General features: G+C 70.9%; 52 protein-coding genes, 1 pseudogene and 6 CRISPR repeat arrays (1 of these 59 running past the window's edge). Of the genes and pseudogenes, 21 read left to right on the top strand and 32 right to left on the bottom strand.

Translation table 11 applies throughout. The features are described from left to right. A protein-coding gene (locus tag ABZ234_RS00265) for a PACE efflux transporter (RefSeq protein ID WP_355010328.1) crosses the window boundary here: on the top strand, nt 1-441 show its 3' portion. The gene continues 72 nt to the left of window position 1, outside the view; 441 of the gene's 513 nt are visible here — the last part of the coding sequence; its start codon lies beyond the left edge, outside the window; it ends in the stop codon at nt 439-441. Nucleotides 442-457: 16 nt separating this feature from the next. Beyond that, nucleotides 458-1,278: a CRISPR direct-repeat array (repeat unit 29 nt; unit sequence GGGTCCATCCCCGCGTGCGCGGGGAGCAG). A gap of 9 nt (nt 1,279-1,287) precedes the next feature. Here ABZ234_RS00265 and ABZ234_RS00260 read toward each other — a convergent pair. The 11 genes and pseudogenes from ABZ234_RS00260 to ABZ234_RS00210 all read right to left on the bottom strand — a co-directional run bounded on the left by ABZ234_RS00260 (nt 1,288) and on the right by ABZ234_RS00210 (nt 13,690). Then, nucleotides 1,288-2,528, bottom strand: a pseudogene (locus ABZ234_RS00260) (IS30 family transposase). 265 nt (nt 2,529-2,793) lie between these two features. Next, nucleotides 2,794-3,144 (bottom strand): type I-E CRISPR-associated endoribonuclease Cas2e, encoded by a 351-nt coding sequence (gene cas2e, locus ABZ234_RS00255; RefSeq protein WP_267945507.1) that lies wholly within the window; start codon nt 3,142-3,144, stop codon nt 2,794-2,796. Then, nucleotides 3,141-4,097 (bottom strand): type I-E CRISPR-associated endonuclease Cas1e, encoded by a 957-nt coding sequence (gene cas1e / locus ABZ234_RS00250; RefSeq protein ID WP_355010327.1) that lies wholly within the window; start codon nt 4,095-4,097, stop codon nt 3,141-3,143. The genes cas2e and cas1e overlap by 4 nt, the downstream gene beginning before the upstream one ends. Continuing rightward, on the bottom strand, nt 4,094-4,837 hold the full coding sequence (cas6e, locus tag ABZ234_RS00245) for a type I-E CRISPR-associated protein Cas6/Cse3/CasE (RefSeq protein WP_355010326.1): 744 nt from the start codon (nt 4,835-4,837) through the stop codon (nt 4,094-4,096). The genes cas1e and cas6e overlap by 4 nt, the downstream gene beginning before the upstream one ends. Further along, nucleotides 4,837-5,556 (bottom strand): type I-E CRISPR-associated protein Cas5/CasD, encoded by a 720-nt coding sequence (cas5e, locus tag ABZ234_RS00240; RefSeq protein WP_355010325.1) that lies wholly within the window; start codon nt 5,554-5,556, stop codon nt 4,837-4,839. The genes cas6e and cas5e overlap by 1 nt, the downstream gene beginning before the upstream one ends. Continuing rightward, a complete protein-coding gene (gene cas7e / locus ABZ234_RS00235; RefSeq protein WP_355010324.1) occupies nt 5,553-6,740 on the bottom strand; it encodes a type I-E CRISPR-associated protein Cas7/Cse4/CasC in 1,188 nt (395 codons plus the stop codon). The genes cas5e and cas7e overlap by 4 nt, the downstream gene beginning before the upstream one ends. Before the next feature lie 131 nt (nt 6,741-6,871). After that, a complete protein-coding gene (casB, locus tag ABZ234_RS00230; RefSeq protein ID WP_355010323.1) occupies nt 6,872-7,567 on the bottom strand; it encodes a type I-E CRISPR-associated protein Cse2/CasB in 696 nt (231 codons plus the stop codon). Beyond that, entirely contained in the window at nt 7,564-9,279 is a 1,716-nt protein-coding gene (gene casA, locus ABZ234_RS00225; RefSeq protein WP_355010322.1) for a type I-E CRISPR-associated protein Cse1/CasA, read from the bottom strand. The genes casB and casA overlap by 4 nt, the downstream gene beginning before the upstream one ends. Continuing rightward, entirely contained in the window at nt 9,269-12,175 is a 2,907-nt protein-coding gene (cas3, locus tag ABZ234_RS00220; RefSeq protein WP_355010321.1) for a CRISPR-associated helicase Cas3', read from the bottom strand. Before cas3 ends, casA begins: the two co-directional genes overlap by 11 nt. Before the next feature lie 439 nt (nt 12,176-12,614). Continuing rightward, complete coding sequence (locus ABZ234_RS00215) at nt 12,615-12,818, bottom strand: DUF397 domain-containing protein (RefSeq protein ID WP_355010320.1); 204 nt, start codon at nt 12,816-12,818, stop codon at nt 12,615-12,617. Further along, nucleotides 12,815-13,690 (bottom strand): helix-turn-helix transcriptional regulator, encoded by an 876-nt coding sequence (locus ABZ234_RS00210; protein WP_355010319.1) that lies wholly within the window; start codon nt 13,688-13,690, stop codon nt 12,815-12,817. Before ABZ234_RS00210 ends, ABZ234_RS00215 begins: the two co-directional genes overlap by 4 nt. 167 nt (nt 13,691-13,857) lie before the next feature. Between ABZ234_RS00210 and ABZ234_RS00205 the strand changes: the two genes are divergently transcribed. Genes ABZ234_RS00205 through ABZ234_RS00180 form a run of 6 tightly spaced genes read left to right on the top strand, consistent with a single transcriptional unit; the run spans nt 13,858 to nt 19,170 of the window. Further along, nucleotides 13,858-14,238 (top strand): hypothetical protein, encoded by a 381-nt coding sequence (locus ABZ234_RS00205; protein WP_355010318.1) that lies wholly within the window; start codon nt 13,858-13,860, stop codon nt 14,236-14,238. Next, a complete protein-coding gene (locus ABZ234_RS00200) occupies nt 14,235-14,447 on the top strand; it encodes a hypothetical protein (RefSeq protein WP_355010317.1) in 213 nt (70 codons plus the stop codon). Before ABZ234_RS00205 ends, ABZ234_RS00200 begins: the two co-directional genes overlap by 4 nt. Further along, nucleotides 14,440-15,141, top strand: a complete 702-nt coding sequence (locus tag ABZ234_RS00195; protein ID WP_355010316.1) for an SDR family NAD(P)-dependent oxidoreductase — start codon at nt 14,440-14,442, stop codon at nt 15,139-15,141. Before ABZ234_RS00200 ends, ABZ234_RS00195 begins: the two co-directional genes overlap by 8 nt. A gap of 28 nt (nt 15,142-15,169) precedes the next feature. Next, complete coding sequence (locus ABZ234_RS00190; protein WP_355010315.1) at nt 15,170-16,993, top strand: hypothetical protein; 1,824 nt, start codon at nt 15,170-15,172, stop codon at nt 16,991-16,993. Continuing rightward, a complete protein-coding gene (locus tag ABZ234_RS00185) occupies nt 16,990-18,219 on the top strand; it encodes a class I adenylate-forming enzyme family protein (protein WP_355010314.1) in 1,230 nt (409 codons plus the stop codon). Before ABZ234_RS00190 ends, ABZ234_RS00185 begins: the two co-directional genes overlap by 4 nt. 9 nt (nt 18,220-18,228) lie before the next feature. Further along, nucleotides 18,229-19,170, top strand: a complete 942-nt coding sequence (locus ABZ234_RS00180) for a phosphotransferase (protein WP_355010313.1) — start codon at nt 18,229-18,231, stop codon at nt 19,168-19,170. A gap of 200 nt (nt 19,171-19,370) precedes the next feature. After that, a CRISPR array of direct repeats spans nt 19,371-20,191; the repeat unit is 29 nt; unit sequence GGGGCCATCCCCGCGTGCGCGGGGAGCAG. A gap of 123 nt (nt 20,192-20,314) precedes the next feature. Here ABZ234_RS00180 and ABZ234_RS00175 read toward each other — a convergent pair. Both ABZ234_RS00175 and ABZ234_RS00170 read right to left on the bottom strand, forming a co-directional pair. Continuing rightward, nucleotides 20,315-20,650 (bottom strand): DUF397 domain-containing protein, encoded by a 336-nt coding sequence (locus tag ABZ234_RS00175; RefSeq protein WP_355010312.1) that lies wholly within the window; start codon nt 20,648-20,650, stop codon nt 20,315-20,317. Further along, a complete protein-coding gene (locus ABZ234_RS00170) occupies nt 20,583-21,353 on the bottom strand; it encodes a GntR family transcriptional regulator (RefSeq protein WP_355010311.1) in 771 nt (256 codons plus the stop codon). Before ABZ234_RS00170 ends, ABZ234_RS00175 begins: the two co-directional genes overlap by 68 nt. 259 nt (nt 21,354-21,612) lie before the next feature. On the opposite strand from ABZ234_RS00170, the gene ABZ234_RS00165 reads away from it, so the two are divergent. The 3 genes from ABZ234_RS00165 (at nt 21,613) to ABZ234_RS00155 (ending at nt 24,237) form a co-directional block, all read left to right on the top strand. Continuing rightward, entirely contained in the window at nt 21,613-22,464 is an 852-nt protein-coding gene (locus ABZ234_RS00165; protein ID WP_355010310.1) for a Scr1 family TA system antitoxin-like transcriptional regulator, read from the top strand. A 112-nt stretch (nt 22,465-22,576) separates the two neighbouring features. Next, nucleotides 22,577-23,107: an ATP-binding protein gene (locus ABZ234_RS00160; RefSeq protein WP_355010309.1), complete on the top strand. Its 531-nt coding sequence runs from the start codon at nt 22,577-22,579 to the stop codon at nt 23,105-23,107. Between the two features lie 620 nt (nt 23,108-23,727). Further along, nucleotides 23,728-24,237 (top strand): GNAT family N-acetyltransferase, encoded by a 510-nt coding sequence (locus tag ABZ234_RS00155; protein WP_355010308.1) that lies wholly within the window; start codon nt 23,728-23,730, stop codon nt 24,235-24,237. A 30-nt stretch (nt 24,238-24,267) separates the two neighbouring features. Then, a CRISPR array of direct repeats spans nt 24,268-25,155; the repeat unit is 29 nt; unit sequence GGGTCCATCCCCGCGTGCGCGGGGAGCAG. A 279-nt stretch (nt 25,156-25,434) separates the two neighbouring features. Here the strand turns inward: ABZ234_RS00155 and ABZ234_RS00150 are convergent. From ABZ234_RS00150 to ABZ234_RS00130, 5 genes are all read right to left on the bottom strand, one after another. Further along, nucleotides 25,435-25,770, bottom strand: coding sequence for a transcriptional regulator (locus tag ABZ234_RS00150; protein WP_355010307.1), 336 nt, complete (start codon nt 25,768-25,770; stop codon nt 25,435-25,437). After that, nucleotides 25,760-26,230 (bottom strand): hypothetical protein, encoded by a 471-nt coding sequence (locus tag ABZ234_RS00145; RefSeq protein WP_355010306.1) that lies wholly within the window; start codon nt 26,228-26,230, stop codon nt 25,760-25,762. The genes ABZ234_RS00150 and ABZ234_RS00145 overlap by 11 nt, the downstream gene beginning before the upstream one ends. Before the next feature lie 121 nt (nt 26,231-26,351). Further along, nucleotides 26,352-26,831, bottom strand: coding sequence for an HAD family hydrolase (locus ABZ234_RS00140; RefSeq protein ID WP_355010305.1), 480 nt, complete (start codon nt 26,829-26,831; stop codon nt 26,352-26,354). Between the two features lie 33 nt (nt 26,832-26,864). Beyond that, a complete protein-coding gene (locus tag ABZ234_RS00135) occupies nt 26,865-27,797 on the bottom strand; it encodes an aldo/keto reductase (protein ID WP_355010304.1) in 933 nt (310 codons plus the stop codon). A gap of 207 nt (nt 27,798-28,004) precedes the next feature. Then, a complete protein-coding gene (locus ABZ234_RS00130) occupies nt 28,005-29,024 on the bottom strand; it encodes a GntR family transcriptional regulator (protein WP_355010303.1) in 1,020 nt (339 codons plus the stop codon). A gap of 263 nt (nt 29,025-29,287) precedes the next feature. Here ABZ234_RS00130 and ABZ234_RS00125 point away from each other — a divergent pair, with 263 nt between their 5' ends. Further along, entirely contained in the window at nt 29,288-30,493 is a 1,206-nt protein-coding gene (locus ABZ234_RS00125; protein ID WP_355010302.1) for a DUF418 domain-containing protein, read from the top strand. 77 nt (nt 30,494-30,570) lie between these two features. After that, nucleotides 30,571-31,708: direct repeats of the CRISPR family, unit length 29 nt; unit sequence GGGTCCATCCCCGCGTGCGCGGGGAGCAG. A gap of 150 nt (nt 31,709-31,858) precedes the next feature. Here ABZ234_RS00125 and ABZ234_RS00120 read toward each other — a convergent pair. Beyond that, nucleotides 31,859-32,455, bottom strand: a complete 597-nt coding sequence (locus ABZ234_RS00120; protein ID WP_355010301.1) for a TetR/AcrR family transcriptional regulator — start codon at nt 32,453-32,455, stop codon at nt 31,859-31,861. A 201-nt stretch (nt 32,456-32,656) separates the two neighbouring features. Between ABZ234_RS00120 and ABZ234_RS00115 the strand changes: the two genes are divergently transcribed. After that, nucleotides 32,657-33,619, top strand: a complete 963-nt coding sequence (locus ABZ234_RS00115) for a chlorophyllase (protein ID WP_355010300.1) — start codon at nt 32,657-32,659, stop codon at nt 33,617-33,619. A gap of 82 nt (nt 33,620-33,701) precedes the next feature. On the opposite strand, the gene ABZ234_RS00110 is transcribed toward ABZ234_RS00115, so the two are convergent. From ABZ234_RS00110 to ABZ234_RS00085, 6 genes are all read right to left on the bottom strand, one after another. Next, the gene (locus tag ABZ234_RS00110) at nt 33,702-34,307 is read right to left on the bottom strand and encodes a response regulator transcription factor (RefSeq protein WP_267945529.1); all 606 of its coding nucleotides are present in this window, start codon (nt 34,305-34,307) and stop codon (nt 33,702-33,704) included. Beyond that, nucleotides 34,304-35,479 carry a histidine kinase gene (locus tag ABZ234_RS00105; RefSeq protein WP_355010299.1) on the bottom strand — a complete coding sequence of 392 codons (1,176 nt, stop codon included), beginning with the start codon at nt 35,477-35,479 and terminating at the stop codon, nt 34,304-34,306. Before ABZ234_RS00105 ends, ABZ234_RS00110 begins: the two co-directional genes overlap by 4 nt. Further along, the gene (locus tag ABZ234_RS00100) at nt 35,472-36,389 is read right to left on the bottom strand and encodes a CPBP family intramembrane glutamic endopeptidase (RefSeq protein WP_355010298.1); all 918 of its coding nucleotides are present in this window, start codon (nt 36,387-36,389) and stop codon (nt 35,472-35,474) included. Before ABZ234_RS00100 ends, ABZ234_RS00105 begins: the two co-directional genes overlap by 8 nt. Nucleotides 36,390-36,654: 265 nt before the next feature. Next, a CRISPR array of direct repeats spans nt 36,655-37,597; the repeat unit is 29 nt; unit sequence GGGTCCATCCCCGCGTGCGCGGGGAGCAG. Nucleotides 37,598-37,762: 165 nt separating this feature from the next. Next, nucleotides 37,763-38,278, bottom strand: a complete 516-nt coding sequence (locus tag ABZ234_RS00095; protein WP_355010297.1) for a DUF6879 family protein — start codon at nt 38,276-38,278, stop codon at nt 37,763-37,765. A 430-nt stretch (nt 38,279-38,708) separates the two neighbouring features. After that, nucleotides 38,709-39,209 (bottom strand): HIT family protein, encoded by a 501-nt coding sequence (locus ABZ234_RS00090; RefSeq protein ID WP_355010296.1) that lies wholly within the window; start codon nt 39,207-39,209, stop codon nt 38,709-38,711. Nucleotides 39,210-39,216: 7 nt separating this feature from the next. Further along, nucleotides 39,217-40,290 carry a ThiF family adenylyltransferase gene (locus ABZ234_RS00085; RefSeq protein WP_355010295.1) on the bottom strand — a complete coding sequence of 358 codons (1,074 nt, stop codon included), beginning with the start codon at nt 40,288-40,290 and terminating at the stop codon, nt 39,217-39,219. Nucleotides 40,291-40,468: 178 nt separating this feature from the next. Between ABZ234_RS00085 and ABZ234_RS00080 the strand changes: the two genes are divergently transcribed. From ABZ234_RS00080 to ABZ234_RS00070, 3 genes are read left to right on the top strand one after another with little or no spacing between them, the layout of a single operon-like run. Continuing rightward, nucleotides 40,469-40,669 carry a hypothetical protein gene (locus tag ABZ234_RS00080; RefSeq protein WP_355010294.1) on the top strand — a complete coding sequence of 67 codons (201 nt, stop codon included), beginning with the start codon at nt 40,469-40,471 and terminating at the stop codon, nt 40,667-40,669. 1 nt (nt 40,670) lies between these two features. Then, nucleotides 40,671-41,201 carry a DUF6879 family protein gene (locus tag ABZ234_RS00075; protein WP_355010293.1) on the top strand — a complete coding sequence of 177 codons (531 nt, stop codon included), beginning with the start codon at nt 40,671-40,673 and terminating at the stop codon, nt 41,199-41,201. Then, on the top strand, nt 41,198-42,076 hold the full coding sequence (locus tag ABZ234_RS00070; protein ID WP_355010292.1) for a helix-turn-helix transcriptional regulator: 879 nt from the start codon (nt 41,198-41,200) through the stop codon (nt 42,074-42,076). Before ABZ234_RS00075 ends, ABZ234_RS00070 begins: the two co-directional genes overlap by 4 nt. A gap of 47 nt (nt 42,077-42,123) precedes the next feature. Beyond that, nucleotides 42,124-42,522: a CRISPR direct-repeat array (repeat unit 25 nt; unit sequence CCATCCCCGCGTGCGCGGGGAGCAC). A gap of 197 nt (nt 42,523-42,719) precedes the next feature. Here ABZ234_RS00070 and ABZ234_RS00065 read toward each other — a convergent pair. Further along, a complete protein-coding gene (locus tag ABZ234_RS00065; RefSeq protein ID WP_355010291.1) occupies nt 42,720-43,199 on the bottom strand; it encodes a hypothetical protein in 480 nt (159 codons plus the stop codon). Nucleotides 43,200-43,219: 20 nt separating this feature from the next. Next, nucleotides 43,220-44,629 carry a helix-turn-helix transcriptional regulator gene (locus ABZ234_RS00060; RefSeq protein WP_267945540.1) on the bottom strand — a complete coding sequence of 470 codons (1,410 nt, stop codon included), beginning with the start codon at nt 44,627-44,629 and terminating at the stop codon, nt 43,220-43,222. 371 nt (nt 44,630-45,000) lie between these two features. On the opposite strand from ABZ234_RS00060, the gene ABZ234_RS00055 reads away from it, so the two are divergent. Both ABZ234_RS00055 and ABZ234_RS00050 read left to right on the top strand, forming a co-directional pair. Continuing rightward, a complete protein-coding gene (locus tag ABZ234_RS00055; RefSeq protein WP_355010290.1) occupies nt 45,001-46,146 on the top strand; it encodes a protein-L-isoaspartate(D-aspartate) O-methyltransferase in 1,146 nt (381 codons plus the stop codon). 88 nt (nt 46,147-46,234) lie between these two features. Beyond that, entirely contained in the window at nt 46,235-46,726 is a 492-nt protein-coding gene (locus tag ABZ234_RS00050) for an ATP-binding protein (RefSeq protein WP_344179224.1), read from the top strand. Nucleotides 46,727-46,976: 250 nt separating this feature from the next. On the opposite strand, the gene ABZ234_RS00045 is transcribed toward ABZ234_RS00050, so the two are convergent. Beyond that, a complete protein-coding gene (locus ABZ234_RS00045; RefSeq protein ID WP_355010289.1) occupies nt 46,977-47,648 on the bottom strand; it encodes a TetR/AcrR family transcriptional regulator in 672 nt (223 codons plus the stop codon). A 139-nt stretch (nt 47,649-47,787) separates the two neighbouring features. Here ABZ234_RS00045 and ABZ234_RS00040 point away from each other — a divergent pair, with 139 nt between their 5' ends. Then, nucleotides 47,788-48,156: a VOC family protein gene (locus tag ABZ234_RS00040; protein WP_355010288.1), complete on the top strand. Its 369-nt coding sequence runs from the start codon at nt 47,788-47,790 to the stop codon at nt 48,154-48,156. 49 nt (nt 48,157-48,205) lie between these two features. After that, on the top strand, nt 48,206-49,048 hold the full coding sequence (locus ABZ234_RS00035; RefSeq protein ID WP_355010287.1) for an alpha/beta hydrolase: 843 nt from the start codon (nt 48,206-48,208) through the stop codon (nt 49,046-49,048). 90 nt (nt 49,049-49,138) lie between these two features. Here the strand turns inward: ABZ234_RS00035 and ABZ234_RS00030 are convergent, their stop codons facing one another. The 4 genes from ABZ234_RS00030 to ABZ234_RS00015 form a co-directional block, all read right to left on the bottom strand. After that, on the bottom strand, nt 49,139-50,110 hold the full coding sequence (locus tag ABZ234_RS00030; RefSeq protein WP_355010286.1) for a sigma-70 family RNA polymerase sigma factor: 972 nt from the start codon (nt 50,108-50,110) through the stop codon (nt 49,139-49,141). A gap of 1 nt (nt 50,111) precedes the next feature. Then, complete coding sequence (locus ABZ234_RS00025) at nt 50,112-50,495, bottom strand: VOC family protein (RefSeq protein WP_355010602.1); 384 nt, start codon at nt 50,493-50,495, stop codon at nt 50,112-50,114. Between the two features lie 67 nt (nt 50,496-50,562). Further along, complete coding sequence (locus ABZ234_RS00020) at nt 50,563-50,952, bottom strand: VOC family protein (protein ID WP_355010285.1); 390 nt, start codon at nt 50,950-50,952, stop codon at nt 50,563-50,565. A gap of 102 nt (nt 50,953-51,054) precedes the next feature. Then, nucleotides 51,055-52,695: an MFS transporter gene (locus ABZ234_RS00015; RefSeq protein WP_355010284.1), complete on the bottom strand. Its 1,641-nt coding sequence runs from the start codon at nt 52,693-52,695 to the stop codon at nt 51,055-51,057. 210 nt (nt 52,696-52,905) lie between these two features. On the opposite strand from ABZ234_RS00015, the gene ABZ234_RS00010 reads away from it, so the two are divergent. After that, nucleotides 52,906-53,955, top strand: coding sequence for an NAD(P)-dependent alcohol dehydrogenase (locus tag ABZ234_RS00010; protein ID WP_352984787.1), 1,050 nt, complete (start codon nt 52,906-52,908; stop codon nt 53,953-53,955). A 336-nt stretch (nt 53,956-54,291) separates the two neighbouring features. Further along, entirely contained in the window at nt 54,292-55,077 is a 786-nt protein-coding gene (locus ABZ234_RS00005; RefSeq protein WP_267945550.1) for an SDR family oxidoreductase, read from the top strand. Nucleotides 55,078-55,142: the final 65 nt, after the last annotated feature.

The raw sequence follows: 55,142 nt of genomic DNA, 5'->3' as shown, positions 1-55,142 counted from the left end.
GTGATGACGGCCCTGACAGGAAGCGGCCCCGGGACCACGGCCCCGCTCGCGATCATGATCGCCACCGTGGCGGCGCTGTGGAACATGGCCTTCAACTACCTGTTCGAGGCGTGGGAGCGCCGGCAGGTCAGCCGCGAGCGCACGGTGGGGCGCAGAATCCTGCACGCGGTCGCGTTCCAGCTGACGCTGGTGTGCTACCTGATCCCGCTCATCGCGTGGTGGCTGGACATCAGCCTGGTCCAGGCGTTCCTGCTGGACCTGGTGTTCATCGTCTACATCCCGTTCTACACGTTCGGCTACAACTGGGCCTTCGACAAGATCTTCGGGCTGCCGTCCTCCGCCATCGCGGAACCTGTTCCGGGGTCGGAAGGTGTGGCGGGAGCCGGGGACGGGGTTGCCGAGCCCGCCGAGGAGCCCGCGCCTGTGGCCGAACGCTCCTGAGTTCGGCCGAGGCGATCGCCGTCCCCGCAAAGTGCGGGGAGCAGGCGCACCTGCTCGTCACCACCGGCGGGTGGGCGGGTCCATCCCCGCGCGTGCGGGGAGCAGAAGCGCGCCTCCGTGGTCCTGGCGTCGTAGTCAGATCCATCCCCGCGCGTGCGGGGAACAGCGGGTCAAGCCCGACGCGGACGTGGCCGAGTCGGGTCCATCCCCGCGTGCGCGGGGAGCAGTTTCAGTTTTCTCCGGCCCGCAGGGGCCGGACAGGTCCATCCCCGCGCGTGCGGGGAGCAGGTCTGCCAAGTGTGACCGAGCATGGGCGGGTACGGTCCATCCCCGCGCGTGCGGGGAGCAGACCTGGTTGCACACGTCTCAGTCTTTTAGAGGGGGTCCATCCCCGCGCGTGCGGGGAGCAGGGGCCCGGCAAGACCCGCGCCGACGCCCCCCTGGGTCCATCCCCGCGCGTGCGGGGAGCAGTGCCTCGGTGTCGGCCGCCGCAGCCAGGAGGTGGGTCCATCCCCGCGCGTGCGGGGAGCAGCCCGGCCTGCAAGCAGGGGTGGGGCCGTCGTCGGGTCCATCCCCGCGTGCGCGGGGAGCAGGGGGCGCTCACAGGGGCACCAGCGCGGGGGGTGGGTCCATCCCCGCGTGCGCGGGGAGCAGTCGACCGTGTACACCGAGTTGTCAGCGATGAGGGGTCCATCCCCGCGTGCGCGGGGAGCAGATCGACGGCGAGGTCATGAAGTGGCCGGACCCGGGTCCATCCCCGCGTGCGCGGGGAGCAGGCGCTGCCCGTGAGCAGTCCGGTGTGGGTGTGGGGTCCATCCCCGCGTGCGCGGGGAGCAGAGACCGGATTCAATCGGTGGTTGCAACACCGGCCTGTTCCAGTAAGGCTAGCTGCTCATCCAGAGCCTCAGCCGGGGTCTTCCACCCCAACGTCTTACGCGGCCGGCCGTTCAAGGCCGCGGCAACGGCCTGAAGGTCCTGCGCACTCCACCGCGCCAGATCCGTGCCCTTGGGAAAGTACTGCCGCAACAACCCGTTGGTGTTCTCGTTCGTGCCCCGCTGCCACGGACTGTGCGGATCAGCGAAATACACCACGATCCCGGTCTGGACCCTGAACCGCACATGCTGAGCCAGCTCCACACCCTGGTCCCACGTCAACGAACGCCGCAACTGCTCGGGCAGCACCACCATCTGCGCGGCCAGCGCCCGACGCATAACCCCCGCGCCCGATCCGCCCGGAGGACCCCACCCGGGCAGATGGACCAGCATGGTGAACCGGGTGGTGCGCTCCACCAGGGTGCCGATCGCCGACCGGCCCGTCCCTATGATCAGGTCCCCCTCCCAGTGGCCGGGCACCGCCCGGTCGGCGGCCTCGGCGGGCCGCTCGCTGATCATCACCTCCGCGGACACATGGCCGCCCGCGCGGCCACGGGCCCGCGCCCGCGGCACCCGCAGCGCACGACCGGTGCGCAGGCACGCGACCAGCTCGCGTTTGAGCGCGCCCCGACCCTGCACATAGAGCGCCTGGTAGATCGCCTCGTGGGAGATACGCATGGACTCATCATCGGGGAAATCCCTGCGCAGCCGCCGGGAGATCTGCTCCGGGCTCCAGGACGTGGCCCACCGGCGGTCCTGGCGCCGGGGCCGGCTGCGTCCCTTCCACGGGGCCGCCGGGGGCCGGGCACCGGTGTCCCGTCGATCCGCCGGACCTGCCCGCACAACCGTTCCTGCACGTACCGGCGCAACGGCTCGCTGCCCAGGAGCTTGGCCGGTTTGGGCCGCCGGGCCCTGCGCTCGGCTTTCTTCTGGGCGATGAACGCCCGGTAGTAGATCAGGTCGCGGTGGACGGCGCCGTTACGGCGCAACTCCCGGGAGACGGTGGCCGGGTCGCGGCCGATCCGGCGGGCGATCCGCCTGACCCCGACGCCTTGGGCGTTGAGCACCGCGATCTCCTCGCGCTCGGTGAAGGACAGGTAGCGGCCCTGGAGCGGGGTGCGCAGGAAAGTGGCCATGCCGCCACGTTCGCGGAACCACCGGCTGCCGGCCGCGCGCGACGCACCGGCCGCGACAGCGGCGTTCTCGCTGGTCATGCCATGGGCGATGTGGTGCCAGAACCGGCGTTGCACCTCGCGGCGCTGAGAAAACACCCCCAGCGACCGCAGGGGCGACGGGCCCGGCGGCTCCCGGGTCCAGCCTTGTGGTTCGCTCATCGACACCTCCAGAATCGAGGTGTTGCGACAACCGATTGAATCCACCGAGTCGATGAACTGGGAACTTACCAGTGACAAGCGACCGTTTTTCCAACTTCTCGAGAAACAGACACCAAACCCACAACACCCATACCGGACACGAAGCTCACCTTCCCCCGAAACGCCGCCGCTTCGACGCCTTGCTCCACCCGGTCTTCGGCACCTGAGCGGCCTCGACCGCAGCCTTCCGCGGGCGGTGTATGAGGGTCAGACCCTCGTGGTCCACCGGCTGCCAGTGGTGCTCGAAGGTCTCGAAGGTGAACCCCTGCTCGGAGTCGTTGCTGTACGCCAGCAGCGCCCTGCCGTTCCCCGCGTACTCCTTCACCTCCGCCCACAGCGCCTCCCTGACCCTCCTCGACGGGTTGCCGATGAACACCCCGGCCGAGATCTCCAGCAGCCACCGGGTGAGGAACCCTCGCAGCCCCGGCGGGCACTTGGTGAGGACGACGACGGTCACCAGACCACCTCGTGGGAGTAGTCGCGCCCGGCCTCGAGCAGCTCGCCCCGGTCGCCCACCAGCCCGACCGCGTCCGCCTCATCCTCCCGGCCGTCGTCCACGTCGTGCCCCTGGCCCAGCAGGAGCCTCTTGATGTCGTCGACGCACCGGTCCAGCAGCTTCTCCTGGTTGATCCGGTCGCGCAGCAGCCGACGCGTCACCCCGTCCACGTCCTCCTCGCCCTGCGCCGCCGCGTCGAAGGCCACCGGGATGCCGATCTCCACCTTGTACAGGTCCGCGACGTCCATCACGAACCCCCGTTCATGCCCCGAGTGGACGAAGCCCAGTCCCGGGCTGCACCCGAGCGCCGTCGCCACCGCGTGCGCCACCCCGTAGAAGCACTGGGCGGCCGACGTGATCGCCTTGTTCGGCGCGTCGGAGTTGTCGTGGTGTCCCGGCGTATAGCGCCGCCCGTGCCAGGGCACACCCGTCCGCTCCGCCTCGGCCCGGTAACACGCCTGGACCCTCTTACCCTCCTTGCCGAGGAGTTCCTGGCGGCCGAACCGCTCCACGTCCAGGTCGGGGAACCGCATCCGGTACATCGCCCGCGCGACGTCGAGGCGGCTCTGCCGGTTGGCCCAGGCCTTCGCCTGGGCCTCCACCAGGTGCGATGAGCGCGTCAGCCCCCGGCCGGCCGCGTAGAAGCGCACCCCCTGCTCGCCCACCCACACGACGCTGGCCCCGCACTCCCCCAGGACGCTCATCGCCTGGTGGGTGACCCGCGTGCCGGGCCCGAGGAGAAGGGTGCCGATGGTGGCGCCCGGGATGTGCCGCACGCCCTCGCCGTCCTCGGCGGTGATCGCGTTGTCGTCGCGGTGGACGACGCACCGCTCCAGGTAGACGAAGGAGAGCCGTTCGCCGACCCTGGTCAGTTCGCGCGGCGTGGACGCGCGCCGCTTGCTCACCGTGGTCATCGGCCCACCTGCGCCAGGGTCATCAGGCCGCAGCCGTACGCCTTGGCCCGCCCCAGGCCGGCGCACAGCACGCGGCGCAGGGCGTCCGGGTCGGTGACGGTCAGCCTGCCGTCGAAGGTCGCGGTCACCAGGGGGACGCGCATTCGGGACCTCCCCTTCTTCTCGGGCCGGGGATCGGCCTTGTCGAACCCTGTTGCGTCGCGACCGTGGACGACCAGCTCGTGTTCGTCCTCACCGGGAATCAACTGCTGGTCGACCGGCCTGCGCACGATCTCGAACCCGTTCGCCTCCTGCCGCTGCAGCAGCCACCCCGCCTGGTGCCGGGGGGTGACGTGCGCGGTGACCTTGGTCGGCTCCCCGTCCTTGCGCCGGATGCTGTGCACGGGGTTGGCGGTGAGCCGGAATGCCCACGTCTGCCCCGCCTCCAGCCTGCCCAGGAAACCGGCGTAGTCGTGGGTCTGCCATCCGTCGCCCTCCGCCTTGGGCCACCCCGCCTGCTCCACCAGGTGGGTCAGGTCGGGCGCGGCCGGGCTCACGACGTACAGCAGCACCTCAGCCCTGGCGTTGCGGTCCACCCGCCACAGCACGCGCGGCGCCCCGGCGACACCCTGGTTCCCCGGGTCGCCCGGGAGCAGGTCCGGGAAGCCGCCCAGCACGGCGGCGTGCACGGCCTGCGGCGAGGACAGCAGCTTCCTGCTCCCCGGCCTGTTGGTGTTGAACCGGAATCGGGTGAGGTACATCAGCTGCCTCCCAGTGCGGACACGGGGTCGTGGTCGGGGGGTGCGGCGCGGCGGACCAGCGGGTTCGGCACGCGAACCGCCCCCGGGGTCACCGCCCGCAGGGCGTAGCGCCGGTGCAGGGGGTTGAAGCTGAGCGGCAGGTCGCGCAGGGTGTCGGCCCGGGTCTGTCCGGGGGCGGCGTCGACGAGGGTGCTGAGCTCCACCTGCTCCTCCCCCTTCCAGCGACGCTGACGCTGGAACCAGCGGGCGGCCTGCCAGGGCGTCCGCTCCAGGACGTCCTCGACCGTGCCGTCGACGGGGGCGCCCAGGTCCACGGGCCTCGCGGGCGGGCACGATCGCCGACCCAGGTAGGGCAGGTACACGGGTTCGCGGACGGCCCGGTACAGGTCGGCGACCAGTTCCGCGTCGCCCTCGACCGCCGCCACGAACACCGCGTCGGACAGGTAGAAGCGCTCCGACACCGGCATGGAGACCCCGGTGACCAGGTGCTTCGCGGTCTGGTAGTCGCGCACGCGCACGCCCGGCTGGTCCACGCGCACACCGAACCGCAGCGCGGCCAAATCGGACAGGTCGGCGGTCCGGTCGCGTCCGAGGGCCGCGGCGAGCAGGCCGACGACCCCGCTCTTGGTGGGGGCGTTCTCGGTGCCCCGGCGCGCGAACCGGGACGCCGACCCCCACGCCTGGAGGGGGCCGGCCAGGACGAGGGGCAGGGCACTCATGCCGTCGGCGCCTGACGCTGCGCGACGGCCGCGCCGACCTGGGTGACCAGCTCGGGGAGGGAGACGACGGAGCCCAGGCCGGAGAGCTTGGCGGTGCGCTCCCCCACGTGCACGACCCAGGTGTCCACGCCGTCCTCGGCCCCGTAGGCGCGTTCGACCTGGGAGACGTGGTCGGCCAGGCGCGCGCTGGCCTCGGCCACGTGGCCGGACCCGGCCGTCACCGGCTCCTCGAACGCGCCCACGAAGCTGATCGGCCGGGAGTCGCGCAACTTGACGACAACCGCGTCGGGCAGGGTGTGGTTGCCGAAGGTGTTGATCTTGCCGGTGGGCAGCGACTCCACGAACCCGCGCACGAACGCCTCGACGGCGCGGCGCAGCGGTTCGGTGACGGGCTCGTCCTCGCGCAGCCCCTCCCCCAGGTTCTTCTTGAGCAGGTCGACGTCGACGGCCGCGTACCGGTACAGGGTGGCGGAGTTGAACTCGACGGTGCCGATCATGCCCGCCCCGGTGTCCTCCTCCGGGTTCCGGTCGTCCACGGCCGTGTAGTAGTCGGACTCGTTCTCGACGGCGTGGACGCTGATGGCGTGGGCGACCTGCGCTGCGGCGTCCACGTTGATGTCGGCGCCGTCCGCGACCATGCGTCCGAACAGGGCGATGTCCACCGAGTGGCGGGTGTCGGCGACGGACTTGGCGCGCGCCTTGTTCTCCTTCTCCTTGAGGAACGCCTTGATGTCCTCGCGGCCCTCCAGCGCGAGTGCGGCCAGGCCGTCCCGCTGCTGGGCGCTGAGGAACATCAGGTAGGCGGACTCGGGGGCGGGCTCCTTCTCGCCCTTCTTCTTGGCGGCGTCGGCCTTGCGCTTGGGCACCTCGATCTTGGATCCGGTGGCCGTCTGCACGGTCTCCGCGGCGAGGACGAGCGCCTCGGCCTCCTCCACGGAGGGGTCGAGTTCACGGATGCGGGCGGCGATCAGCTCGGCGACGCGCTTGGTACGGGTGCCCAGGTCCTGCGGGTCGAGGAGGGCGTCGAACGCGAGCCGGGTGGCGCGCTTCCACGCCTGGCTGGAGACGCGGGACCGCTTGACCCCGCCGTAGACGGCGGTCTTGGGGGCGCCGGTGTCGTCCCGGTTGAGGTTGCTGGGCGGCACGGTCTGCAACACGTGCACGTCGAGAATGGTGCGGCTCATGGTGGTGTCCTCGTCGTCTTGTCGGTGCCCGTCAGGGCACGTGGGAGGGGCCGGCTGACAGCGCTGCCGGGGCAGCGCGAGGGGTCTGCTGGTCGCCCCCGGCCCGTGTGGTCCGCCGGGGGCGGCGGTGTTCAGCTCTCCGGGGCGGCGTCCGGGCTGTCCCCGTCCGGAGCCTGGTCCGAGGCGGCGTCGTCAGTCCGCTCGGAGCGATAGGCCTGGAAGCCGCGCCCCCAGGCCCGGCGCACCCGGGCGGCTCCCGCCGGCGTGCGGGCGTCGTGGAGCTGGTCGGCGAGGAGCCCGTAGTCGAGCGGGATGTCCTCGGTGCGCAGGAGGCTGACGATGCCGCGGAGCCGGTCGAGGCGGGTGGCGTGGTCGGCGGCGCTCCCGGCCTGCACGAACCTCTTGCGCAGGGGCTCGTCGATGTCGCCGCCGGGCATGAGTCGACGCACAGCCCCGCCGAGCCCGCTGCCCCGCTTGTGCATGCCCCGCTCCCTCTTGGACTGCTGGTGCAGCGCGTAGAGGGTGAGCGCCTCGTGGGCGGCAGCCTCGGCCGCCTCGGTGCGCGGGTCCTCGACCGGGAAGGTCTCGTAGAAGCGGTGGTCGAGGGTCAGTCCCACCAGCTCCGGGACCGCCTCGATGGGCTTGCCCGCGCCCCGGCGCAGCTTGGCCAGGGTGGAGACGGCTGCGGAGAGGTCCTTGAGGTAGCCGCCCTGGAGCGCGCGGACGCGCTCGTCCACGAACGTGCCGACCTCGCGGAGCTTGGGCACGTAGGCCGTGTTCGCGGCGGCGCCCTTGGGTGTGGGGCTGGTTGTGCTGGTGGTGGTCACTGCGGTGTCTCCGGGTCGTCGGGGGTGGCCATGGGGAGCGCCCTGCGCAGTCCCGAGCGGAAGCGCAGGTCGGCGCGGGAGGCGCTGAGCCAGACCGAACCGTTCTTGGTGGCGACGACCCGCCCGGTCCAGGCGGCCTCACCGGCGGATACAAGGAGGTCGTCACCGATGCCGGACACGATCTGGCGTGCCGTGAGCTGCCACTGGCGGCGCTGTTCGGCCGGGTAGAGCGGGTTGTCGGAGGGGCGCAGGTCGCGCAGCCACTTGCGGAAGGGCTCGTCCAGCGCGGCGAAGCCCCGGTCGCGGGCGGTCGCCCGGGGCGCCTCGGTCTCCGACCCCGCCGCCTCGGCCAAGGCGGTGGCCAGGTCCCCGAGGACCATGACCGCCTCCTCTGCGTCGTTGACGGCGTCGACGGCCGTCTGGCCAAGCGTGCTGTCCTGCTCGTTCAGCAGGACCACGGGCATGGCGACGGTGTCGTCCACGATCTCGTCGATGACCGACTGCTGGGTGCCGTAGACCGCGCCGACCAGGCGCGTGCGGAGGAGGAAGCCCTTGTCCAGGAACCCCTCCACGGTCAGGCGCGCGATCCAGTCGAGCACCCGGGGGCGCACGACCTTGGCGGCCTCGCGGCGCTGTTCCGCACCCCGGACACGGCCGGTGACCAGGGCGGCGAGGCCGCGCCAGGCGCTGCGGGCCGGGTCGTGGTCCCGGGGCAGGTAGACCTGCTCCTCACCGAGCTTCTTCTCCTGGGCGGGGCTGCGCCGCCAGGCGGTCATGGGTTCGCGGTCGTGCTTGTTGCGCGGGGTCAGGGGGTCGCCGTAGGCGAGCAGGACGCCGTGGACGGCTTCGCCGTCGTGGTGCAGGCGGACCCTTCGGCTCTGCCAGGTGTAGAGGTCGCGCAGGCCGTGGGGACGGGTCTGGGCCTCCGCTCCCCCGAGTGCCTCGGCGGTGGCCGGGGGCCGGCGCCAGGCCGGGAGGTCGTCGGGACGCGAGCGCAGGTTGTCGGTGTCGCGGGGCAGCAGGTTGAGGAGGAGGGTGGCGCGCAGGTCGTCGCCCTCCACGTAGACCCCGCCGAGGTTCCCGGCCCAGCCCACCCCTTGCGGGTAGACCTTGCCGCCCTTGACCCGGGGGTCGCCGACCACTCCGGACTTGATCCCGGAGGTGTCGTAGGCGTGGGCGTGCAGGAGCCAGCGGGCGGCCTCGGCAAAGCCCAGGCGTTCGGCGCCGCGGGCGCGCATGGTGAAGAACCGCGCGTTGTTGGGCACGTCGGCCACGATCGGATCGAGGGAGGAGTACTCGCCCTTGGCCGTGCGCAGGTCCGGGACCTGGAGAAAGGGCGTGGTCGGGTGCAGCAGGTCGAGGCGGTCGCGGTGCTCGTGGAGATAGTCGCGGACGCGGTCCGCGGGGAGGTCGCCCTCGCCTCCGTTCCACAGGTCGGCCCAGTCGTCGATGTCCTCCGGGCCGTCGATCGCGTCGTGCAGGACGGCCAGGAGCAGCCGCAGGAGGGAGAAGTCCTGGGTGGGCACGTCGCCGACCAGGCGCCGGACCTGCGGGGCCTGCTCGAAGACCTCGGTGAGGGAGAGTTCGGCCTCGGTCCCGTCGAGCCGCTGGACGGGGATCCAGGGCCGGCCGGTCAGGTCGAAGGAGGGCGGGGGCGTCGGTGGGGACGCGTCTGGCGAGGGTGACGCTGGCCCGGAGGCGTCAGTCGGCACGGTGGACCTCCAGTCCGTCGGTCGGGGTGTAGTGCAGCCGGAATCCGGCGAGTTCGGCGCGGTCGTCCTCGTCCAGGAAGAGGACGAGCTCTCCGGCGATCCAGTGGGCGTCCTTGGTCTGCCAGGCGAGGACGAGGTCGGTCTCGAGTTCGGCGATGGCCTGGTCCAGCTCCTTGGGGAACGTGAACTGGTAGGGCAGCCGGAGCGCGGAGGCCGCCAGGGCCCGCGCAGAGGCAGGCGGCGGCGCGCTGTCGGTGGGCAGGTCGAGCCCGCCGCGTTCGTCGGCCAGCCAGGGAACGGTGGTCACTGTGCCGTCGGCTGAGCGGCGGGCGACCAGGACCTCCAGGCTGTCGCGGGTGTCGCGGACCTGGGCCTTGCCGGCCTGAGTGTCCTCGGCGTCGCCGACCCCGGCCTCGATCCAGCCGATGAGCGCCCGCCCGTCCCGGGCGGCCGGTTTGAGCAGGAAAGTCTGGGCCTTCTCGCCCTTGCGCGCCTGCTCGGTCTCGTGGGCCCTGAGGGCCTGGGCCATCGCCTCGTCCCAGGTATCGGGGGCGATCGACCCGTCGCCGTAGGCGTCCTGGACCAGGGGGCTGATGTCGTCGGGGAGGCGGACGGTGCGGGCGGTATCCGCGTCTGCGGACTCCGCCTCCAGGCGAGTGCGGAGCACGGCGAGCGCGCGCAGGAGGGCGTGTTCGCCGTAGACCGTCCGCGAGCCCCGGACCGGCGTGGGCGGCGCTTCGTCCCAGTCCACGCCGGTGACCAGGCAGCGGGCCCGGCGCACGCGTTCGGGCCGGTCGGACTGGTCCTGTCCGCGCGGGTGGCGGTGCAGACGTCCCATGCGCTGAAGCATGAGGTCGACGGGGGCGAGGTCGGTGACCAGGAGGTCGAAGTCGACGTCCAGAGACTGCTCCACGACCTGGCTGGCGACCACGATATGGCGGGCGGGGCGCTCTCCACCGAGGTCGGCGACCTTGGCGGGCGGCCCGTAGTCGGCCACCAGGGCGTCGTCGTTGGCGGCGCGGTCCAGGGCGAGGAACCGCGAGTGGGTCACGGTGACCGTGTCGCCGCCGAAGTGGGCGCGCAGGTGCGCGGCGGCCTCGTGGACGCGCGCGACGGTGTTGCGTACGACCAGGGCGCAACCGCCGTCCGCCAGGGCCTCCTCCAGACGTGTGGTGAGAACGCCCAGGTCGTCCGCCAGAGGCTCCACGACGACGTCGGTGGCACGGCCGGAAGCGGCGGGGGTGTGCAGGCGGGGTACGGCGCCGGTCTCGGCCGTAGTGATCAGAGGGTAGGCGCGGGCCTCCCCGATCTCGTCGTAGCCTTCCCCCGACGTGCCGGTGTAGGCCTCGGCCAGCTCGCGCCTGCGCCGGGCGGGCAGGGTCGCGGAGAGGACGACGACGGGGACGCCGTACCTGCCGAGCCAGGAGAGGGCTCGGTCGAGGTAGGCGTTCATATAGGTGTCGTAGGCGTGGGCCTCGTCGATGACGACGACCTTGCCCGCCATGGCGAGGTGCCGAAGTGCCAGGTGCTTGCTCTTGAGGCCGGTGAAGAGGAGCTGGTCGACGGTGCCGACGGCGAAGGAGGAGAGCATTCCCTTCTTGCGGCCCCGGAGCCAGCGGTGGGCGGTGAGGGCGGCCGGGGTGCGGCGCTTGTTGCCGGGGCCACTGTCCTCGGCGTCGCGGTCGGTGTCGCTGGCCAGGCGGCGTCCGCCGCCCATGAGCTGCGTGAACTCCTCGTTCAGGTGCGCCTTGGAGTGGGCGAGGAACACGGCGGCCGCTTCGTCCGGCATCCCGGGAAGGCGTTCGAGCCAGGTGAGGTAGCGCTCGAACATGGCGTTGCTGGTGGCCATGGTCGGCAGGGCGACGAAGCAGCCGCCCGCGCCGGACCGGGCCGCGAAGATCTCCGCGACGGCGAGGGCGGCCTCGGTCTTGCCCTCGCCCATGGGCGCCTCGACGATCATCAGGCCGGGGCCGGACATCTGCCTGACGGCCGCGACGGCCTGTTCCTGGACGGGGCGGACGGTCGCGTCCTCGGGGAGGTCGAAGCGTTCCGAGAAGAGTTCCGCCGCGGTGCCCTCGGGCTCCTCGGCCTTCCACTGCGGGGGGAGGGCAAGGAGGCGCCAGGCTTCGCGGGTGCGCTCGGGGTCGGTGCTGCGCTCGCCCGGGAAGTAGGGGAAGAAATCGGAGTTACTGGCGATCCAGTCCGCGACGATGACCAGCGCGCTGAGGAGGACCTGCACGGTCTGCGGGAGCTTGAGCGACTTCCAGTCGGAGAGGCGTTCGGCCGCTCCGGTGATCCGGGCGGCGGTGTCGAGGAGTTCGGTCTGGGCCGTCGACCAGGCGGTCTCGTGGCCGGGGGTGCGCAGGAGCTGGGGGTGCCGGTCAAGTGCGTCGATGGCCGAGTAGCCGGGCTGCACGCCGTGGTGGCCGCCGGCGACGATGGTGAGCTGGTGGGTGTCGCGGGGGTTCCAGCCGTGGTGGTCCACGAGCCAGTCACGCAGGATGAGCTGACCGGCGAGGCCGTGGGGAGCGAGGTTCCGGTCGGGCATCTGCTTCTGGAGGGGCATCTCCAGACCTTGACGGCGCATGTCGTCCGCGAGGTGTTCGACCTGGCAGGCGAAGGCGGGCGTGGCCTTGCCGATGTCGTGGGTGGCGGCGAGCCAGACCGCCAGGAGGCGGGCGTCGTCGGGGCCCTGCGGGAGTGCGGCGCTGACGTGGTCGCGCACCTGGGCGGGCAGCCATGCGTTCCAGAGCTTGTCCGCGACGGCGGCGCTGTCGGCCATGTGGCGGTACAGCGGAAGCCAGCCGTCGGACTCGAAGTCGTGTTTGGCCCACACTGCGCGAGCGGCAGGGGACAACGTGGCAGCCCAGGTCAAGGGCTGTCCGGGAAGGGTCATGCCGGTATTCAACCGAACCGGCGAGAAGTTTCGTGGGCTTTCTCGAACATTAGTCCGACCAGTTTTGGCCAATTGCTACTCGTGGGTTTAGCCACGGAATCGGGACTCTTGTGGTATCTGGTCCCGTGGTTGTCGCATGCGGCAGGAGTAGCCGGGGTGGGTGGTGGGGGCGTGGGGCCATCCCCGCAGGTTCGGGGAGCAGGCATCATCGCGGGTTCCGATTCGTTCGGTAGCGGGTCCATCCCCGCGTGCGCGGGGAGCAGACTCGATGACCTGCCTACCGACCGGTGGCGCGTCTCCCGGATGAGCGACGAGACCGTGCACCTGGTGCGCGTGGCCACCGCCACCGAGTAGCCACCAGACCACGAAAGGCCGCCCACCCCTTCTCTGGGGTGGGCGGCCTTTCGTGTTTCTCAGGCAATCGCGTGCGGTCAGACCTCTATCGGGTCACCGATGCCAACCAGGCCGCCCACTCGGTGCGACCGAACGCGAGACCACCGAGTTCGCGGTTCTGGGTGTCGCGCACCGCGCGGTCGGCACCGACCTCGCCGACCTCGACGCACCCCGAGGAGCGTTCGCTGTAGGTCGCCTTGCGCCACCCCCGAGCGGTCGCCGACGGACGATTATGGAGTGTGTTCTTCATCTGCTGCGCAGCTCCCTCGCTATCTGCCGGGCCATTTGCTCTGACCGGACCGGATCGAGTGCCCGGCGCCAGAGATCATCCCAGGCCGCTCGATACGCCGCGACCTCGTGGGGCTTGTCCAAGTACAGCTCACCGGCGAGCTGCTCTACGTACACCGTTGTCGGTTCCGGCGAGCCATGGGGCGGTTGGGGAAAGCCCAGGACGGTGAACCGGCCCCCGTTCATGGCGAGGTAAGGGCCACCCGTGAACGGCACGACGCGGATGTCGACGTTCGGCAACTCCATGAGCTTGGCGATGTGGTCGAGTTGTTCGGCCATCACCGCGCGGCCGCCCACGATCCGGCGGAGAACCGCCTCGTCCAGCACCATCCTCAAACGAGGGGCCGCTGTGGGGCGTGTGAGCAGACGCTGCCGTGTCAGGCGCAGTTCGGTGAACCGCTCCAGGTCCTCTTCCGTTCGCGGTGTCATCTGGGCGAGGGTGCGCATGTAGCCGTCGGTCTGGATCAGGCCTGGGATGGTCTGCTGCTCGTGCCACTCGATCCGGTCGGCGGCCGACTCCAATCCCAAGTAGACGGAGAAGCCCTCGGGGATGACATCGCCGTAGGAATTCCACCAGCCGGGCGTTTTGGCCTGCTTGGCCAACGCCACGAGGGCCTCGGTGAGTTCGTCGTCGGCACCGTAGACCTTGCACAGTGCCTCGACGTCGACCCAGCGGGGGGAGATGAGAGCACCCTCCATGCGGGAGAGCTTGGACGTGCTCATCTCGACAGCCTGGGCGGCCTCGCGCAGGGGGAGAGCGGCGTTGGTGCGTAGCTGGCGCAGGTGCCGTCCGACCTGGCGCCGGGGCACGGTCGAGCCGGGGTTTTCGCTCATCGGAACTGCTTCACCTCCGTTCTGCAACGGATTGCGTTGCGTTCTGCAACGCGACTTTACGTCAACGTTTCAAAAGAACACTATCCCTATCAGGGAATTGCAGAAGCGAGTTTTGCACAAATGCCCCAGGGGGCACCGTGAACACACGAATCACCGAAAAAACCACCGTGACCAGGGTCGATATGGCCGCCCTAGCCGCACTCCGGCGCATCCACGCCGAATGGTCGATCAGCATCGACAGCGCCGGAGCGTTCGTCGCCGTCCGCAGCGACCCTCACGACGTCATCCGCGCCGCCCTGGTGGAAACCCTGGGCAGCCGACTTGCACGCAGCCCAGTGCCCAGGAAGGCGGCCCATGCCGACCAGTACGCCCACGCGGGCCGACCATCTCCAGAGGAGGACATCCTGCTGATGAGAACGGGGCAGATCCGCGCCATCACCGCTGTGCCGCGCGCCCCCGCCGGGGCGGTCGAACTGCACCTGGGGACCACCTGGCACTCCTACGCTCCCGACCAGCAGCTCGACCTCACTGTCAGGGGACCGCGGTGAACCCCTCGCTCGCGCCGCAGAGCGCGACGACTCACACGTGCATCACCTACCTGGGCGCCGCGACCTGGGTGGTCGACGGACAGCACTGCGACTGGGCCGCGAGCTACCGCCACCTGACCCGTGAACGCGGGATGGGCCGCGCCGAGACGAACGTCGCGCTGGTGCAGGCCTACCAGGCCGGCCAAGGCCTCGGGGACGACCATGCCTGAGCCCGGGCGGCGGGTCGCCGTGGTCACCGGAGCGGGGCGGGGGATCGGCCTGGAGATCTGCCGCCAGCTCGCCCGCCTCGACCACACCGTGGTCCTCACCGCCCGGTCGGCGGCCGCCGCTGAGCGGTCCGCCGCCGACCTCGGGCCGCACGTGCACCCCCTCCAGCTCGACGTCACCTCCGCCACCGCGGCCGGGGCGGTGGTCGATGAGGTCGTCGGTCGCCTCGGCCGCCTGGACGTGTGGGTCAACAACGCCGCCGTCGTCGACGACGGCACCCGGCCGAGCACCGTCCCCATGGACACGGTCGCCGCCGTGCTGGACACCAACCTGGTGGGCGCGTGGCGGTGCGCCCAGGCAGCCCTGCCCCACATGCGCCGCGCAGGGTACGGGCGCATCGTCAACGTCACCAGCACGCTCGGAGCGCTGGCCGCCATCACCGACGCCACCGATCCGGCTTATCGAGTCTCCAAGGCGGCCCTGCACGCGCTCACCCGCGTGCTGGCCTTCGAGGCGGCGGGCACCGGCGTCCTGGTCAACGCCGCCTCCCCCGGCTGGGCGCGCACCACTATGGGCGGCCCCGACGCACCACGGGCTGTGGAAGCAGCGGCCGACACGCCCGTGTGGCTGGCAACCCTGCCCCCGAACGGGCCCACGGGCGGTCTCTTCCACGATCGCCAGCCCTTCCCCTGGTAACCCCCGACGAGAAACCGAGGTGGTCCGCATGATCCGCACCGACAGCTACACCGACCAGATCGACACCCGCAGGGACCTGCTCGCCGCGTTCAGCGCCTTCGACCACAGCACCACGGCGGCCCTGGACGACAGTCAGGTCGACACCCTGCTCCTGCGCCTGCTCCTTCGGCTGGGAGCCCTGTGCTCCCTGCACGGCCCCGACGCTCCTCCCGCGTTGGTCCAGGCGGTGGACAAGGCCCAGGGGACGGAGGTGTTCGAGATGGTCAACGCCTTCCTTGAGTGCGGCCAAGCCTCCCAGGATGGCGAGGCGCTGCGGGAGTTGCAGCAAGAACTCGTGCACTTCTCGCGGATCGTGGACCTGGGCGAGATCGGATTCACCGTCCCGGCCCAGGACGGCCTCAAGCGGCTGCGCCGCTCCCACCGCCTGCCCGACTCGCTCAAGGTCCTCTCCGAGCTGTTGATCGTGGTCCGGGCCCGGATGGCCTACCGCGGTGCCGCGGTAGTGCTGCCGCCGTCCCGCCGTCCCGGCCTGGTCCGCACCGAGGTCGCCGACACGGTCATCGCCCACCCGGCCGAGCACGCCGACCACGTCCTCGTCCTCCGCTCCCCGGCGGCCCGCCCCCGCAAGCAGGCCCTGTTCTACTTCCGGGAACTGCTGGCCTACCTCACTCCCCTCGAAGCAGCCACCGCGCTGTGCGCCTACCTGGCCGAGGTTCCCCAGCGCAGCCGGGGCCTGGAATTGGCCCTGCTCTGCCTGGTCCCCTCCGGCCGGACACAGACCCTGCACTGGCGCCCGACCACCGTGAAGGGGAACGTGTTCGAGCGGGCCCTGGCGCTGCTGCCCGACCGATCGGCGGCCGCCGGGGAGTGGACCATCGGCCTGAACGCTGAGGACGTCGCGGCCGCCATCACCGTGGACGGCACCTGCGTCCACACCCTGGCCCTGGCCCCGGCCGGACACCACAGCGTGGACCTGGACACGCTCACCGACCAGGCCGCCGCCACAATCGCCTCCTACCGAGGGCCCCAGATCCGCAGCATCGAGTGCGGCCATGTCCATCTGAACCGCGACCTGGATCCCGACCAGGTCGCCGGCGCCCGCATCGGCGCCGCCGTCCGCGCCCGCCTGACCGGCGTCCAGGACCGCCCGCCCCGGATCACGCCGATGGTCGACGACGACCACGTCCTGGTAAAGCTGCGCCCCTGCGACTACACCGCCTTCCTCCACCAGCACCTGGACGGGGCGCCGTTCTCCCTGATCGTGGAGTCGAGCCCGATCGTGCGAGCGATCGCCTGCGTCCTGTACCAGCGGGTGACCGCCGGTCCCCAGCGCTCGGCGCTGACCCGGCGCGGCGCCAACCTGTTCGTGGAGCTGCCCGGCAGTACCGTCTGCGAGCTGTTCGAGGACATTGCCAACACCGCCGTCACCGGGTGCGTGATGTTCGAGGTCGCACTGCTGATCTACCGCACCGACCCCGATGCGTTCGACGACTACTTCGACCACCGCTTCCCCCTCGACCAGCACATCCACGCCCAGGCCTGCGCGGTCCTGGACGGCGGGCAGGACCACGACGCCAAGGCCGACCAGCTCGCCCGCCTCTACGCCCCCTACGCCCCGGTCACCGACCCTCACACCCCCGACCCCGACTTCACCGCCTTCCTGAAGGCGTTCCTGGCCAGCCTGGCCGCGCCCGCCGGGCACCTGAACGTGCTGGAGGACTACTACGAGGTCCAGCAGGACAAGGTCCGCGCCCTGCTGCGCTTCCTGGACATCCCGCTGGAGCTGGCCACGCTGCACTTCAACACCCACACCGGTCGCACCCACCTCGTGTCCGACCAGGACCAGAGGTGATCGGCCCGCTGCACCTGGTGGGCTCCGCCCCGGCGCTCACCCCCACGCTGCCCCGTCTGGGCCGGGCGCCCGTGGCGGTGGGCGGTCACGACCAGCAGCTCACCGCGCTCGCCACCGTCGAACTCCTGCGCGCGCGAACCCCGGTGCTCTTGACCCCCACCCCGCACACGCACCCGGCGACCAGGGGTCTGCTTTGGGACGGGCGCTGGAACGCCGCACCTTCGCCGGCCCCTCCGGCCCCGGGGTGGGACGTGGCGTTCTACACCTCCGGCAGCACCGGCACCCCGCGCCTGTACGCCTTCACCCTGGACCAGCTCACCACCGTCGTGAACTGGTACGCCGCCATCTACCGCCTCACCGCCGACAGCGTGGTCATCACGTCGATGCCCGCCACCTACAACTTCACCGCGGTGGCCGGGGTCCTGGCGGCCGCGATGACCGGCGCGTCCCTGCACCTGGGCGCCGACTCCTCCGTGGTCCTGGACCACGCGCGCACCCTCGCTGCCCGCCACGACCGGTGCGTGGTCCTGGCCAACCCGGTCGTCCTCCAACACGCCCGCCCCGGCCGACGGCTGCCCTCGAACGTCCTCATCGACTCCGGCGGCGCTCCCCTGTCCGCCACCGCCATCACCCGCTTCCGGGAGACGGTCGCGGACCTGCGCGAGGGCTACGGGCTCACCGAGACCGCGTCCCTGACCCACTTCGACGCCGAGGGCACACCGGATTCGCTCGGCACCGTCGGCGGTCCTCTTCCCGAATGCGCCGCCACCACCGCCCCCTCGTCAGCCGCACCGGTGGTGTCGGTGTCCGGGCCCGCCGTCGGCCGCCAGCTCACCGCCGACGGTGCCCTGGGGCCGACCCAAACCCGTCTGGTGACCACTGACCTGGGGCGAGTCGACTCGGCCGGGCGACTGCGCCTGCTGGGGCGCAGCGACGACCTCGCCGTCGGCGGACTGTGGCCCCGCGAGGTCCTCGACGCGATCGGCCCCGTGCTCGGCACCCGTTGTGCCCTTGTGCGCCACCCCGCCCCCGACCGCATCACCGTGCGCCTGCTCGATGCGGAAAATCCCCTGTCCGTCGACCGCCTGCGCCGTAGAGTCGGTGTTCTGACCGGCCTACCGGCCCACGCCGTGCAGGTCGACGTCGAGCAGCCCCGGTCCCTGCTGCACTCGCACAAACTCCTCCGCCACACCACCGCCCACCCTCCCGGTTCCACGACGACCTAAGGACGCGCGATGGCCAACCCCGCCCACCGGCTCGGCTGGGACGACGTTCCCGACCACCTCACCCAGCAGTTCACCGACCGCTTCGGCGCCCCGGTGACCGACGAACAGCGCCAAGCAGGCGGGTTCTCCCCAGGGCTGGCCTCCCGGCTGCGCCTGGCCGACGGCCAGCGGGTGTTCGCCAAAGCGATCCACACCGGTCGCGACCCGCACACCCCGGGCCTGTACCGGCGCGAGATCCAGGTGACCCGGACTCTCCCCGCCGCCGCCCCGGCCCCGCAGCTGCGGTGGACCTACGACGACGGCGACTGGGTGATGCTCGTCTTCGACGACGTCGACGGCCACACCCCCGCCCAACCCTGGCGGCAACACGACCTGGACCGGGTCGTCGCCGCGCTCGCCGACATGGCCGACGCCCTCACCCCGGCCCCCGCCGACACGGTCCCGGCCACCGAGGACCTGGCCCTCCCCTACGCCTCCTGGAGTCGGCTGAGCGCGGGCCAGGGCCCGGCCCGCACCGAGGCGCTCCCCGCCTGGGCCCGCGACAACCTCGCGTTGCTCACCGACATGGAGAAGGACTGGGCCGAGGCCGCCGACGGCGACACGCTCGCCCACACCGACCTGCGCGCGGACAACATGATCCTCACCCCCGAGCGGGTGGTCCTGGTGGACTGGCCCTACGCCGTAGCCGGGGCGCCGTGGCTGGACCTGCTGATGATGCTGCCGTCCGTGGCCGCCTACAGCACCATCGACCCCGAACAGGTCTGGAGCAACTACCGCCACGCCTCCGGCGTCGAAGTCGACGCCGTCAACGCGGTTCTCGCTGCGATCGCAGGCGACTACCTCACCAACTGCCAACTGCCCGACCCACCCAACATCCCGACCCTGCGCCCCCACCAGCGAGCCAAAGGCGAAGCCACCCTGCGCTGGCTGCATACGCGCCTAGAAATCTGATTCGAGGCTTCCGAAAGGGAAAGGCCCGGCCGATTGGTCGGGCCTGTTGCGTCAGTAGACGAAAGCAGTGGGTTCGCGCCGAGGCCTACCCCGATACGTTCCTCCAAGCTCCAGATGCTGGCCTGGAACTGGTCCACCCGCAGCCGGTGCCCCATCGCCTCGTAGACCTCCAGCGCTCGCCGGTACGCGGCCAGCACCTCCTCTTGCTCCCCGCGTGCGCGGGGAGCAGGCGGCGACCTTCGTGCCGACGTCGTACAGGGCGGGTCCATCCCCGCGTGCGCGGGGAGCAGGTCGGATCGGTGGATCGCCGCCATGGCGCGAAGGGGCCATCCCCGCGTGCGCGGGGAGCAGGACGCCCGCCCGGGGCGCCCCGCCAAGGACCCGGGGCCATCCCCGCGTGCGCGGGGAGCAGGTGTTGAGCGGGGATCCGGGCACGTTGAGGAAGGGGCCATCCCCGCGTGCGCGGGGAGCAGGATCGGCATCGTCCGCTGCCTCGGGTGGTGGGGGGCCATCCCCGCGTGCGCGGGGAGCAGGCCGTGAGCCTGCTGGCGAAGGATGCGACCGTGGGGCCATCCCCGCGTGCGCGGGGAGCAGTCCTCGCGCTGCAGCGCCTTGACCGATCCGGGGGGGCCATCCCCGCGTGCGCGGGGAGCAGCCCGTCATCAGCGTCACGCTGTAGTAGGTGGAGGGGCCATCCCCGCGTGCGCGGGGAGCAGCGAGGCACCCGCAACCGGCGCGAGTGGGCGGAGGGGCCATCCCCGCGTGCGCGGGGAGCAGGTGAACCCGGTGGAGCTCGTGGTCCCGCCCTCGGGGCCATCCCCGCGTGCGCGGGGAGCAGTCGGCCATGGCCGCGGATCGTCCGGACACGCGGGGGCCATCCCCGCGTGCGCGGGGAGCAGCGCGTCTGGCGTGCACGCTCGTGACCTCCGGCGGGGCCATCCCCGCGTGCGCGGGGAGCAGACGTGCGCCGGGCGCGGGTGGACACCCGCCCGGGGGCCATCCCCGCGTGCGCGGGGAGCAGACTCGATGACCTGCGAACTTACCAGCGCCAAGCGGCCGTTTTTGCAACTTGTCGAGAAACAGCCATCAGGAACACCAAAGCCCAAACATCTCCCACGAACACAGAAGGCAACAAAATCGAACTTCAGCCACTCCTACGCACAACACCAACGAAGGCATCCCACTCCCCGGCGGAGACGTTCAACATACCCAAGTCGCGATTCATGCTGTCCCGCATCGCCGTGGCATCGTCCAGGTCAGATACCTCGACACAGTTGGAGGAAGTTCCGCTATAGCTCGACTTGAACCAACTCGACCCACAACCACCGACTCGCACAGCGTTCCCCTCCGACCAAGGAGCTAAAAACAGAAAGAGGCCCGACGCCTTGAGGCGTCGGGCCACATATATGCCCTTAGTCGGGCACCGCGAACTTGTAGTCGAAAACCGCCATGTCACCCCGGATGAGGAACTGAGCCACATCAAGAGGCCCGTCGTCCGTGTGGTAGGTGCGGATGACCTCGAAAATCGGTGTGCCCGGCGGAATCTGGAGTCGTCCCGCCTCCGGGCCGGTGGGCATGCGGGTGCTGATCTCTTCCTGAACCTCGTGCACGGGGCTGATCGCGTTGATACGCGCGATGTGTCCTCCCGCACCCTCTCCAGCGATCAGAGCAGGAGAGCGCTCGCCCGTGCCAAGGCTGAAGTAGCTGTCAGCGGACTGGTTGATGGTTCCGTCAAGCTTCGTGACGCGCTTGCGAACATAGACGAGATCGCCCACGTTGACGTCCGGCAGGCGTTCGGCCACGAAGACCGGAGCAGGCACTTGGCTGGTCTGAGCTTCCTGTTCCACGGCCTTGCCCTGCTCGGCGCCCTCCGCACTCAGTAGAGGCTGAGGCTTGGCACCGGCCCAAACGGACTTGCTGTAACGCTGGATACCGTATCGGCGCACCTGCTTCTGCTCCCTTACGTAGGTACCACTGCCCTTCCTGCTACTCAGGATCCCCTCCTGTCGCAGCAGGTCGATGGAGCGACGGGCCACCATCATGCTCACCCCGTACTCAGCAGCGATCGTGTTGAGCGTAGGAAGCTTGTCGCCCGGGTTGAGGTCACCCCGTCGAATCTGGTTGCGCAGGTCATCCGCGATGCGGACCTGCAACGGGCGGGCATCTGTGGTCTCGTCACTCATGTCTCTCACACTAGCGGCACGCATGTTTGTATACAAACCACTTGCACATGGGCCCGCCATGCGCTCTAATCCTTGTAAGCAAGCATACAAACTTTACTAACTCCCCTTGTGGTCGCAGGGACACCGCTGTGCCCGAAGGCGGCCACGGAGAGTTGACCAGCCCATACTCAGGAGGAGCGTCATGGCAGTTGGCAGGACTGAGCATGCGACTACGAGCGGAGATGGCCCCGTCTCAGGGTGGGAACGGTACGGGGAGCGGGTGCGGGCGGCACGCGAGCGGCTCGACCTTTCCGTCGAGTACGTCGCTCAGAAAGCCCTGACGTACGCGAACATGGTCCGCGACATCGAGGCCGGCACCTCCGAGCCGGACAGCACCGTCATCCGCCACCTGGACAAGGTCCTGGAGGCGGAGGGCGTCCTGTGGGACGCCTGGGCACAGATCTTCCTCAGCTCCCGGCTCCAGGCCGGGGCGACCGTGGCCGACCTCCTGTTCCACACCTACCAGGTACGCCACTACGCACCCCTGGTCCTGCCCGACAGCTACCTCACCGAGGGGTACGCCCGTGCCCTCCTTCAGGCGGAGCGCCCGATGGAGTCGAGTTCCTTTCTCACCGACCGCCCGGCAGTGCGCGAGGTCTCGGGCCTGTTCTCCGGAGCGCCCTACTACTGCCTGATCGTCGACGAAGCCGCCCTCACCCGCCCCGTGGCCCCGCCCAAGGTCATGCGCGAACAGCTCACCCACCTGCGCAGGCTCGCCATGACGGACAGCGTCACCGTCCACGTCATCCCGGAGGGAACGGCTCCCCACCCCGGCCTGCGCGGCGCGTTCTGGACCCTGTCCTTCTCACCCCGGCACAACCTGGCCTACACCCCGCTCCCCCACGGCCCCGGCCACCTCGTCACCGACGCCACCCAGGTCAAGAGCTACAGCGACCTCTTCGCCACCCTCCAGGGTGTATCCCTGCCCGCCGCAAGTTCCCTGCGGATCCTGGACGAGGCCATCGAACGCTTCCCGGACAAGCCCAGGCCACGCGCGATCACCACCGGTCCTGGCTCCGGCGACATGGCCACGGCACTTCGTCCCGCGCCAAGCACAGTCGCACCGGCCTGACCGCCGTTCCCCCACGTGTCCCTGGCCGGACACACAAATGCCCCGGCGGGTGTTGAACTCACCCCCAGGGCTCGGCCAGCACCCACAACCTCTTAACCAAGGAGATGCCGACATGACCATTGTGCCGCAGCCCTCTACGGCCTCCCCCACCCCGGCCACGCCCGGCCCCCGCTGGGAACCGCGCCTGTACCCGGGAACCCTGGCCACCACCAGCCGGGTCCGCTCCGACCTGCGTACCGATCTGGCCCGACTCGCCGGGATCGGACCTGACCTGGTGGAGACCGTCGTTCTCTGCGCGAGCGAGATGTTCGCCAATGCCGTCGAGCACTCGCGGTCGGGCGAAGACGACGGACGGGTCATCCGCACCCTGTCGGTTCCCGCCGCCTCCCTGGCCGGAACCGCCCTGCGCCTGTCGATCATCGACGACGGGGCCCGGGTCTCCCGCCCCCGGATTCCGCGCCAGCGCACCCGCGAGGAATGGCAGGAAGCCGAGCGCGGGCGCGGCCTGCTCCTCGTCGACCACCTGGCCACGGCATGGGGAACCCGCGCGGTCGTGGACTTCCCCTTCTGCGAAGGGCTGGGCACCGTGATCTGGGCCGAGTTCACCCTCAGCCCCTCTTCGTGGATCGGAGACGCCAGGTGAGCGCCTTCCTGCCGTTGCCGCCCGCCGAGGCCCCCTCCGCGCTGGACGCGCTCCGAGACCGACGGCTCCCCCGACCCCGACACGTGCGACCCCGGGAACAGCGCCTCCTCGACCAGATGCGGGACAACCCCCGCGTGGCCTACCGACAGCGACACGGAGTTCTGCCCGCATGGATGGAACTCCACCATGCGCGCCTCGTCCCTGAGACCGGGGGCCCACGGCCAGCTGCTCTCCCGCCCAGCCCCCGTACCCTCTCCCATCGCAGGTCCCGCGAGGGTGAAGGCCCCGGTCTCACGCTGTGCTGCTACGTCCTCGCGGCGGCGCTCGGGGCCTTCGCCCACCACGTGCTCTCACCCCTTCTCTGACGGCCCACCCCGTGTCGGAGGTGGGTGGCAGGGGTCTGCGCCTCCGGCTCCTGACAGGGGAGAAAAGCCTGCCGCTGCTAGAATCCACACCGACGACAAGGCCTCCCCGGACCGGACACACCTCCGCCGGGGAGGCTTTTTTCATGCCCGGGATCGACGATTCGGGGTGTCAGCTCTTTTTCCGGCGCTGTTCCCGACTACGGGTGACGCCGACGGGAAAGGGCTGCCGGTCAGCCATCCATGCAGAGGAGTTCCATGTCAGACGTCTCGGTGCGCCTCGCACACACCGCCGATCACCTCGTCGTGGAGCGGCTGTGGCTGATGTTCAGCCATGACATGTCGGAGTTCCGCGGGCTGCTGCCCGGCCCGGACGGGGCCTTCCGCAGCGAACGGCTCCGGGCGGCCTTCACCGACTCCGACTGGGCGTCGTACGTGGCGACGATCGGCGATCAACCCGTCGGCTTCGTGTTCGTGCGCGGGCTGGGCGGACCGGAACATGTGCTGAACAGCTTCTTCGTGGTGCGGGGCGCGCGAAGGTCGGGGGTCGGGCTGCGTATGGTCCGCGAGGTCGTGGCCAGACATCCGGGGCCGTGGGCGGTCGCCTTCCAGGACGCCAACGCGGCCGCGGTGCGGTTCTGGCGCCGGGCCGCCACGGAGATCGCCGGTGACGCCTGGTCCGAGGAGCGCCGGCCGGTGCCGGGGCGGCCCGAGCTGCTGCCCGACGTCTGGATCTCGTTCGACACGTCCGCCCCGCGCAGGGCCTGAGCGAGCGGAACGGCTGGGGCCCGTAAGTGGCAGCCCATCCCCGCGTGCGCGGGGAGCAGCTCCGCCGCGGAGACGGGGCGGAGCCCGAGGTGGGTCCATCCCCGCGTGCGCGGGGAGCAGACAGAAGGGTTTTTTGTGACCGAGACCGACGAGGGTCCATCCCCGCGTGCGCGGGGAGCAGACACAGGGGCGGCCCCTCGGAGAGAGGCAGCTGGGTCCATCCCCGCGTGCGCGGGGAGCAGCCCCGACGGCGGGACGGGTGCACGTTCCACCGGGGTCCATCCCCGCGTGCGCGGGGAGCAGCAGTTCCGCGGAGATCCGGCCATCGTTGCCGTGGGTCCATCCCCGCGTGCGCGGGGAGCAGATGCCCTCGATGAGGGTCGGCTCCTGGGCGAAGGGTCCATCCCCGCGTGCGCGGGGAGCAGACCTCCGCGATGGCGGCCACGGTCCGTTCGTGGGGTCCATCCCCGCGTGCGCGGGGAGCAGACGTCCTGGCACGAGCGCGCCGTCGTGGCCGGGGGTCCATCCCATCCCCGCGTGCGCGGGGAGCAGTCGTCACCGAGCCGGTTGCAGAAGTACTCCTCGGGTCCATCCCCGCGTGCGCGGGGAGCAGTGGGCTATCCGGCTTTCCCGCTGGTGAGGTTGGGGTCCATCCCCGCGTGCGCGGGGAGCAGACGACGCCAGGCTACGCGGCCGTGCGCATCTTGGGTCCATCCCCGCGTGCGCGGGGAGCAGGTCGACCGCGGGCGCGCCGAGCGCCCCGAGCTGGGTCCATCCCCGCGTGCGCGGGGAGCAGCAGGCTTGCGAGGGGCCCATGTGCCGCCTATGGGGTCCATCCCCGCGTGCGCGGGGAGCAGAACGGTCCCGGAGCCCGCTCAGAAGACGCCGAGGGTCCATCCCCGCGTGCGCGGGGAGCAGAGTCGATGACCTGCGAACTTACCAGCGCCAAGCCGCCGTTTTTCCAACTTCTCGAGAATTAGAAACTCGGAACGAAAAGCAAGAAATGCCTATTGTCACCCAAACGCCCACATAACACCCCAGCATTCCCATGCCCACACCTGAAGCGGCGCCACAGGGAACTCTCCCATACGTCGCGAACAGTTCCAGGCAGCTTCCTGCCAACCCATTCCCCGGTGAGCGCCAGAAAACGACTCCGCCCACCGGCGAACACCAGAAGCACAGACCACACGCCAGAGCTCAGCCGTCACCAGGTTCAGCAGAAGGGGAGAGCCGCCCCTCCGCCAGATCGCGCAGCGCCGCCAGATGGCTGTCGAAGGCCCGCTTCCCCAGGGAGGTCAGGGACACCGTCGTGGTCCGGCGCGCGTCCCCGCGGGAAGCCGAAGCGGACTTTGCTGTGCGCACGTAGCCCAGGTCGACCAGACTGCGGATCGTCTTGGACAGGTTGGCTTCGCTCAGCCCCAGGGCCGAACGGAGAACCGCGAAGTCGGCACTGTCGACAGGGCGCAGCAGTCCGCAGATGCGTAGGCGATTGGGCGCATGGATGGCCTCGTCGAAACGGGGATCAGCGGCCACTGCGCAGCTCTGTGTCGTAGAAGCGGTCATAGACACGGCATCCGGCCAGCACCAGGACGAAGGTGAGAACGGCGACGGCGGCCACCCATGGCCGCATGTCCATGAGCGCAAGCGCCTGGGAGAGACCGAGGAGCACCACGATGGCCACCCCCACCACAATCAGCACTCCGAGGCTCCGCGGACCTGCCGTGCGGCTGATCGCCAGGCCGGTCCGCTTCTGGTAGGCGAGCACCAGAAAGATCAGCGAGACGCTTCCCGCGACGACGGCTGCGCTCTGCACAGAGGGCGTGGGGGCAGCGGGCGAGGCCACGAAGGCAGTAGTGATGGCCGCGAGCGCCGGATAGAACCAGGGCGGCGTGACGATGTGGTCCGCCAGCGTCGAGCGGTCGGCGTTCAGTGTGTCGAGGGCCGCCTGGGCGGCGTCGGGGGTCCTGTCGTGGGGCGACTCATGACTTTCCATGGGGTTAAGTGTTTCACTTGCCTCCAAGTTAAGCAAAGTGATGATGGACTCAGGCTGCTCCCCCTCCCGCCTCCTCGACAACCGGAAGCGCACTTCCTTCAGGGCATGGCCGCCCTCTCGCCTAGACCTGGCGGGTGTGCCGGTCTCCGACCATCAGCGCCCCGTCGGAGCGGGCGCCCGCCATGCGGAGCGCGACCCCGAACAGACGCGGGTCTGGCTTCTCGGTCCCCTGTTCACAGGAGAGTGCGTAGGCGTCCACGTAGGCGCCGAGGCCCGCGGAATCGAACCTGGGACGTATGTCGACGTGGATGTCGCTGACGATGACGGTTCGGACACCGAAGGCTCGGGCGCGGAACGGAAGGGCGTCCTGGGCGAAGCGGTCGTGTCCGGGGTCGGATTCCACACGGTAGAGCGCCCCGGCGAGCTCGTGGTCGAGCCCCGCGTCGGCCAGGACCTTCATGAAGACGCGCCGGTGCAGGGCCGGGTCCGCGTCCATCCCGGGGGTGAGCAGGCGTTCGTCGGCGTTCACCGCGTCGAGGCGCGCGAGGATCGGGGGCGTCCGCGCCCCCGGGGGCCTGCCGAACGGAGAGCCGTGGAGCACGGTATCCGTCCGGCAGGGCCGCCCGAGACAGGTCTACGGCACGGTGTACCCGGCGGCGCGGAACACCTCGTACCACTCGGGCCGGGTCAGCGGCACGTCCGAGCCCTGGGCCGCCGCGGTGACGCGTTCCGGCGTGGTGGTGCCGATGACCACCTGCATCCGCGCGGGGTGCCTGGTGATCCACGCGGTGGCGATCGCGAGCGGCGGCACGTCGTACTTCGCCGCGATTCGGTCGATGACCGCGTTCAGTTCCGGGAAGCGCGGCGAGCCGAGGAACGGCCCGTCGAAGAAACCGGCCTGGAACGGGGACCACGCCTGCAGAGTGATGTCGTGCAGCCGGCAGTAGTCGACGAGGCCGTCGTCGCGGCTGACCGACTGCTCCAGCCCCTGCATGTTCGCGGCCACACCCTGGGCGATGAGCGGCGCGTGCGTGATCGAGAGCTGCGCCTGGTTCGCCACAATCGGCTGCCTCACGTAGCGGCGCAGCAGGTCGATCTGTCTGGGCGTGTGGTTCGAGACACCGAAGGCGCGCACCTTGCCGGCCTCGGCGAGGTCGTCGAACGCGCGCGCCACCTCCTCCGGTTCCACGAGGGCGTCCGGCCGGTGCAGCAGCAGGATGTCGATGTAGTCCGTGTCGAGCGCCTTCAGCGATCCGTGCACCGTCTCCATGATGTGCTCGTAGGAGAAGTCGAAGTACGGGCCATCGGTGACGATCCCGGCCTTGGTCTGGATCACCAGCTGTTCGCGCTCGGCGGGGCTCAGCCGCATCGCCTCGGCGAAGCGGCGCTCGCAGCCGTGCGGCTCACTGCCGTAGATGTCGGCGTGATCGAGGAAGGTGATGCCCGCGTCGATCGCCGTGCGGACGAGAGTGCGTACCTCCTCGTCGGTCTTCTCCTGAATGCGCATCAGACCGAGCACCACGTTGGGTGCGGTGATCTTGGTACCGGGCAGAGTGAAGGTCTTCATGCGCAACTCCCTATCACGGGCGGAAGTCGGAAGGGCGTGCCTGGGTGCGGCAGGACCGGGGTGCCGTGTCGGAGCGCACGCGGCCGGGGGCGGGGCGGGTGGTGGGAGCCGTCCGCGAGAGGCATGGCCCGACCCGCGGGGCCGCCTACCCGTGCCGAAGCGGACACGAACCGGAACCGGGAGAGGAGTCCTGAATCTCTGGGCGGGTCACGGCGCCACCGCTGCCTCCTGTGGTGATCCCTCCCCCTCGATCAGGGGCGTGAGGCCGTCGAGCAGGTGCTTCATGCCGAGCTCGAAAACCCCGTGCACGTCGGGCGGCCCCGAGATGCTGAATGTGAGGGGGTACCGGCCCTGTTCGGCGAGCCGGAGGAACTCCGGGCCCCTGGACCGCCACCAGTGTTCGGCGTCCATTCCGAACTCGTAGTCCTCCACCACCGCCCGCGTGGCCTGGAGCGCCATGCCCGATGTGTAGGCGGACACGAAGGTGAGCACCGCCATGGCCTCGTCCGGCGAGCGCCCCTGGGCGCTGACCACCCTCATCATCCACTCGGCGTTCTCCAGGAGCTGAGGGGACTGGACCGCCCCGGCGAGCATGGTCAGCCGAACGGCCCAGGGGTGCCTCCGGTAGATGCCCCACTCCGTGCGGAGCGCCAGTTCGAGGGCTTCCCGCCAACCGGCCGGCGGTGGTTCGGGCAGCGCGTACTCCGTGTAGACCTGGTCAATCATCGCCGTCACCAGCGCGTCCTTGTTGGCGACGTGGCGGTACAGGGCCATGGTGCTCACCCCCAGCTGGGTGGCGACCCTGCGCATGGACAGCCCGTCGAGGCCCTCGGCGTCGGCGATGGTGATGGCGGCCCGGACGATGGCCTCCCTGGTGAGGGCGGTGTCGGCGGCCGGGCGGCGTTCCGTCGGCTCCGCCGGACGCGGGCGTTCCCTCGGAAGCCGGTATTCCCGCTGGCCCTGGGGGGCACGTGGGTCCGGTGCGGAGGCCGGGGCCTGCTGTACGAGGGTCCCCACCCCGCGCACCGCTTCGACCAGGCCCTCCTGGCGCAGGGCCGCGAGCGCCTTGGTGGCGGTGGCCATGGCCACCCCCCACTCGCGCATGATCTCCCTGGTCGAGGGGACCCGATCCCCCGGCCGCAGCTCCCCGGCGTCGATACGCGCGCGGATGTCGGCGACGACGCGCGCGTAGGGCGGCAGCTCTTGTTCCGCAGTAGTGGACATCACAGACCCCTCGATCCTTCTCCGCTTCCCCAGAGTGTACTAGTGCACAACGGAGCATCGAGTACCTCGACAAAGACGCCAGGGCGATCCGAGAAGCCCTTCAATTCCCCCAGTGCACTAGTACTGAACGACGGAAAGAGCCTTCTATTAAAGGCTTTCTTGAAGCCAGAGGGTGTGTACTCTGTACGCAAGGTGCGCCACTCAGAGGCGTACACCTCAGCGCGTACACCGTCCCCCGGAAATCGACGGCCCTTTCGGAGGCCACCATGACCCACACATCCACTGCCGGGCCCGGCACCGCGTCCGCCCCGGACCGACCGCTCCCGCTCGACCGCCGTTCCCTGGCCCCGGACCTGGCACGCGGCGTCATGCTGCTGTTCATCGCGCTCGCCCACACGCACCTGTTCACGGTGTTCATCGGCGGCCCCGAGAACACCGCCACCGTCGCGGACCAGCTCACCGTCGCGGGCACGACCATGTTCGTCGACCTGCGCAGCTACCCCATGTTCGCGGCCCTGTTCGGCTACGGCCTGGCCCAGATCCACCGCCGCCGCAGCGAACAGGGATACGCCTGGCCCCGAACCCGCGGCCTCCTGCGCCGGCGCGGCCTGTGGCTGATCGTCTTCGGGCTGGCGCACACGGTGCTGCTCTTCCCCGCGGACATCCTGGCCGTGTACGGTCTGGTGACGCTGCTCCTGATGGGTGTTCTACGGCTGCGCGACCGGACCCTGGTGGTCCTGGCGGCGCTCTGGCTCCCCGTGGCCGCCGCCGTCCACGCGCTGGTCGCCAGCGACAACGCCCTCACGGGCGGGGGCATGCCGCTGATGCCCGACGGGTTCGCGAACGAACTCCTCTTCCGTCTGACCCTGTTCTCGGTGCTGGCCGTGGTCATGTTCATCAGCACCCTCGTGCCGTTCATGATCGGCGTCCTGGCGGCCCGGCACCGCCTCCTGGAGCGGCCCCACGAACACCTGCGCCTCCTGCGCACGACCGCGTTCGTGGGCATCCCCCTGGCCGCGCTGGGCGGCCTCCCGCTGGCGCTGGACAAGGCGGGGGTGTGGACCGGCGCCACCGCCGGGGACGTCCTGGTCACCAGTGCCCTGCACCAGGTGAGCGGTTACGCGGGCGCTCTGGGCTACGCGGCTCTCATCGGCCTGATCGCGGTCCGCTTCACCGGTCGGCAGGGGCCGGTGACCAACGCCCTGGCCGCGCTCGGACAGCGCTCCATGACCTTCTACCTGGCCCAGTCGGTGGCGTGGACGGTGCTGTTCTCCTCCTACACGCTGCACCTTCAGCTGACGTCACCTGCCCTGGGCGTGGGCATCGCGGTGGCCGTGTGGCTGACAACGGTGCTGCTCGCCGACCTCATGCACCGCCGGAGCGTGCGCGGTCCGGCCGAGGTGGCGCTGCGCCGCCTCACCTACGGGGGCGGATCGGGCACCGGTGGAGGCGGCGGAAGCAGTCGCGGGTAGGTGGTGGTCGCCCCCGACAGGCGCGCCGGTCCGGGCGCCTGTCGGGGGCTGACGGGTACGGGTCGGCCATGAGGCGGCGGACCAGCCCCGCGTGCGCGGGGAGCAGGGGCCATCACCGAGTCCATGGTCTGGGACCAGGGGTCCATCCCCACGTGCGCGGGGAGCAGAGGCGCTTGGCCTCCCGGCTGATGGTGATCAGGGGTCCATCCCCGCGTGCGCGGGGAGCAGTGGATATTACGGCGTAATAATCGCCCTCCCTTGCCTGCTCCTGGGTCCATCCCCGCGTGCGCGGGGAGCAGTGCCGGGCGGCGGTCAGCTCGACCATGAGGGGGGGTCCATCCCCGCGTGCGCGGGGAGCAGCCGCTCCCGGGGAAGTGGGGCGGCGCCGACGGGGGTCCATCCCCGCGTGCGCGGGGAGCAGGAGCCCGGGGAGGAGCCGGGGGAGCCCCTCCCGGGTCCATCCCCGCGTGCGCGGGGAGCAGGCGCACGCCCGCGGCGAGATCACCGCCCGCGAGGGTCCATCCCCGCGTGCGCGGGGAGCAGTTGGAACCGTCGCAGGTCAGGGCATGACGTGAGGGTCCATCCCCGCGTGCGCGGGGAGCAGCATATTCGCGCGCGCCAGAGCCACCACCGTGTGGGTCCATCCCCGCGTGCGCGGGGAGCAGTCGCTGTAGCCGGTGTCGCGGGACAGCCGCGGGGGTCCATCCCCGCGTGCGCGGGGAGCAGAAGGCCGCTGCGGTCACTGAGCTGATCCACCAGGGTCCATCCCCGCGTGCGCGGGGAGCAGCAGAATGGCCAGTGGCAGGAAGAGCCTGCCCAGGGTCCATCCCCGCGTGCGCGGGGAGCAGCAAGGTGGTGGACCGGGCCGCCTGGCGGGCCTGGGTCCATCCCCGCGTGCGCGGGGAGCAGCAAGGTGGTGGACCGGGCCGCCTGGCGGGCCTGGGTCCATCCCCGCGTGCGCGGGGAGCAGGTGCTCACGAACATGCCGGCCGAGGAACCGTCGGGTCCATCCCCGCGTGCGCGGGGAGCAGGCCGAACGGCCGGTGCCCCTGGACGACGGGAAGGGTCCATCCCCGCGTGCGCGGGGAGCAGACGGGCCTCAGCGGCCCCGGCTGCTGCCAGCTGGGGCCATCCCCGCGTGCGCGGGGAGCAGCGAGTAGAGCCGTCCGGCCGCGCCGCTGACGCCGGGTCCATCCCCGCGTGCGCGGGGAGCAGACTCGATGACCTGGCAACTTACCAGCGGCAAGCAGCCGATTTTGCAACTTGTCGAGAAACAGACACAGGGAACAAGAGCCCCAAAAGGGATACCGGCGCCACCAGCCGACACATCAGAGACTCAACCCTTCCCCGGACCAGCCGCAGACTTCACGAAGCGTCCGACTCCTGGAGCCCCCGGAGAAGCAGCGCGACCAGCCTGCGCGGATCGTAGCGCGGGTCCCCGTCGGATCCGATACAGAGGTTGCCGACGCCGCGCATCAGTTCGTAGGCCTCGACCCCCGACCCGACCTCACCCGCCTCAACCGCAGCGTCGAGCAACTGCTCGGCAACGGGCAGCAGACGGTCGAGGAAGTACGTGTGGAGCGCGGCGAAGCCGCTGCTGTCCGGTTGCGGCGCGTTCGCGAGTCCGTGCTTGGTGACAAGGAAGTCGACGAACAGGTCGATCCACTGCCGCAGGGCCTCGAACGGCGAGTCGGTCTCGGCCAGCAGTCGCGGGCCGGCTTCGGCGCAGGCTTCGACCTGGTGGCGGAAGACAGCGACCACGAGGTCCGCGCGCGTCGGGAAGTGACGGTAGATCGTCCCCATCCCGACCCCCGCCTTGGCGGCGATCTCGCGGATCGGCGCGTCGACGCCTGAGGCCACGAAGACCTCGGCCGCTGCGGTGAGGAGCTTCTGCTGGTTGCGCACCGCATCGGCCCGCTTGCTCGGCCCCGAGGCCTTCCCTGCCTTGTCCGATGCGGGCATCACGCCCTCCTTCCTCCAGCCGCCAATGAAGCAGAGCAGTGTTCCACTTGCAAAACGGAACATTGCTCCGTATCTTAAGCGGAGCAGTGCTCCGATTGCTTTCATCCTACGCCGGACGCCGCCCGACCGCCCTCACGCGCCACCGGCGCCACGAGAGCAGCAGCGAAGGCTTCCAGCACGAACCGAAGGACAAGGCACACCATGAGTTCAGCGGCCTCCACCCGCGTCACCGTCGTCCCAACCGCCCCCGTGCTGTCGTTCAGCCCCGTGGTCCTGCCCGTTCCCGGACGCCCCGTGGACATGCAGGTCCGTGTCACGGCACCCCTGAACGGGACCGACCTGCCGGTCGTCCTCCTCTCCCACGGACACGGCTTCTCCAACAACCTGTCCTCGCTCAACGGCTACGGCCCCCTCGCCAATCTCTGGGCGGCGCTCGGCTTCGTCGTCGTCCAGCCCACCCACCTCAGCTCCGCAACACTCCAGCACGCACTCGCGGACACCCCCACGGAACCCATGTCCTGGCGCTCCCGCGCCGAGGACATGACCCACATCCTCAACCGGCTCGACACGATCGAGAACACCGTGCCGCAGCTCGCCGGACGCGTGGACCACGGCAGCGTCGCCGTGGCCGGGCACTCGCTCGGCGGATTCACCGCCGCCCTCCTGCTGGGCGCCCGGGTCACGAACCCCGACACCGGGGAAGAGGTGAACCTCGTCGAGCCCCGGATCGGGCAGGGGGTGCTGCTGGCCGCACCGGGCAGAGGCGGCGACATCCTGACCGGGCCCATGGTGGAGCGGATCCCGGTCCTGCGGAGCATCGACTTCTCCACGATGGCCACGCCCGCGCTGGTCGTGGCCGGCGACAAGGACGACCCCCAGCACTTCACGGACATGGGGCCGGACTGGTACGCCGACCCCTACCGCCTCTCCCCCGGCCCCAAGACCCTGCTCACGCTGTTCGGCGCCGAGCACGGGCTCGGAGGGGTCGCCGGATACGACGCCGATGAGACCACGGACGAGAGCCCGGAGCGGGTCGCCGCGCTCGGACGGCTCTCCGCGGCCTACCTTCGCAGTCGGTTCCGCCCCGGCGACGACGCGTGGCAGGAGGTGCAGGACGCGCTGACCGGCGGCCCCGAGGGCTTCGGACGGGTCGAGTCCAAGTAGCGCACGGCACCAGCGGGCCCCTCCCCCTCGTGGGGAGGGGCCGCGGCTCCCAGACGGGCCGGGGCTGCGAAGGTGACGCCTCTCAGATCCAGCCGTGCTCCTCCGCGATGCGAGCGGCCTCGTGGCGGTTGGCCGCGTCGAGCTTCGCGATGGCGGCCGCGAGGTAGTTCCGCACGGTCCCCCGGGACAGGGAGACGCGCCGGGCGATCTCCTCGACGGGCGCGCCGTCGCGTGCGAGGGCGAGCACGTCGGCCTCGCGCGGGCTGAGCGGGGAGTCGCCGGCGCCGATCGCCTCGGCCGCGAGTTCGGGATCCACGTACCGGCCTCCGCCCGCGACCTTGCGCACGACCTCGGCGAAGGTGCGCGAGGAGACGGTCTTGGGCAGGAAACCGCGCACGCCCGCGGCGAGCGCGGACTTCAGGTAGCCGGGCCGCCCGTGCGAGGTCACGATGACGCAGCGGCAGTCCGGCAGCTCGGCCGCCAGGCGCCGGGCCACCTCGATGCCGTCGGGCCCGGGCAGCTGAAGGTCGAGCAGGGCCACGTCCGGGCGGACCCGCAGGGCCGTCGCCAGCGCCTCGTCACCGGACGCCGCCTGGCCGACGACCTCGAAGTCGTCCTCCAGGTCGAGCAGCCCGGCGATGGCGTCGCGGATGAGGTGTTCGTCGTCGGCGACGAGGATGCGGGTCATGCGGTCCCTTCCTCCGGGAGCGGGATCATGGCGTCGAGCAGGAACCAGTCTCCGTCGCGGCGCGCGATGACCTCCCCGCCGAGCGCGCCGATCCGCTCGGACATCGCGCGCAGTCCCGTTCCCCCGCCGGCGCCGGTTTCCCCCGGCTCCTCGGATCCGGCACCGTCGTTCGCGATCGTGAGGTGCACCTGCCCGCCCTCCACGGCGGTCGCGAGCGTGACCTGCGCCGCGGCCGAGTGGCGCAGGACGTTCGTGACGCCCTCGCGAACGACCCAGGCGAGGTCCTCGGCGCGCCCTTCGGGCACCGGGTCCCCGGTCACCGTACAGCGGATGCCGGCGGACTCCAGCAGGGACCGCGCCCCCGCCAGCTCGCTGTCCCAGGTGGTGCGGAGCTCGCCGCGCACGACGTGGCGGACCTCGGTTCCCGCCTCCTCGGCCAGCCGCCGGACCTCGCCGAGCTCACGGGCCGCCCTCTCGTCTTGACCGCGCAGAACGAGTTCCGACGCCAGTGAACTCTTGAGCGCGATCGTCGCCAGGGTCCGGCCGAACACGTCGTGCAGGTCGCGCGAGATACGCAGGCGCTGGTTCGCGAGCGCCAGCTCGGCACGGACCTCGTGCGCCTTCTGGAGTTCGAGCAGTACCCGCAGCATCCACGAGCACGACCAGCAGGCCCACATGGCGCAGCTGATCACCACTGCTCCGACCAACACCAGCGCGATGTCCTCGACGCCCACGAGCGGGACGGAGAGGACGACGGCCGCGACGTTGAGCAGCAGGGCCCGGCGCGCATCGAGGACGGGGACGAAACTCGCGGCGGCCGAACCGATCGCCGCCGCGACCGTCATGCCCATCGCGGGAAGGGGAATCAGGAAGGTCACGGAGACGAAGGCGACGAGAACCAGCGCCCATGCAATGACACCGCCGGTAAGAAGCCGCCGTTCGCGCCCGACGAGGGTGTCGATGCTCCAGTTCACGACCAGGATGTTGCCGGCGAAGAGGACGAATGACAGCACCAGGGCCGTGACCAGCGCGGCGAGGGGCGCTCCGGTGAGCCCGTCGGCCTCGATAGCGCTCCGGAGGAGGGTGCCCATCGGGATCGAGACGGCGAAGTACGTGGACCAGCGCATGTAGGCCTCGAACCTGCGTGCGCCGACCAACGGCAGATCACTCATGGTCGCCATTGTCCCGCGACACCCGCACCGGCTGCGGGTCCGCGGGGGTCAGGGCAGGGCCCCTCCTGCGTGTGCGCAGCCACACCACCGCCGTGATCGCGACAACGGTGAGGGAGGGGATGAGCAGGGCGGCCGACTGGGAGCCCGCCGACCGCTCCAGCGCAGCGTTCTGGTCTGCGTGCAGAACGGTGAGCAGGAGGAAGGTGAGCGTGTTGTTCAGGGCGTGGATGACAACCGCGATCTCGATGCCGCCGGTGCGCCAGGTGATGACGGCCAGACTGACGGCGAGCGAGAAGCACCAGAGGTTGAACCACGGATCGGTCGAGAGGTGGACGGCCGTGAACACCACGCTGGAGACCAGGACACCGATGACCAGTGCCGTGCGCGGCCCGCGGTTCCAGCTCGCGGCGACGCGGAAGACGAGTCCGCGGAAGCCGTACTCCTCCCCGGCCGACTGCAGGGGCGTCAACAGGAGGGTGGCGGTGAATACGGCGATCAGGTCGGCGCTCGACCAGTGCACACGTTCCAGAGGCAGGAAGTTCAGGGCGACGAGCGAGAGGAGCAGCCAGACGGGACCGATGAGCAGGAGCGCCCGGCCGAACACGTCGAACCGGAAACACGAGACCACGGAGTGCAGCGAGGCGCCCCTCACCCCGTAGAGCCACCGCTGGAGGACCATGCTCCACGGGATGAGCAGGGCGACCGAGGCCATGTTGGCGGCGTGGTAGAGCGGCGTGTAGTCGGTGCCGCCCAGCGTCGGATTGGTCCTGCCCGCCTGCGCGTCGACGAAGGCGGCTGCGAGGGCAATCAGGATGTTGAAGGCGAACAGCCCGCCGACCAGGAGCACGATCGCGAGGATGCCGCGCCCGATACGGCGCTTGTCGCCGGCGAGCACACGGTGGTACTCCACGCCCGGCGGGACCTGGCGGGGGCCGCGACGGCGCGGGGGTGGCGGGGCTTCCACAGAGTTGCCGTCCCGGGCAGGAGGGGTCGGCGGAACCGCTGGTCGTGGCGGCGTCGTCGGGGCGGAGAAGTCGTCGTTCCGGCTCATGCCACGAACGTATTTCCGCGCGATCCCGTAACCGAGTGCCACCGATCACGGGATTCGTCTGCAAGGTGCACGGGTCGGGCATGACAGATGTCATGCGACGTCGGGGGCGCGACGTCGGTATGGAGGGTGGATCCCCGCAGAGGTGGGGAGCACGGAGTCGCGAAGGTCTTCGTGACCCCTGTGATGGGACCATCCCCGCGTGCGCGGGGAGCAGAGCAGCCCCTGCTCCAGCTGGGCCCGCGCCTGGGTCCATCCCCGCGTGCGCGGGGAGCAGCCACGCAGGTGTCTCGCTCGTCCTGGTAGGCCGGGTCCATCCCCGCGTGCGCGGGGAGCAGTTGTCCCCGCAGTGCCGGCACCGGTCCGGGTCGGGTCCATCCCCGCGTGCGCGGGGAGCAGGGTGAGACGATCACCATCCGCCGCCCCGCAACGGGTCCATCCCCGCGTGCGCGGGGAGCAGTCCTCATCCCGGTCCCGACGCACCGCCAGCTCGGGTCCATCCCCGCGTGCGCGGGGAGCAGGAGGCCGACGAGACCTTGGACGGCCTGGTGTCGGGTCCATCCCCGCGTGCGCGGGGAGCAGCGGTTCACCGCGTCTCGCAGGCTCGCACCCGAGGGTCCATCCCCGCGTGCGCGGGGAGCAGTAGGCCGGGCAGCCACCCGATCTTGCGGGCCCGGGTCCATCCCCGCGTGCGCGGGGAGCAGACGGGCGAACCGAATGCCCAGATCATGCCGTTGGGTCCATCCCCGCGTGCGCGGGGAGCAGTCGGTGGGCAACCTGCCCGAGTCGGGGGTGGTGGGTCCATCCCCGCGTGCGCGGGGAGCAGTGGTCGTGCTCAACGAGCTTCACGTCGGCGACGGGTCCATCCCCGCGTGCGCGGGGAGCAGCCGACGTCGAGGCCGACACCGAGGGGGAAGGCGGGTCCATCCCCGCGTGCGCGGGGAGCAGTACCGGCACACCACGCACACCTCGGGCGAGTCGGGTCCATCCCCGCGTGCGCGGGGAGCAGCGATGGATGTCGAGGAGGTCGAGCCCGTGGCCGGGTCCATCCCCGCGTGCGCGGGGAGCAGAGCGGATGACCAGGGAACTTACCAGCGGCAAGCAGTCATTTTTCCAACTTCTTGAGTTTTGGACACTCGACTCAAGAAGGCATAGAAATGCACTTCCGCCAACTTAACTCCCACAAGGACACAGAACGTCTTCTAGATCGACCCGTTATGAGCCACTGATGTCCGTCACACCCTGGACTCTACATACGTCGCGAAGGACACGCTCGCCTCCAACGCGACTCTCTGCCACTCCAGATAGGAAGCCGGGTCCTCCTCCACGACCTCACGGCTGATCTGCGTACCGTCAGGACAGTAGTTCAGGCGAACGATACGCTCCCTGTCGAACATCCAGAAGTCGTAGTCCGGCAGCCCCAGATCTTGCTCGGTGAGGTCAAGGATCCGGATGTCCTCACCCGCTGCGATGTTGCCCGGGATCCCCCAGGCGAACTGGTAGCTCTGATAGTCGGTCAACGGCCGACGCACAACACGTACGCGACCGACGTACTTCCCGTCAGACAGATACCCCTTGACTCGTTCATGCCACCTTGAGTTGTGACCCTCCGGCTTCGGTTTTCCTCGAAGAAAACGGGAAAGGCTGTCAACCTCCCCCGGCATGGTGTAGGTGGGCTGAACTTCCAACCTCCAGGCCTCCGCAGCGAAGCCGTCGAAGAAACTTCTCCACTGCACACCGTCCAACAACATGCAAGACCTCCTCAGGATCTTGAGGGTCGAACACGAAGGCCCGCCCTCGACAGGTGGAAAACCTTCGTCACGTTCCACGGAAATATAACCCCCGCCTCCGGGAGGGGCACAAACGGGGAAGACCACAAGCCTTCGGACAGCGCACCGAACAGCACAGGAGGCATCTCTCCGCCCGAGCAGACTTCAGAAACTTTCAACCAACAGGGTCCGGCATGAAAGCAACATCGCGCAACACTGTTGCCGGACAGCCCAGTATTGAGTTTCCATGGATGTCGAGGCACCGAGCACATAAGCCGCTCGCCAACCTCACCCCATCGGACAAACCCTGATTTGAGGAGGTCACCGTGAACGACGACGGAAACAACTAGAAACAAAACCAGTGGGACGAACTTCGCGTTCGTCCCACTTTCCGTTTTCACGGTCCGGTCTCCTACGTGCCAGGATCAACCTCGGCATTCCTGATGCGCTCGGCGATGCCGGCCAACCACCCGTCATCGGCGCGGACATGGTCGTGCGAGGAGAGATACCCCTGATAGCGATCGAAGTAGCCGTCGATGGGCGAGACCACCTCCCGCCAGTTCTCGCCGGCGTTGCCCGCGGTGCCGTGCATCGGGAACAGCTTGGCGTGGGCGTGGTCCACCCCGTACCCCTCGTACATGATCCCGGTGCGCGCGACGTCCGGGAATGCTCTGTCCAGCCGCTGGGCAACCTCCCGAGCGGCGAGGTGCAGCGCCGTGTAATCCTCCGGTTCCATCTCGACCACGTAGCTGGGACTGTGCGCCTTGGGAATGACGACGGAGAAGCCTTCGGTGTTCGGGAAGATCGACAGAAAAGCGAGGTGGGTGCCGCTCTCCCAGATGCGGTGGGCAGGCGAATCCCCCGCCACGATCCGGCAGAAGACACAACCGCTCTCAGCGGACGAGGTACTCACAGGGCTCCTAGCTCTCGTGTGTGACGTGGGAACACGTGGGGCAAGACAGATCCCTCTGGGCGGACTGCCCGTCGAGCATGAGTTCGTGCGACCAGACCCCTATTCTGCGGTTCAGCGAGGCCGGCACTCCGAAACCACCCAGGTGGCGTAATGCGTCCAGGGCCGCGAGCGACGAAGCCAACATGTTCACCGGGCCGTTGGACGGCGCCTGGTATCGCGCGTTGACGTCGGCGATCAGAGCGGCAAGCTCCGGATCTTCCTCCGGGGCGGACGCAGCCAGTGTCCGACAGTCCCAGCACCCCGTGAGCCCTGGAACCACGAGCGGTCCCCACACCGCTACGTCGTTGACGTAGCACGCGTTCATCCAGGGCCGGCCGGCGGCGACACTGTGGGAATTCACCAGCCGTGTGAGGCCGGAGGAGTCGGCGGACAGCAGGATCAGATCGCTCTCCGGCAGACCTCGGAGGCCGGCACGGTCTTCCACCAGGACCGGGAGCGAACGAATACGGCACTCGGAGTTCCTTCGGCCGATCTCTCGAGCGAGGACCTCGCACTTGAGGGCTCCGACGTCCGCTTCGGTGAACAGGAACTGGCGGGTCAGGTTGCTGGTCTCGACGCGATCGGCGTCGACCAGTGTCAGCGCCCCGACTCCAGCGGTGGCGAGGGTGACGGCCACCAGATTGCCAATGCCCCCGCAGCCGATGAGGACCACATGGGAAGCCTCCAGTCGCGCTTGCACATGTTCGGGAGAGGCCCCCGAGAGAGCGTAGAACAACGAGTGCCTGCTGTACCGGTCGCCGGGATCGTAGGCCCGTGCCGGGATCAGGCAGTGACCATGCTCCAGCATCAGCAGCGACGCCTGAGCGGTCGACTCGTCCACGTCGCAGGTCACGCGCAGGAACGACAGCGCTTCCGCCCTGGTCCGACCCTGGCGGAAATGGTCGGCCAGACGGACCAGGGGATGCCACAGCTTCCGGTCGAGGACGGCTTGACGGATCGAACCGAAGCCCAGGAAGAGCGTTCCGTCCTGGACCCCTATGCGGATGTAGGGGGCGAGCATGAGAAGGTCGTCGTCCGGCACTGATCAGCCGCCTCTCACACCGGGAGGCGACCGGATTGCGCCTCGTCCAGCGAGAGTAGGTTCGCGCCGTCCGCCAGGACTTCGGATTGCGCGAGATTGCGGCTGAAGCACCCCGAACGGGCTGCCCTTCACCAGGGGGATTCCCGATACTGGATGCACCCCCACGTGGAGGAGAAACATGAGGATCACCAAGCTGGGCACCACGTCCCACGGCGGCAACTGCCCGACCCTGTACGAGACCGACACCGGGGACGTCGTCGTCCAGGGCTACCGGTTGACGGACCGGGAGGCTCTGGCACAGTTGTCGGACGTCCTCCCCGACGAGCAGTTCGTCGTGGTGCCCCGTGAACTTCTGACCCGCTTCGCCCCCAAGGAGTGACGTGCCCGATCTCGTGTCAGGCGAGGCCTTCAACGACCTCTTCCGCGCCTACCGCTACACCGCGTGGCGGTTGGAGACGCGAAGCTTCTACGGAGTCCTGGAGGAGAACGAGCCCTTCCAGAGGTGGCTCACCGGCGACGACTCCGACATCGAGTGGTTCAAGCCGTGGCTGAGCATGATGCGCGAGGAGCTGACCACCGGGAAACGCATGGAGCGGGTCCGCATCATCGACGACCCTCCCTCGGACTACCTGCGCTGGGAGCTGTGGGGCACTCCCTACAACCTGGGGGTGGGAGAGGACATCCGCTATCTCCCCAGGAAGCACTCTGTGGTCGCCTCGCTCCCTGACGAGGACTTCTGGGTGTTCGACAGCCGGACGGTCGCCCGGCTCCACTTCGACGAGGACGGCAACGTGCTCGGCGCGGCTCTGAGCGAGGATCCCGCCGAAGTCGTCCGCGCCCTGCAGGCACGCGATGCGGCCTGGCACCATGCCCTGACGTTCACGGAGTACATGGCGACCAGATCTGCATGACCGATTACCGGACAGCCCGCGTCTCCCTTGGTGCACGCCTGCGTGAGCTCCGAGGCGAGGCCGGGCTGTCCGGACGCACACTGGCGACACGCGCCGGCTGGCACCCCTCCAAGGTCTCCCGTCTGGAGCACGGGCGACAGACCGCCTCCACCGAGGATCTGCGTCTCTGGGCCTCGGTGTGCGGCCGTCCGGACACCGCTGACTCACTCGTGGCGCAGAGGCGGTCGCTGGAGATGCACTACACCAGCTGGCGTCGCCGCCTCGCGGCGGGAAACCAGGCCCGCCAGCAGAACGCCATCGACCTCGAGAGCCGGAGTCGACGTTTCCGCATCTTCGAGACCGTATGCGTTCCGGGAATCCTCCAGACGCCGGACTATGCCAGACACATGATCTCCCGTGCCGTAGGGCTCCACGGCGCCCCGGCAGACGTGGAGGCCGGGGTGCGCAAGCGTATGGACCGCCGAAGGTTCCTGGACGATCCGGACAAGACTTTCCAGACGCTTCTCTGGGAACCGGCCCTTCGGATGAGGCAGTGCCCGCTGGACGTACTCACAGAGCAACTGGACGCCCTGGCCGACCTCGTCAAGGAGGGGAAGGGCGGCATCGGTATCGTCCCGCTCTCAGCCGCCCTGACCGCTTCACCCATGCACGGCTTCTGGATCTACGACGACGACCTGGTGTTGGTCGAGACGATCAGTGCCGAACTCTGCCTGACGGACGGTGACGCGGTCGAGCCCTACCGTCGTGTCTTCGCCGAGCTGTCGCGCACAGCGGTCTACGGAGGGGGCGCCGAGCGGTTTATCCGGGCGGTGCGCCGAGGCCTGACGATCGCGCCCCCGCTCGGAAGATCCCCGTCTCCCCAATCGGAGGAGTGAACACGGCACGGGCGAGGGGCGAGATGCTTCCGACCGTGACCAGGTGGTCATCCCCGCGTGGGCGGGGAGCACTACACGCGGCTCGCCACCGAGCGCGCCGCCGCGGGTCCATCCCCGCGTGCGCGGGGAGCACCGGGGCCGAGGGCCCGGCATCTCCCGGGGGTTGGGACCATCCCCGCGTGCGCGGGGAGCACTTCGTGGGTAAGGACCTCGGGGGTCTGGTCGAGGGACCATCCCCGCGTGCGCGGGGAGCACCCGCTGCGGCGGGCGCTGCCCACCTACCGGCCGGGACCATCCCCGCGTGCGCGGGGAGCACCTGGTCGCGCTCGCTCGGGTCGCCTCCGCGAAGGGACCATCCCCGCGTGCGCGGGGAGCACGACACCGTGACCCCGTTGGCGTCCATCAGGTCCGTGACCCGGGACCATCCCCGCGTGCGCGGGGAGCACAGTGAATGACCTGGGACTCTACCAACGGTGAACGGTCGTTTTTCCAACTTCTCAAAAGTTGGACACCCGACCCGAGAACCGTCAATCAACCCACATGACTGCAAATAACTCCGCGGCCGCACCGGGCCACGGTCGGAACCCCTGACCCCGCCGGGACCCGGCCGGGGGACGCGCCCCCCGGCCGGGTCCCGCCCGGACTACTCCCTGCGTGCCCCCTCGGGCCAGATGACGTTCACGGGGATCCCCCGCTCGGTGGCGAGCCGCACCGCGTCGGCCGTTCCGCCCCCGCCGCCGGACGGCTGCCCGTCCCACACCGCGAAGAGCAGGTCGACCCCGCCGAGCACCGCCTCGTTGGCCTCCTCGTAGGCCTGGCGGCCCGCGGTCAGGCTCATGTACCGCACGTGGTGCGCGCGGACCAGCAGCCGGTCGAAGCCCCCGCGCGCCTCGGGGCCGACCTTGGCCTCGCGGTAGTCGGCGGAGGGGAGCACGACCTCCAGCTGCCCGCCGAGGTCGAGAACCTCCTCGGCGAAGAGCTGGTCCGCGCCGCGCGCGAGGCAGGAGATTCCGACGAGACCGTCCTCGGTGTAGTCTTCCAGTGCGTCTACTAGGGCTTTTCGTACCAGTTCCGCACTGTCAGCGGAGAGGTTCGAGTGGCCAGTGATTCCGATGCGCGTCACTCTGTCCCATTCCTTTCCGTCTACTGGGCAAGCAGAGTACGCGATAACTCGTCACGCGCTTCGGCCACGGTGGGCTGACGGTGGAACGCGGCCGACTCGGTGTACCAGTCGTGTATGCGCCGGCGCACCCTCCCCGAGTCGAGCGAGCGCTGCATGTCCGCGGCCTGCCTGACGACCCGCACCGACTCCTCCGGTTCGTCGAGCAGCAGGTAGGTGCGCCCGAGTCCGACGAGGTCGAAGGCCCTGCTGCGCTTCTTGGCGGGGTCGCGCAGCCTGAGCGCCCGGCCGATGTGCCGCGCGGACTCCTCCGCGAACCTGCGCCGCGCGGCCCGGTCCTCCTGACCTCCCGCGAGGTCCCGGTAGCGCGCCCCCACGACCCCCGACAGCTCGGCGTGGTCGAAGTTGCGCGCCCAGTCCGGCACCTCCCCACCCCCGCCCCCGTCGAGCAGCTCCTCGGCCTGGGAGACGGTGCGCCGGTAGGCCTCGGTCCGGCCCATACGGGCGTACGACCACCCCTCGCGGGTGCGCAGCATCGCGAGGACCCGTTCGGGGGCGCGGTGGGCGTGCGCGCTGTCCAGCGCCAGCCGCGAGATGTCGAGGGCGTCGTCGGGGCGGTGCAGGTCCAGCATCTGGCGGGCCATGTCGGCGAGCACGCCGACCCCGTACAGGCGGTGTTCGGGTCCCGCCTGGTGGATGGCCCGCAACGAGAAGGTGTAGTACTTCTGCGCGGTGGGGTGGTCCCCGGCGTCGTAGGACATGGCCGCGACGATCTTGGAGAGCTCGGCCATGACCGTGAACAGCCTGGCCTGGACGGGTGCGGGCTGGGCCTCCTCGACCAGTTCGGAGACCTCCGACAGTTGTCCGATCACCGCCTTGCGGCGGATTCCCAGGCGCCACCTGTCGTCCCAGTGGCGCAGCGCCACGGTGGCGGCCTCGATCCTCCCCAGTTCCGATTCCCCGATGGTGCTGGGCCCGTGGCCGGAACCGGCCAGTGTGGGAAGCAGCCAGTGTTCCAGCACTTCCGTCAATGTGGCGCCCATGATGAGAGCACCACCGACCGCGAATGCGTCCCTGCGTTTCATCAGATCCTTCAGCGTGATCTCGGCGATGTCCTGCGCTGTTCTCGGCGCAGACCACAATTCGTCCATGCCGTGCGCTGAAGTGCCTGTACCCCGATCCGCGCCGATATCGCCACCGTCCGATTCGGCGAGTCCGAGAAGCCGGCGGGCGTCGGAGGGCATCGACAGCCCGTCGGCGAGGCGCCGCCAGGTGCGCAGGGCCGTCACGGAGCGCCGTCCGGCCATGATCGCGCTCACGTGCGGCTGGGCGAGGTCGGTGGCGGCGCCGATCGCCTGCTGGCTGGCGCCTGTGTACTGCCTGACCAGGCGGAACAGGGCTCCTGCGTCCTGGTCGGCGAGGGATCGGCGCACGTCGGCGCGGGACCAGAAGGTGCGTGGCGGAGTCGGGCGGGGGGTGACCGGTAACTCGGGCATTCATACCGCCGGTGTATATCGGCTCGGAATTCCAGGGGCAGGGGCGGACGTCGTTACATCTCCATAGACATCCTTACCCGGAATCGCTTGCCCCCGAAATGGGCGGAAGACCCTGTTTCCGTCTTCTTCGGCGGAGCGCCGAGGAGCGAGATCATGAACCCCACCCCCCACGACGGGCACGGCAGGAACGGTGGCGGCCACAAGCCCGGAGCCGCCGTTTCCGCCACGTGCGCACTCTCCGTTTCCACTACCTGCGAATACTCCCTTCCGTCTCTGGACGGGGACCCGGTTTCCGGCGGGGCCGACCGATGATCCCCGCGCACCGGAGACTCGTCGCCCGCCTGGCGGTGGACGGCGACCTGTCCCCCGCCTGGCGGGGGGCGTTCGAGGCGGTGCCGCGCCACCTGTTCCTGCCGGACGTCATCGACGGGGGCGGGGGCGGCCTCCCGGTGGACCGGCGCGACGACGAGACGCGGTGGTGGGAGGCCGCCTACGCCGACCTCCCGGTGGCCGCCCGGGTCGGCGGGGGCGTCGGGGACGGCCGGGGCCCCGGACACCCGGTGACGGCCTCCCCGGCCCCCTCGGGGCTGGCCCGGGTGCTGGACCTGTTACAGGTGTCCCCGGGCATGCGGGTCCTGGAGATCGGCACGGGGACGGGCTACGGCGCGGCCCTGCTGTCGCACCGGCTCGGGGACGACGCCGTGACGTCGGTGGAGATCGACTTCGCGCTCGCCGAGAGCGCCCGGGTCTCGCTGATGGCCGCCGGGTTCGCCCCGCTGGTGGTGAGCGGGGACGGCAAGTACGGCTGGGCGGCCAGGGCCCCGTTCGACCGGGTGTTCAGCTGTGTGGCCGTGCGGCGGGTCCCCTACGCGTGGGTGGCGCAGACACAGCCCGGCGGGCGGGTGCTGACCACGTGGGCCAACTCCTTCCACGAGGGGGTGCTGGTCGACCTGGAGGTGGGCGCGTACGGCACGGCGCGCGGCCCGGTGGTGGGGGGCGGGCACGCGTGGGTCCGGCCGGCCCAGGACCCCCTGTCGCTGGTGGACACCTACGTGCGGGCGGACGCGGAGTTCTCGGTCACCCGGACCCGCCTGGGGCCGGAGGAGCCGATCCGGGACCCCCACGGGTCCTTCGCGGTCGGGGTGCGCATGCCCACGGTGGTGCACCGGACGCGGTTCGCCGAGGACCCCGCGGACCCGAGGTACACGGTCTACCTGATCGATCCGCACACGTGGTCGTGGGCCTCGTGGCACATCGACCCCGAGTTCAAGGAAGAGGGCTACGAGGTCCGCCAGCACGGCCCGCGCCGGCTGTTCCACGAGCTCGAGGCCGCGCACGAGCTGTGGGTGGAGGCCGGCCGCCCGGAGCGCACCCGGTTCGGCCTGACCGTGGCCTTCGACCACCAGCTCGTGTGGCTGGACGACCCCCACGCCGTGTTCGCGTCCAGCCGGTGATCCCCGCCGGGGCGGGCCCCTCCGCCCCGGCCCCTGTCAGACAGCCCCGGGCCACGGCCCGCCGCACAGCTCCAGAGGGAGAAGTCTCATGTCCATCACGCCGTACAGTCCACAGACCGCCGCCCCCGGATGGCGGTGGAGCCCCCGCGTGTACCCGCGCGTCCCGACGGGGGCGAGCCGGGTGAGATCCGAGTTGCGCGCCGACCTGGAGATGCTCACGAACGTCACGGAGGACCTGGTCTCGGACATGGTGCTCTGCGCGAGCGAGATGTTCTCGAGCGCGGTGGAGTACGCCGGGCCCGACGCCCGCGGGGGCCGCATGCTCCGCACGCTGACCCTGTACGGCGTGCCCGGCCGGGGGTCGGTGCTGTGCCTGTCGATGGTCGGCGAGGGCGAGCAGAGCACCGTGCCGCACTTCCCGTGCGAGGGTCTGGGCCAGGTGTGGCCGGACGTGGCCCTGGGGCAGGGGCTGGTCCTGATCGACCGCCTCGCGGAGCGCTGGGGCACGCGCCGGGCCCTGTTCCCCGACGAGGGGGTGGGCGCCGCGATCTGGGCGGAGTTCACGGTCCCCGCCGAGTGACCCGGCGCCCCGCCGCTCTCCGCGGGCGCCCCTCACGACCCGAGCTTCCCGGCCCCGTACCCGGCCGGCACGTACGCGGGAGGGGTGCACCTGCACGCGCACCGCAGGCGCACCCGCGCCCGCACGGGGAACACGGCCGTCGTCGCCCCGCGACGGGCCCGGCCGGGCCGTTCCCTTCCGGAAGCGTCCCGGACGGACGGCCTCCCGGGCCGGGCGCGCGGCGGCACCCGCCGCCCCGTCCCGTCCCGGGCTACTCCGCCGGCCGCCCGGCCCCGCGGCCGTACGCGGCGAGGAACACCCGCACCCCCTCCTCGGCGTGGCGGCGCAGCTCCTCCGGGGGCGGGACGGCCTCGTCGCCCAGGAGCATGGCCCGGTTGACGGGCTCGGCCATGACCAGCCAGTTGAAGTGGGAGGCGGCGGTGTCCGGGTCCGCCACGTCGAGGCGCCCGCTCCCGGCCAGGCGCTCGAACAGGCCGGCCATGGCGCGCATCGCGCGCGCGGGCCCGTTCTCGTGGAGGACCCGGGCGAGTTCGGGGAACCTGGCGACCTCGCCGATGACGAGGCGGCGCAGCCGCATCAGGTCGGGGGTGAGCACCACCGTGAGCTGGCGGTACGCGTAGTCGCGCAGGTACTCGGCCAGGTCGTCGTCCTCGGTGGGCTCGGGCAGCCGCTCGTGGACGGTGTCGCCCGCCCCGGAGGTCATGCCGGTGACGATCTCGACGAACAGCGACTCCTTGCTGCCGAAGTGCTTGTAGACGGTCTGCTTGGACACCCCGGAGAGCGCGGCGATCTCGTCCATGTTGGTGCCGAGGTAGCCGCCCCGGAGGAAGACCTCCCGCGCCGCGTCCAGGATGGCGCGGCGCTTGCGCGCGGAGCGGCCCCCGCCCTCGGCTCCGCCCGGAGGGTTCTGTGTGTCCGACACCGTCGCGCGTCCGTCCTCGTCGTCCGTCCTGGTTGACCCATTGGTACTGCACGGTCTAGTTTGCTGCAAGTACAGTACTGGACAGTCTAGTTTTTCAGCGGCCCTCCGCAGAGGTCCCTTCCGAGGAGATGTGACGACGATGCACGTACAGTTCGCCGAGCTTCCCGTGTTCGACCAGGAGCGGGCCAAGGCGTTCTACACCGGCAAGCTCGGCTGCCGGGTGGTCGCGGACGCCCCCATGGGCGACGACGGGTGGCGCTGGATCGAACTCGGCCTCCCCGGCGCCACCACGTCCCTGCACTTCGTCCGGCGTGGCGACGAAACCCCCTCCCCCGAACCCGTCATGGTGCTGGTGGACGACGACGTCGCGGGGACCGTCGCCGCGCTCCGGGCCGAGGGGGTCGAGATCGTCACCGAGCCGCAGGAGGCGCCCTATCGGCCGGGGCTCACGGTCGCCGAGTTCCGCGACAGCGAGGGCAACCGCATGGTGGTGAGCAGCAGCGCGTGACCGCCCCCGCGCCCCGCGTCCGCGCACACCCTTCGAGGAGGAGATTCCGATGTCGCACCACGAGCCCGAGGTCCGCACCCTGAAGGTGCCGGGCGCCACGATCCACCACGAGGTCCGCGGCTCCGGCCCGGTGCTGCTGCTGATCCCCGGGGGGCCGCAGGACGCCGGGGTCCTCGCCGGCCTCGCCCGGCGGCTCGCCGACCGGTACACGACCGTCGCCTACGACCCGCGCGGGAACTCGCGCAGCGCCCTGGACGGCGACCCCGTCGAGCAGCGGGTGGACGTGCACGGCGACGACGCCGCCCGCCTGGTCGAGGCGCTGGGAGGCGGCCCCGCGTACGTGTTCGGCACCAGCGGCGGAGGCCAGATCGGCCTGGCCCTGGCGGCCGGGCGCCCCGACCTGGTGAGGGTGCTCGTCGCGCACGAGCCGGCCTGCGTGCTGATGCTCGACGACCCCTCCGACGCCGTGGCCGCGGACCGGCACGTGTACGACACCTACCTGAACGAGGGCACCGACGCGGCCGTCCGCGAGTTCCTGGGGCTCAACGGCCTGGACGCCGACGAGGGGTCGGAGGGCGGCGGCGTCCCCTCCGACCCCGAGGAGGCCGCCACCTTCGAGCGGGTCAGCGCCAACTTCGAGTACTTCCTGGCCCACGGGCTCCTGCCGATCTCCCTGTACCGCCCGGACGTGGAGGCCCTGTCCGGGAACGGGGCCCGGGTGGTGGTGGGGCTCGGCACGGGGTCCGAGGGGGCGCTCATCCACGACATCGGGCTCGCGCTCGCCGGTCGGCTCGGGACGGAGCCGGTCCCCTTCCCGGGCGACCACCTGGGGTACGACACGCACACGGAGGAGTTCGCGGAGGCCCTGCACGGGGCGCTGCTCGCGGGGTGAGGATCCCGCGCGGCGGGCCCCGGCGGGCCGGTCCGCGGGGGCCCGCGCCCCGCTCGGGCGGGCCGGGCCCGCGTGCCCGGAGCCGGGCCGCTACAGGCTCGGCGCCAGGCCGAAGCGCGGGAAGAGGGAGGTGTCGAAGAACATCACCGTGTGGGCGACCCCCTCCGGGACGGGGTCCAGGACCTGGAGCCCGAACGCCCGGTGGACGCCGTCGCCGCCGCGCATGTACACCGCGAAGGCGGGCTGTCCGTTGGCGCGGGTCGGCAGCAGGACCATGTCGCCGGGGCCGGAGGCCGGGCAGTGGGTGGCGATGAGGCGGCCGATGTCCCGCGCCCCGCGCACCCACGTGGTGTACGGCGGCATCTCGAACACCGCGTCGGCGGTGAACAGCTCGGTGATCGCGGGGATGTCGTAGGCCTCGAAGGCCTCCACGTACCTGGCGAGGATCTCGCCCTGGCCCGGCGGCGGCTCGGACACCGCCTCCTCGGTGGGCGCCTCGCGCGCCAGGTGGGCGCGGGCCCGCTGGAGCAGGCTGTTGACGGCGGGCACGGAGGTGTCCAGGACGTCCGCGACCTCGGCGGCGCTGAACCGCAGGACGTCGCGCAGGATCAGCACCGCCCTCTGCTTGGCCGGGAGGTACTGGAGCGCGGCGACCAGGGCCAGGCGCACGCTCTCGCGCGTGGCCACGACCGCGCCGGGGTCGTCCGCGCCGACCAGGGCGTCGGGCACCGGTTCCAGCCAGGGGACCTCCGGTCGGTCGGCGAGCTCCCCCTCGGGTGCGGAGGGCCCGCCGAGCCCGGTGGGCAGGGGGCGCCTGCGGCGCCTCTCCAGTGCGGTGAGACAGGCCGTGGTGGCGATCCGGTGGAGCCAGGTGCGCAGGCTGGAGCGGCCCTCGAACCGGTCGAAGCCCTTCCAGGCGCGCAGGTAGGTCTCCTGGACCAGGTCCTCGGCGTCGTGCACCGAACCGAGCATGCGGTAGCAGTGCGCGTACAGCTCGCGCCGGTAGGGGTCGGCGAGCCTGGCGAAGTCCTGGTCGGACGCGTTTTCCACCACGGCTGTCACGTTACGCCTCCTGGATGACAGAACACACGTTGCCGAACGGGTCGGCGAACCACGCCACCGTGGGGGAGCCGTGCGCGATCCCCTTGGCGTCCTGGTCGAACCCGTCGTAGCGCAGTGTCCGCACGCCCCGCCGGGCGAGCTCGTCCACGGCCGCCTCGGCGTCGTCGACGACGAGGTTGAGGACCGTGAACACGGCGGGCTCGTGGTCGGGCTTGGGGTAGACGAGGACCGACCGGCCCTCCCCCAGGTCGATGTCGAACAGGCCCTCGTCCTCCATGCCCTCGACGGGGCCCACGGCCAGGCCGAGGGTGTCGCCGTAGAAGGCGCGCGCCCTCGCGGCGTCGGGGACGGCGAAGGACGCGAAGGCCCTCGTGGTGTCGAACATGGCGTTCTCCCTGGTGTTGGCGTTTGCGCTGTTCACAGTGTTGCTGTCGGGGACGGGCGTGTCCCGCTCACGCGCCGCCCTCCATCTCGGCGCGCTGCTCCTCGCTGAGCTGGACGATCTGGACGAGGTTGCCGTCGGGGTCCTTGGCGGTGGCGAACAGGCTGCCGCCGCGGTCCTCCAGGGGCGCGAGCCACTCGGTCCCCGCCCCGTCCATGCGGGCGGCGACGGCGCGGGCGTCGTCCACGTCGAAGTTGAGGATCATCCGGGAGGGGTCGGCGGAGACGGGGCCGGCGTCGTCCCGGCGGTCGATGAGCAGGTGGAAGGTGCCGAACCGCAGGATCCGGTAGCCGTCCATGGAGTCGTCGGCCTGGGGGTCCAGGACGGCGGCGTACCAGGCGTGCAGCCGGTCGGGGTCGGTGGTGGCCAGGAGCATGCTGTCGAGGTTGGGGCGGGCCATGGTGTCCTCCGCGTGTCGTCGGCGCCGCTTCCCCGTGAGGGGCTGCGGCCGGGTGTCGTCCCGGGCGTTCCGGGCTCCCACCCGTACAGACACGGTCGGGGGTCAGGACTCATCGTCCGCCGCGCGAACCCTCGCGGACACGTCGTCCGCCGGCGGCGCCCCGGCCTCGGGACCGGGGCCGGGGCCGGGGCCGGGGCCGGGGCCGTCCCCGTTTCCCCCGACCGCGTCCTCCGCGGACGGTGCGGAGCGCAGGAGCACGAGGGCGACCGTCCCGAAGACGACCATGGCCGCGGCGCCGACCGCCCCGGCCGCGTTGAGGCCCAGGGTGAACGCCTCCCGCGCGGGCCCGAGCAGCTGGGCGGCCAGGTCGGCGGGCAGCTCCGCGGCGACGGCGACGGCCCCGGCGAGGGTCTCCCCCGCCTGGTCGGGGACGCCCTCGGGGACGGCGGTCCCGGTGCGGTAGACGGCGGCGGCGAGGCTGCCCAGGAGGGCCACGCCCATGGCGATGCCGAACTCCCCGCTGGTCTCGGACATGGCGGCGGCGGCGCCGGCGCGCTCCTTGGGCGCCGCCCCGACGACGATGTCGGTGAGCAGGGCCGCCCCGGGCCCGAGGCCGATCGAGGCCAGGAGGAGCCCGGTGACGACGAGGGGGGTGCCCTGTTCGGCGGGGACCAGGAACAGCAGGACGAACCCGGCGGCGCTGACGAACATGCCGCCGCCGATGACGTTGGCGCGCCCGATCCGGGCCGCCAGGGGCGCGGCGACCAGGGTGGCCGCGACCATGGCGAGCGCCGGGGGCACCTGCCACAGGCCGGCCACCAGCGGCGAGTGTCCGGCGACCAGCTGGAGGTACTGGCTGAGCAGCAGGAACGTGCCGCCCATGGCGACGGCGCCGACCATCATCACCCCCAGGGAGGGGGCGAACCCGGGGCGGCGGAACAGCCTCAGGTCCAGCAGCGGCTCCGTCAGGCGCAGCTGGCGGCGGACGAACACCGCTCCCACCGCGAGTCCGACGGCGACGGCGGCCAGGGGCGCCAGGACGGGGCCTCCGCCCGCGGCGGTCTTGAGGCCGTAGACGACGGGCAGGATCGCGGCCAGGGACAGGGCGACGCCGAACAGGTCGGGGCGGCCCGGCTCCGGGTCCCGGAACTCGGGCAGGAGCAGGGGCGCGCAGACCAGCAGCAGCACCATGACGGGCACGCCGAGCAGGAGGACCGAGCCCCACCAGAACCACTGGAGGAACAGGCCCCCGACGACCGGGCCGAAGGCGGTGCCGCCCATGAAGCAGCTCGTCCACACGGAGATGGCGACCGCCCGCTGTCCCGGGTGGGTGAACATGTTGCTGATCAGGGCGAGGGTGGAGGGCATGAGGGTGGCCCCGGCCACGCCCATGAGCGCGCGGGCGGCGATGAGCGCCTCTGCGGTGGGCGAGAACGCCGCGGCGGCGGAGGCGAGCCCGAAGACGGCGGCGCCGATCATCAGCAGCCGCCTGCGGCCGACCCGGTCGCCGAGGGTCCCCATGGTGACGAGGAACCCGGCGATCATGAAGCCGTAGACGTCCATGATCCAGAGCAGCTGGGGGCCGCTGGGCTCCAGGTCGGCCGCCAGGTGCGGCAGGGCCAGGTAGAGGACGCTCATGTCCAGGGAGAGCAGCAGGGTGGGCAGGGCCAGTACCGCGAGGCCGAGCCAGGTCCGTCCGTCCGCGCGCGGGGGCGCCCCGCCGGTCCGTGTCTTGCCGTTCATCGCGACCTTTCTCCTGGATTATTCGTTCATGTGTACGGACCAGACGGGGACCGGGAACTCATCGTCCGGGTCAAAAACAAAGAACGCTTTTCGGGACGTTCATTGACAGACTTCCGCCAACTGCGCTGATAGCGTCAAGCGGCCGACCGGACACGGAGAGTGCCGCACGTGCGCGCCGACGTGTCCCTGTGACAGTTGGGGGAGCGCCCTATGCGAGCCGTGGTCTTCGAGAACTACGAGCAGTTTCCGTCACTCACCGACGTCCCCAAGCCCTCTCCCGGCCCGGGGGAGGTCCTGCTCCGGGTCGCCGGCGCGGGCGCGTGCCACTCCGACGTGAGCGTCTACCGCCACTTCAAGGAGGGGCAGCCGGGGGCGCAGAGGCCGCCGTTCGTCCTGGGTCACGAGAACGCCGGGTGGGTCGAGGAACTCGGCGAGGGCGTGAGCGAGCGCGTGAAGGTCGGCGAGGCCTACCTGGCCTACGGCCCGATCGGCTGCGGCCACTGCCGCAAGTGCGCCAAGGGCCAGGACACCTACTGCGAGAACGTCGCGACCATGCCCTACCTGGCGGTCGGTCTCGGCCGCGACGGCGGCATGGCCGAGTACGTGACCGTGCCCGCCCACCACCTCGTCCCGCTCGGCGACGCCGACCCGGTGGACGCGGCGCCGCTGTCCGACGCGGGGCTGACCCCGTACCACGCCGTCAAGCAGGCCCTGCCGCACCTGGAGGGCGGGGGCCGCCACGCCCTGGTCATCGGCCTGGGCGGGCTGGGACAGATCGGCGTGCAGATCCTGCGCGCGCTCACCGGGGCCACCGTGATCGCGACCGACGTCAAGCCCGAGGCCCGCGCGCGTGCGGAGCAGAACGGGGCCATCACCGTCGGGGCGGGCGCCCGGCAGGCGGAGGAGATCCGCGAGATCACCGGCGGCCGGGGCGTGGACGCCGCCTTCGACTTCGTGGGCATCACCCCGACCATCGCGACGGCGGCGGACACGCTGGCCCAGGGCGGCCGGCTGACGGTCGTGGGCATCGCGGGCGGCACCCGCGAGTTCTCGTTCTTCACCACCCCCTACGAGTCCTACATCACCAACACCTACTGGGGCACGGTGGAGGACCTGTGGGAGGTCGTGGACATGTACCGGGCGGGGCAGATCCGCCCCGACGTGGAGCGGTTCGGCATGGAGGACGCCCTGGAGGCGTACCGGAAGCTGGAGGCGGGCGAGGTCTCCGGGCGGGCCGTGGTGGTCCCGCACGGGGGCTGACCCGCCGGGCAGGGGGCGGGGCCGGGCGGTCGCCCGGCCCCGCCCCCTGTTCGCAGGCCCCTGAAGCCCCGTGCCCGGCGCTCCCCCACCCGCCCGACCCGCCCCGACCCCGCCGACCTGCCCGTATGCGCCCCCGCGGCGCGGCGGCCCGGTCCCGCCGCCCCGCCGGGCGCCCTCCCGGGTCGGAGTCGCGCCGCGGGCGCCGGTCGGCCCGGCCCGGCGGGCGGCGCTCCGGCGGTCCCGACGGGGCCGCCCGGTGATCGGCCCCCGGTTTCACCGCGGGGGAGGCGTGCTGCCAGGATGCCGTCAGCACTGGTAGGCACCGTGAGGAGAGACATGGATCTGGGGATCGCGGGAAAGGTCGCTCTGGTCACCGCGGCCAGCTCCGGCCTGGGGAGGGCCATCGCCGTCGCCCTGGCCGCCGAGGGCGTGCACGTGGCCGTGACCGGCCGTGACAAGGAGCGCCTGGAGGCCACCGTCGCGGCGTGCGCCGAGCACGGCGTGTCCGCGCTGGCCGTGGAGTGGGACCTGGCCGACCACGGGGGCGCGGCCGGGGTCGTCGAAAGGGTGGCCGCCGAGCTCGGCCCGGTCGACATCCTGGTCAACAACACCGGCGGACCGCCGCCCACCCCCGCCCTGGGCCAGCAGGCCGGGGTGTGGGAGGACATGTACGGGTCCATGGTCCTGCCCGTCATCCGGCTCACCGACGCCGTGGTCGGCGGCATGCGCGAGCGCGGCTGGGGCCGGATCATCACCAGCACCTCGTCCGGGCCGATCACGCCCATCCCGAACCTGGGCATCTCCAACACCCTGCGGGCCTCGCTGCACGCCTGGTCCAAGACGGTGTCCAACGAGGTGGCGGCGGACGGGGTGACCGTGAACGTCATCGTCCCCGGCCGGATCACCACGCCCCGCACGGACTCGCTGGACCGGGGCCGCGCCGAGCGCGAGGGCCGCCCGTTCGAGGAGGTGCGCAGCGAGTCGAGCGCCCAGATCCCCGCCGGGCGCTACGGCACCACGGAGGAGTACGGGGCGGTGGCCGCGTTCCTGGCGAGCCGCCAGGCCGCCTACGTCACCGGTTCGACGGTCCGGGTGGACGGCGGGCAGATCCCCTCGGTGTAGGTCCTCCGCGGAGGCCGGTCCCGGCCTCCGCCGGGGCCCGGGGGCGCGCCGCGTGCGCGCCAGAT

Origin of the sequence: Nocardiopsis sp. NPDC006198, from assembly GCF_040613895.1 — a bacterium.
Taxonomy (GTDB): domain Bacteria; phylum Actinomycetota; class Actinomycetes; order Streptosporangiales; family Streptosporangiaceae; genus Nocardiopsis; species Nocardiopsis tropica.
Note: the sequence above shows the minus strand (reverse complement) of the source record. Positions and strands in the feature narration are given on the sequence as shown.

What these genes read in the sequence shown, in the direction of transcription:
- ABZ234_RS00050 (WP_344179224.1), top strand. Translation starts at nt 46,235, where the DNA reads ATGTCCATCACGCCGTACAGTCCACAGACCGCCGCCCCCGGATGGCGG.
- ABZ234_RS00175 (WP_355010312.1), bottom strand. Translation starts at nt 20,650, where the DNA reads ATGTGGCTCAGTTCCTCATCCGGGGTGACATGGCGGTTTTCGACTACA.
- cas1e (WP_355010327.1), bottom strand. Translation starts at nt 4,097, where the DNA reads ATGACCACGGTGAGCAAGCGGCGCGCGTCCACGCCGCGCGAACTGACC.
- cas3 (WP_355010321.1), bottom strand. Translation starts at nt 12,175, where the DNA reads ATGACCCTTCCCGGACAGCCCTTGACCTGGGCTGCCACGTTGTCCCCT.
- ABZ234_RS00020 (WP_355010285.1), bottom strand. Translation starts at nt 50,952, where the DNA reads ATGGCCCGCCCCAACCTCGACAGCATGCTCCTGGCCACCACCGACCCC.
- ABZ234_RS00015 (WP_355010284.1), bottom strand. Translation starts at nt 52,695, where the DNA reads ATGAACGGCAAGACACGGACCGGCGGGGCGCCCCCGCGCGCGGACGGA.
- cas6e (WP_355010326.1), bottom strand. Translation starts at nt 4,837, where the DNA reads ATGTACCTCACCCGATTCCGGTTCAACACCAACAGGCCGGGGAGCAGG.
- ABZ234_RS00035 (WP_355010287.1), top strand. Translation starts at nt 48,206, where the DNA reads ATGTCGCACCACGAGCCCGAGGTCCGCACCCTGAAGGTGCCGGGCGCC.
- ABZ234_RS00155 (WP_355010308.1), top strand. Translation starts at nt 23,728, where the DNA reads ATGTCAGACGTCTCGGTGCGCCTCGCACACACCGCCGATCACCTCGTC.
- ABZ234_RS00055 (WP_355010290.1), top strand. Translation starts at nt 45,001, where the DNA reads ATGATCCCCGCGCACCGGAGACTCGTCGCCCGCCTGGCGGTGGACGGC.
- cas5e (WP_355010325.1), bottom strand. Translation starts at nt 5,556, where the DNA reads ATGAGTGCCCTGCCCCTCGTCCTGGCCGGCCCCCTCCAGGCGTGGGGG.
- ABZ234_RS00170 (WP_355010311.1), bottom strand. Translation starts at nt 21,353, where the DNA reads ATGAGTGACGAGACCACAGATGCCCGCCCGTTGCAGGTCCGCATCGCG.
- ABZ234_RS00025 (WP_355010602.1), bottom strand. Translation starts at nt 50,495, where the DNA reads ATGTTCGACACCACGAGGGCCTTCGCGTCCTTCGCCGTCCCCGACGCC.
- cas7e (WP_355010324.1), bottom strand. Translation starts at nt 6,740, where the DNA reads ATGAGCCGCACCATTCTCGACGTGCACGTGTTGCAGACCGTGCCGCCC.
- ABZ234_RS00070 (WP_355010292.1), top strand. Translation starts at nt 41,198, where the DNA reads ATGACCGATTACCGGACAGCCCGCGTCTCCCTTGGTGCACGCCTGCGT.
- ABZ234_RS00040 (WP_355010288.1), top strand. Translation starts at nt 47,788, where the DNA reads ATGCACGTACAGTTCGCCGAGCTTCCCGTGTTCGACCAGGAGCGGGCC.
- ABZ234_RS00145 (WP_355010306.1), bottom strand. Translation starts at nt 26,230, where the DNA reads ATGGAAAGTCATGAGTCGCCCCACGACAGGACCCCCGACGCCGCCCAG.
- ABZ234_RS00080 (WP_355010294.1), top strand. Translation starts at nt 40,469, where the DNA reads ATGAGGATCACCAAGCTGGGCACCACGTCCCACGGCGGCAACTGCCCG.
- ABZ234_RS00180 (WP_355010313.1), top strand. Translation starts at nt 18,229, where the DNA reads ATGGCCAACCCCGCCCACCGGCTCGGCTGGGACGACGTTCCCGACCAC.
- ABZ234_RS00135 (WP_355010304.1), bottom strand. Translation starts at nt 27,797, where the DNA reads ATGAAGACCTTCACTCTGCCCGGTACCAAGATCACCGCACCCAACGTG.
- ABZ234_RS00095 (WP_355010297.1), bottom strand. Translation starts at nt 38,278, where the DNA reads ATGTTGTTGGACGGTGTGCAGTGGAGAAGTTTCTTCGACGGCTTCGCT.
- ABZ234_RS00005 (WP_267945550.1), top strand. Translation starts at nt 54,292, where the DNA reads ATGGATCTGGGGATCGCGGGAAAGGTCGCTCTGGTCACCGCGGCCAGC.
- ABZ234_RS00115 (WP_355010300.1), top strand. Translation starts at nt 32,657, where the DNA reads ATGAGTTCAGCGGCCTCCACCCGCGTCACCGTCGTCCCAACCGCCCCC.
- ABZ234_RS00125 (WP_355010302.1), top strand. Translation starts at nt 29,288, where the DNA reads ATGACCCACACATCCACTGCCGGGCCCGGCACCGCGTCCGCCCCGGAC.
- ABZ234_RS00215 (WP_355010320.1), bottom strand. Translation starts at nt 12,818, where the DNA reads ATGAAGAACACACTCCATAATCGTCCGTCGGCGACCGCTCGGGGGTGG.
- ABZ234_RS00160 (WP_355010309.1), top strand. Translation starts at nt 22,577, where the DNA reads ATGACCATTGTGCCGCAGCCCTCTACGGCCTCCCCCACCCCGGCCACG.
- ABZ234_RS00195 (WP_355010316.1), top strand. Translation starts at nt 14,440, where the DNA reads ATGCCTGAGCCCGGGCGGCGGGTCGCCGTGGTCACCGGAGCGGGGCGG.
- ABZ234_RS00210 (WP_355010319.1), bottom strand. Translation starts at nt 13,690, where the DNA reads ATGAGCGAAAACCCCGGCTCGACCGTGCCCCGGCGCCAGGTCGGACGG.
- ABZ234_RS00010 (WP_352984787.1), top strand. Translation starts at nt 52,906, where the DNA reads ATGCGAGCCGTGGTCTTCGAGAACTACGAGCAGTTTCCGTCACTCACC.
- ABZ234_RS00105 (WP_355010299.1), bottom strand. Translation starts at nt 35,479, where the DNA reads ATGAGTGATCTGCCGTTGGTCGGCGCACGCAGGTTCGAGGCCTACATG.
- ABZ234_RS00120 (WP_355010301.1), bottom strand. Translation starts at nt 32,455, where the DNA reads ATGCCCGCATCGGACAAGGCAGGGAAGGCCTCGGGGCCGAGCAAGCGG.
- ABZ234_RS00110 (WP_267945529.1), bottom strand. Translation starts at nt 34,307, where the DNA reads ATGACCCGCATCCTCGTCGCCGACGACGAACACCTCATCCGCGACGCC.
- ABZ234_RS00190 (WP_355010315.1), top strand. Translation starts at nt 15,170, where the DNA reads ATGATCCGCACCGACAGCTACACCGACCAGATCGACACCCGCAGGGAC.